The sequence below is a fragment of the Bosea sp. (in: a-proteobacteria) genome (assembly GCA_023910605.1).
In the GTDB taxonomy this organism is placed as follows: domain Bacteria; phylum Pseudomonadota; class Alphaproteobacteria; order Rhizobiales; family Beijerinckiaceae; genus Allobosea.
Genome location: JAAVVV010000001.1, coordinates 2,716,004 through 2,772,328, shown reverse-complemented (window position 1 = coordinate 2,772,328; position 56,325 = coordinate 2,716,004). Strand labels below are relative to the sequence as shown.

Genomic DNA, 56,325 nt, shown 5'->3' with positions numbered 1-56,325 from the left:
AGCGCAGCGCAGCGAGGTTGCCGGCCGTGTCGCGGGTGCGTCGCCGCATGGCCTGATCGAGGTAACGGCCGATCAGCAGGAAGAAAAGCAGCATCACGACGCCGTCGAAATAGGCGTGCTCGCCATGGTTCAGCGTCTCGAAGACCGACATGCCGAGCGCCAGCACCACGCCGAGCGTGATCGGCACATCCATGTTGACCGCGCCGGCCCGCAGGGCGCGCATGGCGCTCTCGAAGAAGGGGCGGCCAGCATAGGCGGCGGTCGGCAGGGCGATCAGGGCCGAGATCCAGTGAAACAGCGTCCGCATCTCGGCTGTCATGCCGGTTTCGTGGCCCGACCAGACCGGCACCGAGAACATCATCACGTTCATCGCGGCAAATCCGGCGATGCCGAGGCAGCGCAGCAGGCGGCGTTCTTCCTTCGCCTCTGCGGAGAGAACCTTCTCGACCGCGAAGGGATAGGCGCGGAACCCCATGTCATCGAGGCGCTCGATGACGCCGGCAGGATTCTCCGCGCCGTCGGCCCAGGCGATGGTGACGCGCTTGCTGGTGAGGTTGACGCGGGCCGAGACAAGGCCCGGTTCGTTCCTGAGCCCCTTCTCGATCGTCGTCATGCACCCCGCGCACTGGATGCCGTCGACTGCGAGATCCATGGCGGCAAGGCCATCCTTGCGGCGGACGAAGGTGGAGAAATCGGTCGCTGTCATGATCGCGGCACTATCCGGGGAGGGAGTTCACAGCCGCTTGCGGTTGCGGCTCTGGTAAAGGCGCTCGCCACCGCGCGTGGCGGTGAGGGACGCGTCCCAGATGCCGACTGTGACGCCATCGATCCGGGCGGCGTAGACGCCGCTCGCGCCCGGCGTCAGCATCACCACGTGGTCCAACTGGCGGCTTGTCGGATGAAGCAGCTTCAATTCCACCTGAAGCCCGTCGATGGGCGCGCCAGTGCTGTCGGTGAAGCGGATGAGTGCGTTGGCGCCAGCCTCGCTGCGCACCAGTTCGAGCTCGCCTGTCCATCCGCGCGCCTGCTGGGCGGCGGCGGCCTCGATCTCGCCGTTGTAGCGCTGGCTGACCTCGTAGCCGTTCCGCCCTGCGTCGAGGCCAGGCATGGTGCTGATGGCCGAATACATCATGAAGCCGTTCACGGACACGACCGTGACAAAGAACGCGATGAACCCGCTCAGCACATGCCAGCCTGTGAGCGTGAAGGACTTTTCCGGCGCCGCCTGAGCGATCGGGGAGGGGATCAGGTCAACGAGCATGACAAAGGCTCCACAGCAGCTCATCGGATGACTCCGGGTTTGCAGGATGCGGAGCCGCGCCTCACGGCGCGAAGAAATTCTCCTCCACAGTCACAGTCTCGCCTGCAAACAGGTCGGCTGCCTTGATCCGGATCAGATTTGTGCCGGAGGCGAGAGAGGCGCGCGACGCCGTCACCAGCACGCGGACCTCGCGGGTGGTGGACGGCTCCACCACGACAATGGGTCGCCAGTCCACGGTCCGCGTCGCGCCCTGCACCTCCATGGTGACGCCCGGCGGTCCATCGACGGTGAGCGCGACCTGCCGGCTCTCGGAGCGCTTGTTGATGAGGCGGACGGTGTAGGCGTTGCGGATCGAGCCATCGCGGAGCGTGACGAACAGCGGCGTGCGGTCGTGGATCAGGTTCAAGCCGAGGAAGGAGCGCGTGGCGAGTTGGTAGATCATCGCGCCGCCGACCAAGGCGATCACGGCAGCGTAGAGGATCGTGCGGGCACGAATGAGCCTGTAAACCGGCTCCTTGCCCGCCTCGCGGGCCTTGATGGCATCGTCGGTGTCATAGGCGATGAGGCCGGTTGGATAGCCGACCTTGGCCATGACGCTGTCGCAGGCATCGATGCACAGGCCGCACTGGATGCAGCCCAGCTGGGCGCCGTGGCGGATGTCCACGCCCGTGGGGCAGACCGCGACGCATTGATGGCAATCGATGCAGTCGCCGGCGGGAAGTTCCTGCGCCTTGGCGCGACTGGCTTCCTTGACCGACATGCGCGGCTCGCCGCGATCATAGCGATAGGAGACGTTGAGCGCGTGCTCATCGGTCAGCGCCGCCTGAATGCGCGGCCACGGGCACATATGCAGGCAGACCTGCTCGCGCAGATGACCGGCCAGCACATAGGTCGTGGCGGTGAGAATGCCGATCCAGAGATAGGCCGTGAAGGGCGCCTGCAGTGTCGCAAGGTCCCGCACCAGCGTCGGCGCGTCAGAGAAATAAAGGACCCATGCGCCGCCCGTCCACCAGGCGATCATCAGCCACACGAAATGCTTGCCCGCCTTGCGGACAATCTTGTCGGGCGTCCACGGCGCGGCGTCGAGCTTGATGCGGTCGCGGCGATTGCCCTCGAAGACGCGCTCGACCTTGAGGAAGAGGTCGGTCCAGACCGTCTGCGGGCACAGATATCCGCACCAGATGCGCCCGGCCAACGCATTCATCAAAAACAGGATGATCGCGGCGAGGATGAGCAACCCCGTGAAGTAATAGACCTCCTGGGGCCACAGCTCGATGAAGAAGAAGTAGAACCGGCGACGCTCGAAATCGATCAGCACCGCCTGGTCGGGCAGGTTGGGGCCACGTTCCCAGCGGACAAAGGGCAGCAGGTAGTAGATCGCCATGCCGACGATCAGCAGCCCCCACTTCAGGCGGCGGTAAAAGCCGCTGACCTTCTGCGGATAGACCTTCGGCGTGGGCGCGAACAGCGGGATGTCGTCATCGTCGGTGTAAGCGCCCTGCGCCGGGGTCGTGCTCACTGTCCGCCTCCGAGGCTGGTGACATAGACGGTCAGGGCCTTGATCGTGACGGCATCGAGGCGGCCATTCCAGGCGGGCATCTGCCCGCCGCGTCCGTTCTGCAGGCCCTCGGTCATCGCCGCTCGGGAATTGCCATAAAGCCAGATGGCGTCGGTCAGGCTCGGTGCGCCGAGATCCTGGTTGCCCTTGCCTTCGTCGCCATGGCAGCTCGCGCAATTGGCCGCATAGACCTCCTTGCCCTTGGCGAGGCCAGCGCCGGCGGCCACGTCCAGCCCCGCGATGGAGCGGACATATTCGACAGCCTCGGCAATCTCGTCCTTCTTCAGCATGCCGGTACGGCCAAAGGCGGGCATGTTTCCGGCGCGGGTTTCGGGCGCGGGTTCCCAGCGGATGCCGTGCAGGATGGTCTGCTGGATCTGCTCAGGGGCGCCGCCCCAGATCCAGTCATCATCGGCCAGGTTGGGATAGCCGGTGAAGCCCATGCCGCCCGTGCCGTGGCACGCCATGCAGTTGTCGCCGAAGGCCGCCTTTCCTCGCGCCAGGGCGATTCGGGTGAGGTCAGCGGATGCCCTGATCTGCTCGAAACTGGCGTCGGCCAGGCCCGCAGCCTGCGCGTTTCGCTGGGCCTGCAGCTTCTCGATCTCCACGGCCACGGCTGCGCGGTTGGTGTAGCCGAGCAGGCCGACTGTGTGGGAGCTGATCAGCGGCACTGCCGGATAGACGATCATGTAGCCGATCGCCCAGATGATGGTGGCGTAGAAGGTCCAGAGCCACCAGCGCGGGAGCGGCGTGTTGAGTTCCTTGATGCCGTCCCATTCGTGGCCGGTGGTGTGGATGCCGGTGACGCGATCCAGTTCGGGCTCCGGGTTTATCTTGTCAGCCATGGCTCAGTCCTCATTCAACGGCATGGATGCGGCGCGCTTGAAGCGCTCGCCATTGCTGGGCCAGAGTGCGTAGGCGCAGACGATCGCGAAGATTCCGACGAAGTAGACCAGCCCCACCGATTGGGCGATGCCGGCCAGGGATGCGTACATGTTGGCCATGGCGTCACCTCAGATTGGCTTTGTTGTCGTAGAGCTTTAAGTCCACCAGCGTGCCGAGAACCTGCAGGTAGGCAATCAGCGCATCGGCTTCGGTGACCTTCCTGGGGTCGCCCACGAAGGGCCTGATCTGCGCCTTCGGGTAACGCTTCTCGAGAGCGGCGGCGCCTGGATGTTCCGGATCGATCTGCGCACGCAGGTCGACGGCGGCGTTGGCGATCATCTCGTCGGTGTAGGGCACGCCGGAGAGGCGGTTCACCTTCAACTCGGTGGCGATGTCGGCGAAGTTCAGCTCGGTCTTGGCAAGCCATGGATAGGCCGGCATGATCGACTGGGGCGACACTGAACGGGGGTCGTTGAGGTGCCTAAGCTGCCATTCATCCGAGAACTTGCCGCCGACGCGGGCGAGGTCAGGGCCCGTGCGCTTGGAGCCCCACTGGAAGGGCTTGTCGTACATGCTTTCCGCAGCGAGGCTGTAATGGCCGTAGCGTTCGACCTCGTCGCGAAGCGGGCGGATCATCTGGCTGTGGCAGTTGTAGCAGCCCTCGCGGACATAGATGGCCCGGCCCGCCAGTTCGAGCGGCGAGTAGGGGCGCATGCCCTTCACCTTCTCGATCGTGCTCTGCAGGTAGAAGAGCGGCGCGATCTCGACCAGGCCCCCCACCGAGATCACGAGCAGGACGCCCAGGATCAGGATGATGGAGTTGGTTTCGAATATCTTGTGGCGTGACCACAGGGATGGCTTGCGCGGCGGCGTGATGGTTGCGTTTGTCATGATGGGTCCTCAGCCGGTTAGCGGGCTGCCGCAGGGAGGGCGTCGCCGATGCCCGCTTCGCGAGCCTCGGGTGCGCCACGCACCGTCATCCAGAGATTGTAGGCCATGATCAGGGCCCCGGCGAGGAACAGTCCCCCGCCCAGCGCGCGGATCACGTAGAAGGGCTTCATGGCGGCGACCGTCTCGATGAAGGAGTATTCGAGGAAGCCGAGCGGGGTGTAGGCGCGCCACATCAGGCCCTGGAGGATGCCGGAGACCCACATCGCGGTGATGTAGAGAACGATGCCGAGGGTCGAGATCCAGAAGTGCCAGTTCACGAGCTTGAGGGAGTAGAGTTCCTTCTTGTTCCACAGCCATGGCACGAGGCAGTAGATGGCGCCGAAGGAGATGTAGCCGACCCAGCCGAGCGCGCCTGAATGCACGTGCCCGATCGTCCAGTCGGTGTAGTGGCTCAGCGAGTTGACCGCCTTGATGGACATCAGCGGGCCTTCGAATGTGGACATGCCGTAAAACGCGAGGCTTACGACCATCATGCGCAGCACGGGGTCGGTGCGCAGCTTGTCCCAGGCGCCCGACAGCGTCAGCAGCCCGTTGATCATGCCGCCCCACGAGGGCATCCAGAGCATGACCGAGAACGCCATGCCGAGGGTCTGCGCCCAATCGGGCAGGGCCGTGTAGTGCAGGTGGTGGGGACCGGCCCAGATGTAGAGGAAGATCAGCGACCAGAAATGGATGATCGAGAGACGGTAGGAATAGACCGGCCGCTCGGCCCGCTTGGGGATGAAGTAGTACATGATGGCCAGGAAGCCGGCGGTGAGGAAGAAGCCGACCGCGTTGTGGCCGTACCACCACTGGAACATCGCATCCTGCACGCCAGACCAGACGATGTAGCTCTTGGGCGAGAAGATCGAGACCGGGATGGTGGCGTTGTTGCCCAGGTGCAGCACGGCGATCGTCACGATGAAGCCGAGATAGAACCAGTTCGCCACGTAGATGTGCGGTTCCCTGCGCTTCCACAACGTCGCCAGGAACACCAGCAGATAGGCCACCCACACCACGGTGAGCCACAGATCGGCATACCACTCGGGCTCGGCGTATTCCTTGCCCTGGGTGATCCCAAGCAGGTAACCGGTGCCGGCGATCACGATGAAAAGATTGTAGCCGAGCACCACGAACCAGGGCGCGATATCGCCGGCGAGGCGCGCGCGGCTCGTCTTCTGCACGACGTAGAACGAGGTGCCGATCAGCACATTGCCGCCGAAGGCGAAGATCACCGCAGAGGTATGGAGCGGGCGCAGGCGGCCGAAACTGATCCAGGGCAGGTCGAAGTTAAGCACCGGGAAGGCCAGTTGCAGGGCGATGACAAGGCCGACCGTGAACCCCGCTATGCCCCAGAACATCGCTGCGATGGTGGCGAACTTCACGGGGTCCATGTTGTAATTGGGTTTGCCGCCGATCTCCTGAGGCGGATGGTCGGCGCGATCGGTCGCGTGGTCGAACACCTTGAAGCAGGCCCAGGCTCCCGCGATCGCGAAGAGCAGCGCGTGAAAAGCATAGGCCGGGTAGTCGGTCTTGCCAGAAACGATCAGCGCCACCAGCGCCAACGCGCCGAAGGCGACGCCGGCCGCCATGTCCGTGCCCCTGACCTGTCCTGTGGGTAATGTGGTCGCCATCTGCCCCTCATCCGATGCACGGGAGCCAGCCGACAGGCCGGGATTCCCCTCTGGCGGCACAGTGCTGCGGTGCGGCACGGACGTGTTGATCCATGTCAAGGGCGGGGCAGCGCCGACATTGCTGGCCAATGCCGATGCAGCGAGCCGGGCCGTGAGCGAGGCTCGGCCTCCGCAGTTCTACGTATGGCTAAGTGTTTTTACGCGTGTTTACTCGTTTCATTGCAGGGGCGGGCGCTCGCGAGCGGCGCCGCGCGCGTTGTTGCGCCCAAGCCTCGTGGCGCTTCGCAGCGCACGCGGCCAGGCTGGATCTTCACTGACTGGGGATGGGATGGACCGGACGCTCGACGAGATCAGGCAGAATGAGGGGCGCCTTGCACGCATCGTCGCCATCTCGGCAGACGCAATCATCTGCATCGACAAGGCGCGTCAGATCACGCTCTTCAACGAGGGCGCCGAGCGTGTGTTCGGCTACGCGGCCAGCGAGGTCATGGGCCAGCGGATCGAGTTGCTGTTGCCGGAGCGATTCCGCAACGCCCATGCCGGCCATGTCGCGAGCTTCGCCGGCGGCAGGCCGACTTCACGGCACATGGCTGACCGGCAGGCGGTGTTCGCGCTGCGCAAGGATGGCCGCGAGTTCCCGGCCGATGCCAGCATCAGCAAGATCATCGTGGAGGGCGAGGCTGTCTACACGGTCGTGCTGCGCGACGTCTCGGACCGCTTCCAGCGCGAGCAGGAGCGACGAATCGAGAGCGACCGGCTGCGCTCGGCGATGGATGCGGGCCGCATCGGCGGCTTCGAACTCGATCAGGTCAGCGAACAGGTCAGGCTGCTCGGCCATGCCGGATTGATCCTCGGGGTCTCGGAGCCTGTGCTTGCGTTGGAGCGCTGGTACGCGCTGATTGATCCGCAGGATGCGCCGCGTGTGGCGTACAGCATCCGAATGGTGACGCAAACCGGCCACAAGGCGGAGATCGAATACCGCGTGCGCCGCACCGACGGGGTCCTGCGCTGGGTGCGTGCCGTGGCGTCGCGCTCGCCCGAGGACGGGCCGTGGCCGCGCCTGTTCGGCGCGGTTCAGGACATCACCGAGCAGAAGGCCCTCCAGCAACTGCTCGAAGAGCGCGTTGCAGAGCGCACGGCGGCCCTGAAGGCGGAAATCGAGCGCCGCGAGCAGGCGCAGGGAACGCTGGTGCGTGTGCAGCGCATGGAAGCCTACGGGCAGCTCACCGGCGGTATCGCCCATGACTTCAATAACCTGCTCACAGTGATCGGCGGCAACCTCGAGCTGCTCGATGACCATGTCGCCGACGCGCGCCACAAGCGTGTGCTCAAGCGGGCCATCGATGCGGTCGACATGGGCGCGCGGCTCACGCGCCGGCTGCTCAGCTTCGCGCGCCGCAGCAAGCTCGAGCCGCAGTTGCTCAACCTCAATGATCAGGTCGTCGGCGTGATCGACCTGCTGCGCCGGTCCATCGGCGAGAGCATCGCCATCTCATCGGACCTTGCGCCCGACCTCGGCGAGGTCAAGGCTGATGCCAGCGAGATCGAGAACGCCATCCTCAACCTCGCGATCAATGCGCGCGACGCGATGAGCGCGGGCGGCAAGCTCGTCATAGAGACTTCGAACGTCACCATCGACGATGATTTCAGCCAGTCAGGGCAGATCGACCGCATCAACCCTGGGCGCTATGTGCGACTGTCCGTCTCCGACACGGGCGCGGGCATGTCGCCGGAGGTGCTGTCGCGGGCTTTCGAGCCGTTCTTCACCACCAAGGAGCCCGGCCGCGGCACAGGGCTGGGACTTGCCAGCATCTATGGGTTCACGCGCCAGTCCAATGGCGGCGCAACCATCTACAGCGAACCGGGCAAGGGCACGACGGTCAATCTTTATCTGCCGCGCGTGGGGGGCGCGCCGGCAGCGGCCCATGCCGCGGAAGCCGCGAAGCCGCAACAGTCCGCTTGCGGCTCGACGATCCTCGTCGTCGAGGACAATGCCGAGGTGAGGGAAGTGACCACGGCGCGGCTTGAAAAGCTTGGCTACCGGGTATTGTCCAGCGAAGGCGGCCCTTCCGCGATCGCTGTGATCGACAGCGGCGTCACGGTCGATCTCGTGTTCAGCGACATCATGATGGCAGGCGGCATGTCGGGCTATGATCTCGCGCGGTGGGTGGCCGCGCGCAAGCCTGAGATGAAGATCCTGCTGACCTCCGGCTTCGCCGACCGCGTGGCCGCCCATGGCGAGAGCGATGCGGATTCGCTGAAGATCCTGCGCAAGCCCTACGCCACGGCGGAACTCGCCCAGGCCATCCGCGAGGCCCTTGGCTGAAGCCCGGGCCTGTGCGGCTGATCAGCTCCGTTCCACGGTGCAGGCGAGCATGTAGCCCACGCCCCGCACGGTCTTGACCAGACGGGGATCCCTCGCATCAACCTCTATCTTGCGTCGCAGGCGGGAAACGAGGGCGTCGATCGACCGGTCGAACGGGGTCCAGTCATGGCCCTTGAGCAGGTCCATGATCGTGTCGCGCGACAGCACGCGCTGCGGGCGGCGCACCAGGGCCTCAAGCAGGTTGAACTCTGCGGTGGTGAGCATGTGTCGCGCCTTGTCGGGGCCGAACAGCTCGCGGCTGCCGATGTCCAGGCTCCAGCCGGCGAAGCTGAGCCGTTCCGAGGCCGGCGTGCTTTCCGGGGTGGCGACAGCGGCTGGCGGCTTGCGGCGTAGCACGGCGCGGATGCGGGCGATCACCTCGCGGGGGTGAAAAGGCTTTGAGATGTAGTCATCGGCGCCGATCTCGAGCCCGACCACGCGATCGATCGTGTCGCCCTTGCCGCTGATCATGACGATGGGGATGTCGTGGGAGGCCCGGATCTGGCGGGCCAGCGCCAGGCCGTTCTCCCCGCCGAGCATCAGATCCAGCGTCACGAGGTCGATGCCGCCCGCTCCGAGCACGCCATGCATGCCAAGGCTGTCGGCCGCCTCCGACACCTGAAAGCCGTCGAGTTCGAGGCAATCGCGCAGCAGGGCGCGGATGGCCTCGTCATCGTCCACGACCAAAATGTGCTGGGCGCGCAGATTCATGACCCCAGTATAGGCTGCGTATCGGGTGGCAGCTTGTTACAATTCGTCACACGACGACACTCAAAGTCGAAGAGCCGTCGCATCACCGCAGGTTTGAACTGTCTAAAACCGTCTCGTCAACCTGACGCCGACCAGACGAGGAGACACGCTGTGATGAACGTCGCCGCCCATAACTTCAAGGCTGCCCAGCCCGTGGACCTCGCCCCTGGCGACATGCCCATCAGCGCGCTGCTCATGGCGAAAGGCCTGCACTCGGCGGCCAGCCGCAAGATCGCGGCCAGCGAGACGCTGTGGTGCGAAGGCGAGGAGCGCTCGCATATCTTCATCATCCGCACCGGCGCAGTCTGCCTTTCGCGCACCTTGCCCAATGGCCGGCGGATTGTGCTCGACTTCGCCTATCCCGGCGACATCATCGGCCTCGGTGCCGACTTGCATCCGTGCGATGCGCATACGGTTCAGCTCACCCGCCTGGAGGCCATCCCCGCCGCCGCCTTCAATCGCGCCGTGGCCGAAGATATCGAATTCGGCCGACAGGCGTCGCTCCAGATCGCGAACGCTCTCACGGCAGCCTACCAGCACGTGGTGGTGATCTCGAAGCTCTCCGCCAATGAGCGGCTGGCGAGCTTCCTGATGGCGCTGTCGCGCCGCAACGAGGCGAGGGGCCTGAGCGCGATGAGCGTGCTGCTGCCGATGAAGCGCATCGACATCGCCGATTTCCTGGGCCTCACCATCGAGACCGTGTCCCGCACCTTCACCCGTTTCAAGGAAGCCGGCCTGATTGCGATGGATCAGCACAACGTCGTGGTTTTCCGCGATCGTGCGAAGTTGAGGGCGTTGGCTGCCGGTGAAGGCGACCGCGACTGATGTCACTGCATCGGACCAATCTGATGATGAGCGCCACGATGGTGGACGAGTCGAAGCAACTGTTCCGCATCGTGATCGGAGCCTACGCGGCGCCCGACGAGGCGGCCTCGGCGCGGCTCGACCTGTCCAATGGCGGGCTTTCCGACAGCCAGCTATGCATGATCGGCAAATGGCCAGGGGGCGCTGCGACGACCCAGCGCCGGCGCATCGCGGGCGAGGAGGTCGAAGTCACCCGGCCCGACCTGTTCGATCAGGTCTGGCATGACGCTGCCTCGGCCGAGCAACCATTCGCTCCCTGGATGACCAGGGTGCAATCACGCGCGATCCTGGACTGCCTCAGGGGCGGCGAGCTTGTGCTGATGGTCAGCGCAGCCTCGGCCGCCGAGCAGGTCCGCGCCTCGCAGATCCAGCTCAAACACCGCCCATCCATTGTGCAGACCTACAGCTTCGTGGCCTGACAGGCTCAGCCGCCCGGCATCGCCCATGGCTCGTCGGCCAGCCGGCGGGCGCGATAGCGCGCGATGTCCTCGACATGGCGGAGCGTCAGGTCGAGATCATCCCAGCCATTGAGCAGTTGCAGCCGGCGGACGGGGTCGATGGCGAAGCCGAGGTTCAGGTCGCCGCACCGCACCGTCTGCGCTTCGAGATCGACCTCCGCCAGCGAGGGCTCCACAGTCAAACGGGCCAGAAGTGTCTCCACGTCAGCTTCGGCCATGATGGCGGGCAGCAGTCCGTTCTTGACCGCATTTGACGCGAAGATGTCGCCGAAGGACGGCGCGATCACGCAGCGCACGCCATAATCCCAGAGCGCATAGACCGCAGCCTCGCGTGAGGAGCCGGTGCCAAAATTGCGCTGGGCGACGATGATGCGTGCGTCCGCATAACGCGGATCGGAGAGCGGCAAACCCTGAACCGGCGCGCCATCGGGTGCAAAGCGCAGGTCATGCAGCAGGAACTGACCATAACCATCGGCGCGCGAGCGTTTCATGAAGCGGGCAGGAATGAGCTGGTCAGTGTCGACATTGGCCAGTCCGAGCGGGCAGGCCTTGGCGCTGAGGCGGGTGAAGCGCTCCATCGCTCAACCCTCCACGGGGGGCAAGGTGCGCACATCCGTCAGCCGACCGGTCACGGCGGCGGCCGCGACCATGGCGGGCGACATGAGATGCGTTCGTGCGCCAAGGCCCTGTCGGCCGCGGAAGTTGCGGTTCGTGGTCGAGGCGCAGCGCTCGCCGGAGGCCACCAGGTCGCCATTCATGCCAACGCACATCGAACATCCCGATTCCGCCCAGGTGAGCCCCGCATCCATGAAGATGCGATCAAGGCCTTCAGCCTCGGCGGCCCGCTTGACCGGGCTTGAGCCGGGCGAGATGAGCCCTGGCACCCGTGCCTTTCGGCCCCGCAGCACGGCCGCCGCTGCTCGCAGATCCTCCAGCCGCGCATTTGTGCATGAGCCGATGAACACCCGGTCGACGGCGATGTCCGTCAGCTTCTGGCCCGGGTTCAGGCCCATATAGGCCAGCGCTTCGGTGACATGGGCCGCGCGCAAGGGGTCGGCACCCGCTTGCGGGGCGGCGCCGGTGATGGGCAGCGCATCCTCGGGGCTCACGCCCCAGGTCACGATTGGCGCGACCTCGGCCCCGTCGATGACGATGTCGCGGTCGAACGGCGCGCCGTCATCCGTCGCAAGCGTGCGCCAGTCCGCGATGGCGCGGCTGAGCGCCTCTCCCTCCGGAGCGAAGGGGCGGCCGCGCAGAAACGCGAAGGTCGTGTTGTCGGGCGCGACGAGGGCGCAGCGGGCGCCGGCCTCGATCGACATGTTGCACAATGTCAGCCGCGCCTCCATCGACAGCGCGGCTATGGCGGGCCCGGCATATTCCACGGCGTGCCCCTGAGCGCCGTTGGCGCCGATTTCCGCGATGATGAACAGGGCCAGGTCCTTGGCGCTGACATGTGGCCCCAGCGCGCCCGTGACGGTGATGCGCATGCGCTTGGGCTTCCGCTGCCAGAGCGTCTGCGTCATCAGCACATGCGCGACCTCGGAGGCGCCGATCCCGAAGGCGAAGGCTCCGAAGGCGCCATGGGTCGAGGTGTGACTGTCGCCGCAGACGATGAGCAGGCCCGGAAGCGTCAGTCCCTGTTCCGGCCCCACCACATGGACGATGCCTTGCGCGGGGTCATCGAGCCCGAACAGGCGAAAGCCATGGCGCGCGGCGTTGGCGCTGAGACGGTCCACCATGCCGGCCACTTCCGGGTCGGCTATGCGGGGTCGTCCGCGCGTCGGCACGTAGTGGTCCGCCACGCCGAAGGTCAGGGAGGGCTCGGCGACGGCGCGGCCACGCTCGTCCAGCTTGCGGAAGGCATGGTGGGAGCCCTCGTGCACGAAGTGACGATCGACCCAGAGCAGCGTCTCGCCATCCTCGCGGACGGCGACGACGTGCCGGTCCCAGAGCTTGTCGAAAAGCGTGCGAGGCTTTGGGCTGGCCGTCATGCCGCCTGGATCTCCGCAATCATCTCCGCGATGGTGGCGACGCGCCCCACCGGGCGCAAGGCGTCGATCGCGATATGGTGAGTGCGAGGCGAGAAGGCCGCGCAGCCATCCTCAAGCAAGATGGCGTCGATGTCGCGCACATGCGCATCACGCAGGGTCGAGGCCACGCCGCCGTTGGTCACGATGCCGGCTATGAGGAGCCGCGTAAGCCCGAGCTTGCGGATCACCCACTCGAGACGGCTCATGTAGAAGGCCGAATAGGCCACCTTCTCCACTGTCACATCCACTGGCTGAAGCTCATCCACGGTGGCGTTGCCCCACGAGCCCGGCGCGAAGTCGCCTCTGGAGAGGAATGGCCTGAGCTGCCTGAGATGAGGCGAGATCATCGGCTCGCCGCCCCGTCCCGGCACGAGCGTGAACTGGGTCGAGATGACGACGCCGCCGCGGGCGCGCATCAGTTCGGCCAGCGGCCTGATGCGCCCGGGCAGCGCCCCGATCTCCGGCGCGGACTGGCCGCCCCGGGCATAAGCGCCGTCGGGGTGGATGAAGTCGTTCTGCAGGTCGCACAGCAGAAGACCCGTGGCGCTGACATCGAAGGGTTGGCGCATCACCGGCGCTCCACGATCAGGTTGCCGAACGCGTCGACGCGGGCGCTCAGGCCGGGATCGATCACGGTCGTGGCGTCGGACTGTTCCAGGATGGCGGGGCCATCGATCCGGGCGTCCACGGGCAGGGCCAGCCTGTCCCAGATGCTCGTCTCATGCCAGCCGCCATCAAACCAGACCTGCCGCGAGCCGAGCCGCGCAGCTTCAAGACTTGAATCCGCTTGCGGCGCCAATGCCTTGAGATCAAAGGGCGGACGGCGGCCGATGGCGGCGGTGCGCAGGTTGACGATGCGCACCGGAATGCCCGGCAGCAGGCGTGAGAAGGCGCGCGCATAGGCGGCCTCGAAGGCAGCGCGCGCGATCGCCTCGCTGATGCCCGTGCTCGAAGCGTGCAGGGTGACCGGCAACGGCACGGCGACCGTGTGGGTCTGCCCCTGGTAATGCATGTCGAGCTCGAAGGTGACGTCGATGCGCTCCACGGTGAGGCCAGAAGCTTCGACCACGGCGCGGGCCTCGCCGCCCGCCTGCATCATGCGGCGATCGAGCGCCATGGCGTCCAGCCCGTCCAGCATGAGGTTGACGGTGGCGACCTGATCATGCCGGATGTCGGCGATGATGCAGCCAAGCGCCGAGGTGATGCCCGGATAGCGCGGCACCAGCGCCGATTTGAGCCCCACATCCTTGATGAGCGCGCCGACATGGAGCGCGCCTCCGCCGCCGAAGGGAACGGCGGTGAAACGCGAGGGATCGTGCCCCCGCTCGATGGAGACGAGCCGGATGGCGCCGGCCATGCGCGCATTGGCGATGCGCACCACCGCCTCCGCCGCCTCCTCGGCGCAGAGGCCGAGCGGCGCGCCGACGCGGTCGAGCAGCGCCTTGCGCGCCGCCTCGACATCGAGCCGGGCCAGCTTGCCGCCGATGGGCCGCTCGGCATTGATGCGGCCGAGCACGATGTTGGCATCGGTGAGGGTAGGCCGGTCGTTGCCCTGCCCGTAGGCCACCGGCCCTGGCCTCGAACCCGCGCTTTCAGGGCCGACCGCGAGCAGGCCGCCTGCGTCGACATGCGCAATAGAGCCCCCGCCCGCGCCAATGGTGGTGATCTCGATCATCGGCGTGCGGATCACCATGCCGAAGTCGATGGTGGTCTGCGCCGCGAGCGAGGTCTGGCCGCCGGCCACCAGCGACACGTCGAAGGAAGTGCCGCCCAGATCAGCCGTGATGATGTCGGGGAAGCCTGCCGCCCCGGCGATCTCGGCTGCCGCGATCACGCCAGCGGCCGGGCCGGAGAGGGCGGTGCGGACCGGGAACTTCCGTGCCGTGGCCGTTGACATGACCCCGCCATTGGACTGCACGATGTGGAAGGAGCCCGGAAAGCCCTGCGCCGAGAGGCCGGCCTCGAGCCGTGCAAGATAGCTTGCCACGACCGGCTGGAGATAGGCGTTGAGGGCCGTGGTCGAGGTGCGCTCGAACTCCCGGATCTCGGGCAGGATCTGGGCCGAGTGCGCGACATGCGGGTTTGGCCAGGCCGCCAGCGCCGCATCATAGGCCGCGCGCTCGTTGGCGGCATTGGCGTAGGCGTTGACGAAGATGATGGCGAGTGCCTCCGCGCCGGCTTTCAGGAGGGTGCGGCAGGCCTCACGCACGGCCTCGACATCGACCGGTGTGCGGATCGTGCCGTCGGCAAGGGTGCGCTCGGGTACCTCAACGCGCATTTCGCGCGTGGCGACGGGCTCGAAATCGCCCCAGAGGCCCCAGGTGTTCGGCCGGTCGCGGCGGCGCATTTCCAGCGCATCGCGGAAGCCGGGCGTGGTGATGATGCCGATGCGGGCGCCCTTGCGCTCCAGCAGCGCATTGGTGCCCACGGTCGTGCCGTGGATGATCGCGCCGAGGCCGGCGATGTCGCCGAGCCGCCCCAGCCCCTCGATGAAGCCGACGGCTTCGTCGCCCCGGTTCGAGGGCGCCTTGGCGATGCGGAAGGCCCTCGTCTCCTCGTCGAAGAAGGCGAGGTCGGTGAAGGTTCCGCCGACATCGACGCCGACGAGCGTGCGTGGCAGGCGGCTCATGGCGTGCCTCCGCGGCGGGCTGCAGTTGCGGCTGAGTCGACAGCGCCCGCGCCGTCGAGGATGACGCCATAAACTTCGGCGGCGCTTGCCGGAGTGATGAAGCCGCGCCGCACATCGCGGAGCACCGCCTCAGGGGCGCGCCGCGCCGGATCGCCATAGCCGCCGCCGCCAGGCGATTCGAGCCGCAGCCGCTGGCCTTGTCTGAGCTTCACGCCCGTGACCTTGGAGGTCATGGGGGCGGTGCGCGGCCCGTCATCGCTGTCCCACGTGAAGCGGTTCAGGGCGGCGCTGCCGCCGCCGGCGACGCCGAAGGGGGCGTGGCGGCCGCGCTCGCCCAGCAGCGACACGTCGGCGCCGCCCGGGGACAGGATCTCGATCTCGTAGATGGCGCCGAAGCCGCCGCGATGGGAGCCAGGTCCGGCGCTGTCGGGACGCAGGGCCCATTGGGTGAACATCACGGGGTATGAAGCCTCGAGGATCTCGGCCGGGGGGATGGTGGCGGTCGAGATCGGGTTGTTGGCGTGGTTGAGCCCATCGGATTGCGGATTGCCGCCAAGCCCGCCGCCAAAGAAGGAGAACATGACCCAGCGCTCGCCGTCCGGCCTGTGCCCGGCGATGGAGAGTGCGTTGATGGTCCCGAATGGAGCGGCCGTGGCGCAGGCCGGGTCGGCCTTGGCCAGCGCGCCGAAGACGACGCCGATCATGCGCAGGATGGTTTCTGTGTAACCGGCGACCGGCCGCGGCGCGCTCACGCCGAGGAAGGTCGTGTCGGGGATGTCGAAGTCGATCGGACGCAGGCAGCCGGCATTGGCGGGAACGGCCGTGAACACATGCTTGAGCGCGACATAGCAGCAGGCCACCGCGGTCGAGCGAGCGATGTTGACCGGCCCCCGGCAGGGCGCCGACGAGCGCGAGAAATCGAGCTTCATGCGATCCCCCGCAATGGTGAGGTCGAGCGCGATGGTCAGCTTCTCGTCAACGATGCCGTCATTGTCGAGATAATCCTCGAAGGAATAGACGCCGTCGGGCAAGGCCGCGATGTTCTCGCGCATCAGCGCTTCCGCCCTGGCGGACGCCGCCTCGAGCGCAGCGCTGACAACCTCGTCGCCGTATTCGTCGATCAGCGCATGGAAGCGACGCTCCCCGAGGTCGAGCGCGTTGAGCTGGCCGTTGAGGTCGCCCCAGTTGGAGCGCGGCAGGCGCGTGTTGGCCTGGAGTATGTCCACAATGTCCTGTTGGAGCACCCCTTTCCTGAACAGCTTCACCGGGGGGATCAGCACACCTTCCTGGAAGCTCTCGGTGGCCTGCGGGTTGTAGCCGCCCGGCACGTTGCCGCCGATGTCGAGCCAATGGCCCACCGAGGCGAGCCAGGCGAAGATGCACCCGCCGCGCATCAACGGGCGCACCAGCCGCATGTCGTTGAGATGCGTGCCGCCGGCATACGGATCGTTGAAGATGAAGGTGTCGCCGGCTTCGACGGCGCCGGGGCCCGCAGCCTCGACCTTGTCGATGACGGCCTTCACGGCGAAAGCCATGGCGCCCACGAAGATCGGCAGGCCCTTGGCGCCCTGAACCAGAGTCGCGCCCGTGGTGGCATGGTAGAGCCCGTGGCAGGCGTCGCGCGCCTCCGCGATGATCGGGTTGAAGGCCGATCGGTAGAGCGTCGCATCCATCTCGTCGGCGATCTGCTCCAGCCGCCCGGTAAGGATGGCGAAGGTGACGGGGTCAAGCGCGCTCATCAGACATCCCCGCCATAGGACTTGCCAAGGTCGAGCATGCGATTCGTTCCAATCACTTCGTTGAGCTGGTTGAAGTCGAACATCCGGCTGCGAAAGGCGGCCGTGGTGCCGTCGCGCGTGAGGCCTTCGTAGAAATCGCGGGCCGCATGGGCGATGGCGCGCACGATGCCGCCGGGGAAGATCACAAGCGCATAGCCCAGCCCTTCGAGCTCTGCGGCGCTCAGGATCGGCGTCTTGCCACCTTCGACCATGTTCGCCATCAGCGGCGCGCGCCCGCCCAGCGCGTCTCGCACCGCGACAAGCTCCTCGCGCGAGCCGGGCGCCTCGACGAAGAGCACGTCCGCGCCGGCGTCGGCATACAGGCCGGCGCGCTCGATTGCGGCCGAAAAGCCTTCGACCGCGACGGCATCGGTCCTGGCGATGACCAGGGTCTCTGCCGAACTGCGCGCATCCACCGCGGCCTTGATCTTGCCGGCCATCTCGGCCGCGGGGATCAGGCGCTTTTCGGCAAGGTGCCCGCAGCGCTTGGGATAGCTCTGGTCCTCGATCTGGAGTGCGTTTGCGCCGGCCCGTTCGAACAGGCGCATGGTGCGCTGCATGTTCAGCGCGTTGCCATAGCCATTGTCAGCGTCGACGACCAGCGGCGTCGGCACCCGGTCGCGGATCAGCACGATCGTGTCCACCACCTCGCTCATCGAGACGAGGCCGATGTCGGGGCGGCCGAGGCGGGTGTAGGCGATCGCGGCGCCGGAGAGGTAAAGCGCCTCTGCCCCCGCATCGGTTGCGAGCAAGGCCGTCAGCGGATCATAGACCCCCGGCGCCAGCACGATGGGCCTTGAAGCGAGGCGGGCCTTGAGCGTTGCGGTCATGCTGGGGAGCCGAGTTCGAGGAGGTGTGAAAGCGTTGCTGCCTGGTCGAGCGTCAGCACGGCCTGCGCCAGGGCCGAAGCGCGGTCCGGGCCAAGATGCGGCGTCGTGATGTCGATGAACTTCTCCGCGACCTCCGCTGCGGTGTACGGGTCCTCGGTGTCGCCCTTGTTGGTCAGCGCCTCGGCCAGCAGCACGCGGCCATCCGTGAGCGTCACGCGCACCCGGGCGGGACGCTCCGCGGGCAGGCGGGCGGTCAGGCCGGGGTCCTCGTCGATGGTGATCCGCTGGGCCAGCGCGCGGGTCGCGGCGTCGTTGCGGGCAGCATCGCGGAAGGCGTCGAGGCTCGCCGCTCCGTTCACGATGAAGGTGGCCAGCGAAAAGGGCATCGAGAACTTGGCAGCCAGCATGTTCTGCGGGGCCGGGTGATCGAGCTGCGCGGCCCAGACATAGGTGTCGACCACGATCGACGCGACGTCGTCCGGCGCGATGCGGCCGCCCGCTTCGGCGACGATGCGGGAAAGTGCGTCCAGCGCGCCGTGATTATAGCGGCAGGCGGCATGGCGCTTGAAGTAATTGCGCGCGATCTCCCAGCGCTCGCCAAGATCTTGGACCATCTCGTCCGGCTGCCAGTCATCGGCGGCGATGCCACCATAGATCGAGCCAAGCCCGTCCGCCTCTCCGGTGAAGCCTGCCTTGACCAGATCCCAGGCGATAAGCCCGAGCATGTTCGAGGCGCCGGCATAGGTGTTCCGCACGGTCGCGCCCTCCAGCATGGTGCGCCGGCTCGTGGTCAGGCCGAAGGAGGAGGACAGGTTGATCACGCTTGCGAAGTCGGCCGCGCTGGCGCGGTTCAGCTTGGCCACGGACACCGCCGCGCCAACGACGCCCCAGACCCCATGCGGGTGCATCATGACCCTGAGCTTCGAGGATAGGCCGATGCGCGCGCCGATCTCATAGCCGAGCGCCAGGGCGGTGATGGCGTCGCGTCCGCTGACGCGCCTGAGGCGCGCCGCTGCGAGCAGGGCGGGCACGACATGGATGCCTGGATGGCCGCGGGCGTACTGGTTGCCCTCGTCGATCTCCAGCATGGTGCCGGCCGTGCCGTCCAGGAATGCTGTCACCAGCGGCGAGCCGGTGCGTTGGCCGCGCGCTGTCCGCGCAAGCGCCTTGGCGGCCTTGCTGACCTCCGGCTCCGCCCGGCCCGCTATGATCGCTCCAAGGCAATCGAGCATGACCAGCCGCGCGCGTTCCACGGCGTCCGGGGGCAGGTCCTCGAAGCGCAGCCCCCGCGCGAATCGCGACCAGCGCTTCAACCAGGCCGGGGTGCGACCGTTGACGAGCACGGAGGCGGGCAGAACGCCAGCGGTCATGATGGCCATACGTCACATCCCCAGATAGGTGGTCATCAGGCGCGGATCGCGCTTGAGGGTTTCGGCAGGGCCTTTCATCACGACCGTGCCGTTCTCCAGCACATAGGCGCGGCTGGCGAGTTCCAGCGACTGCACCACGTTCTGCTCCACGAGCATGACGGCGAGCCCCTCGGCTGCGATGCGGGCGATCAGCGCGAACATCTCCTCCACGAGCAGCGGAGACAGGCCGAGGGACGGCTCGTCCATGATGATGAGGCGTGGCTCGGCCATCAGCCCGCGGCCGATGGCGAGCATCTGCTGCTCGCCGCCCGAAAGGGTCCCGGCAAGCTGCGCGGCACGCTCGCGCAGGCGCGGGAAGATGGTGAAGGCGCGCTCCAGATTGACCGCACGGTTGGCGCGGGCGCGGCGGTAGCTGCCAAGTTCGAGGTTCTCCCGCACGCTCATGTTGGGGAAGATCTTGCGTCCTTCCGGAACATGGATGAGGCCCCGGCCCATGATGTCGGGGGCGGGCAGGCCCGTGATCGAGGCGCCATCGAAGCGCACCGTGCCGGCGCTGGCGCGAATCAGGCCGGAGACTGCGCGGTTCAGCGTGGTCTTGCCCACGCCATTGGCGCCGAGGACGGCCACGATCTCGCCGGGCTGCACATCCAGCGACACGCCGCGGAGCACGGCCACGCCGCCATAACCTGCCTGAAGCTCCCTGATCTCAAGCATGGGGCGCTCCACCCGGTGAGGGGCGAGGCGTCGCGGACGCGTCTGACGCCGGCATCTGGCGGGCCTTGCTCTCCTGCTCCTGCATGCGCGCGGCGGCGCCATGGCCGAGATAGGCCTCGACGACGCTGGCATCGCGCGAGACGGCGCCGGGCGGGCCCGAGGCGATGATGCGGCCCTGGGCCAGCACATGGACCATGTCGCACAGGCTCATCACGGCCTGCATCACATGCTCGACGATGAGGATGGTGACGCCGCGGGCGCGGATGGCCTGCACCACTGGCATCATGTCGCGGATTTCCGACGGGTTGAGTCCCGCCAGCACCTCGTCGAGCAGCAGCAGCCTCGGCTCCGTGGCCAGCGCGCGGGCAAGTTCGAGCCGCTTGCGGCCCGCCACGGTGAGTTCGCCGGCCGGCTGGTCGAGAAGCGCGCCGAGGCCGACCTCGCGCCCTACAGCGTCGGCCCTCGCCAGCGCATCGGAGCGTGCGGCATGGCGCAGGAAGGCCCCGACCGCGATGTTCTCGCGCACGCTGAGCCCCGCGAAGGGCTGCACGATCTGGAAGGTGCGGGCGATGCCCAGCGCGGCGCGCTTGTGGGCGGGCAGGGCGGTGATCTCACGCCCCTCGAACGCCACCTGGCCGGCCGTCGCCGGCTCGAAACCGGCGATGATGGTGAAGAGCGTGGTCTTGCCCGCGCCGTTCGGGCCGATCAGGCCGGTGATGGAGCCCTGCCGGACCTCGAGCGAGGCATGATCGACCGCGACCAGGCCGCCGAAACGCTTGCTGACCTCCTTGACCGAGAGAAGGGGGGTCATGGCCTCGCCCTCCCTTTGCCGAGAAGGCGGCCGGCAAGGCCCAGCACGCCGCGCGGCGCATGGGCCACGCAGAGGATCAGAAGCACGCCGAACACCACGAGATCGACGCCGGGGATGGAGCCGCCCATCAGATTGGCGAACACGGTCTTGGTTACCTCTCCGAGGCCCAGCAGCACGACCGCGCCCACCAACGGCCCGAACACGGTGCCAAGCCCGCCTATGATCGGCGCCAGCAGCGCCTCGACGGAGACCCATGGCCCGTAGGCGAGGTTGGCGTCCAGATAGAGGAATTTCTGGGTGTAGAGGCAGCCGGCGCTGGCGGTGATCGCGCCCGACAGCGTGATGGCCTTGAGCTTGACGCCAAGCGCATCGACGCCGAGAGCGCGGGCCGCCTCCTCGTTCTCGCGCACGGCGACGAGTTGTGCGCCGAAGCGGGAGCGTGCCAGAGCCAGCGTCAGCGCAAGTCCCGCAGCCACGAAGCACAGCGCCAGCCAGTAGGCCACGCGCTTGTCGGCGAACTGCATCTGCGCCGGATCAAGCCTGAGCGGCACGAGCACGCCCGCCGCCCCGCCGGTGAAGCCAGAGGCATTGGCGCTGATGCGGAACAGCTCGGCGAAGGCGAGCGTCACCAGGGCGAAGTAGGAGCCGCGCAGACGAGCACGGAAGCTGAGAAAGCCGATGGCGAAGCCGACCAGCGCGCCCAGCGCCATGGAAAGGGGCAGGGCGAGCCAGGGATTGATGCCGAACCGCACCTGAAGCAGCGCCATGGCATAGGCCCCCGTGCCGAAGAACACGGCATGGCCGAAGGAGAACTGGCCGCCATAGCCGCCGAGGATGTTCCAGCCCTGGGCCGCGATGGTGATGATCATCGCGAAGCTGAGGAAGTTGAGGACGGTGTTCGAGCCTAGCCCAAGCGGCAGCAGGGCAAGCGCGGCGACGACGGCGATGATCGGCAGCCAGGGCGCCATGGAATTGCTTTCGCCGCTCATGCCCGCGCTCCGAACAGGCCGGTGGGTTTGAACAGCAGCACCAGGATGAAGATCAGGAAGATGCCGATCTGGCCGAGGCTCTCGCCGAAATACAGCCCGGACAGGCTTTCCACCACGCCGATGATGAGGCCGCCGATGAGCGCGCCGGTGATCGAGCCCATGCCGCCGAGCACCACGATGGTGAAGGCGACGAGCACGAAGGCGTTGCCGATGCGCGGATTGACGAGGAAGGTCGGCATCAGCAGGCAGGCGGCGATGGCGAGGCAGGCCGCGCCGATGCCGAAAGTCACGGCATAGATGTGGTCAACATTGATGCCTGACAGCGAAGCGCCGGTCTTCTCGCGCGCCACGGCGCGGATGGCCTTGCCCGTGTCGGTGCGCGCGAGCAGAAGCCAGAGGGCGCCCGCCACGACGAACGAGGCGCCGAAGGCGACGAGCTTGGGCGTGGACAAGAACAGGTTGCCCACCTCGACGACGGAGAAGCCGTAAGGCACGTCGATCGAGCGGGTGTCGGAGCGAAATCCGGCCAGCAGGGCGTTCTCGATGATGATGGAGAGGCCCAGCGTGACGAGCAGGATGTTGCTGTCATCGCCGTGGCTGGCCGGGTTGATGACGAAGCGCTGCACGCCGTAGCCCAGCGCGAAGAAGAGCGGCGTGAGGATGAATATCGCAAAGTACGGATCGATGCCGAAGGCGTTGTGCATCACGAAGACGGCAAACATCGCTGCCGTCAGCGTGGCGCCATGGGCGAAGTTGATGATGTGAAGCACGCCATAGACGAGCGTCAGCCCCAGCGCGATCAGCGCATAGACGGCTCCGGTCATGAGACCGTTCGCGAGCGCGGACAGGAAGATGTCGAGCTTGAGCATGATCGAGGCGTCATCCCCGGCGGCCCGACGGGCCGGGAAGGGGATCCATTCGCATATCGGCATGGTGGATCCCCTTCCCGGCGCCTTGCAAGCGCCGCCGGGGATGACACCGTGAAATGATCGCAGCCTTTGCAGTCAGGCCGCCCTCACCCTGCGCCTCGTGGAGGTGCAGGGTGAGGCCTTGTGCCTCAGACCGCCGGGAAGACCGGCTTTGCGTCGGCGAACTCGGTCGGGAAGATGACCTTGATATCGCCATTCTGCACCTGGGTGTTCACCGGCGCCGCGCCCTGGTTCTGGCCGTTGACGAACCTGGTCGGGCCATAGGGCATGATGTGGTCGGAGAAGGCGGAGTTGGCGAGTGCTTCGGTGACCCTGGCGCGATCGGCCGAGCCGGCGCGCTCGATGGCGTCCGCCAGCAGCCTCACGCAGGAGTAGTTGAGCGGGGTGTTGTAGAGCCAGAACCGGCCGCCCTGCTCGGCCTGCGCCTTGACCTGCGCCGTCTTGGGCTTGCGCGGATCGGCCCAGTGGTTGCAGTCCATGACGAGGTTGGCCGCGTCGGAAAACTCCTTCACGAAGCGGAAGTTGGAGGCTGCGCCGTTCAGGATGGCGTAGACGCCCTTGGGACGGATGCGCTGCTGCTGCATGGTGCGGGCCAGCAGCACGAACTCGGCATAGTAGCTCGACGGGATGACGAGATCGGGGTTCAGCGCGCGGATGCGCAGGGCCACGTTCGACATGTCGCGCGAAGGCGTCGGGTGAGCAATGGTCTCGAGGATCTCGAAGCCGCGCGGAGGCAGCTGGGTCTGGAGCAGCTTGGCCATGCCGGCGCCGAACAGGCCGTCTTCATGGACAATGACGACGGTTCGGGCCGGCTTGCCGGCGGCGTCGTTCAGCTTGACGAGGTTCTCCAGCGCGGTGGAGGTGACGTTGCCGAAGCCGGGCCCGAAACGGAAGGTGTTCTTCAGCCCGCGCCCGACGATCTGGTCGGAGACGCCCACATCGCAGATGTAGGGGATGTCATAGCGCGAAGCGGCCTGGCTGGCGGCCAGCACGATGGGGGAGGCGAAGCCGCCCACGATGGCCGCCACGCCCTCGGCCTGCATGCGCTCGACCTCGGCCGTGCCGCCCTCGGGATTGGAGCGCGCGTCGCCGAAGACCATTTGCAGCCGCGCGCCGCCCATCGACTTGATGCCGCCGGCATTGTTGATCTCGTTCAGCGCGATCTCCGCGCCGAGGCGGCCATATTCGCCGTCCTGCGCCAGCGCGCCGGTCACGGGCTGGAGGATGCCGATCTTGATCGCGGGCGACTGGGCCCTCACGAGGCCCGGCATGGCAAGCAGCGCGCCTGTTGCGGCGGCGCCGCGCAGGATGGTGCGACGATGGGTGGTCATGGTCTTCTCCTCGCTGTGGTCGGCCCTCTGCGGTCGCTCTTTGCCGCAGTTGTCTGGATGCCGGTTGGGTTCAATGGGGGCGTCAGTCTCGGCAAACCCGAAGCTGTGGGCCGCCAATGCCGGTTCGCGCCGTCGCCGGTGCGCAGCATGTCCATGTGGAAGGCATGCATGTCGGGCCGGTAGAGAGCCGAAAGATGCTCGATGCCGCAGCCTTCCGCATCCACCACAACGCGGGTGAGCGAGATCAGCGCCGAGCCGATCTCCACATCCAGTGCTGCGGCAGTCTCCGGCCCCGCCAGTGTGGCCGATATGGTCTGGCCGGCCCGGTCCGCCACGACGCCGGAGCGCTCCAGCAGCGCAAGCAGCGGCGTGCGCGCCAGATCGGCCTCGCAATAGGTGGCGCCGATGCGCTCGGGAACGTGGGTGGTGAGATGCGAGAACGGCTTGTCGTCGAGATAGCGCACGCGCACGCAAAGCTGCGTGCGCTCGCCCGGCTCGAGCCGAAGCGCGGCGGCGACGGCGGGGGCGGGATCGACGTAATCGAACGAGAGCAGCTTCACGCGGGTGGCGCGGCCCATGGCCACGAGGTGGCCCATGAGATCCGACAGGTTAGCAACGAGCGGCGCGTGCGTCTTTGCGCCATTGACGAAGGTTCCAGCGCCCGGCTGGCGGGTGATGAGGCCGTCACGGGCCAGGCCATCGAGCGCCCGCCGGATCGTCACGCGCGAGAGGCCGTGGGTCGCGGCGAGGTTGGGCTCGCTCGGCAAGCGTTGGCCTGGACCCAGAGCGCCGCTCGTGATCCGATCCTTGAGAAGCAGATACAGCCGATGGGTCTTGGATGTCTCGATGGCGTCCAATGCGGGGGCTCCGGCTTGCCTATATGTATTACATCTAGCACAGATGCGTCACGTCAAGGTCCCGGAGGCAAGAAGATGACGAGACAAGGCGCAAGGCTGCGTGGACTGAAGGGGCATGTCCTGTGAGCGCGGCGATCCTGCCGTCTGCGGGCCTTCCGTTCGAGGCCCGATGCGACGTGCTGATCATCGGGGCGGGCGCTGCCGGGCTGGTTGCAGCGCTGCGGGCGCGCGAGGCGGGCTGCGAGGTGCTGGTCATCGAGCGCGACGCCGTGCCCCGCGGCTCCACCGCGCTCTCCGCCGGGCTGATCCCCGCCGCCGGCACGCGATTCCAGGGCGAAGCTGGCGTCGCGGACAGCACGGCGAGCTTCGTCGCCGACATCATGGCCAAGGCTCATGACGAACCTGAACGCGCGCAGGTGGAGCGTGTCGCCGCCGTGGCGGGCGAGGTGCTGGAATGGCTTGCCGATCGGCATGGCCTGCCGTTTTCCATCATCACCAACTTCACCTATCCTGGCCATTCGGCCTGCCGCATGCATGGCCTGCCGAGCCGTTCCGGCGCGGAACTGATGGACCGGTTGCGCAGCGCGGCGGAAGCTGCGGGCGTCGACATCGTGACCGAGGCCCTGGCTGCGGCGCTGCTGTGCGATGGCCAGCGGGTCGCCGGGGTGGAGATCGCGAGACCCGATGGCTCGCGCGACCGCATCGGCTGCGAGGCTCTGGTGCTGGCCTCGAACGGCTATGGCGGCGCGAAGGACCTGGTCGCCGCCGAGATTCCGCCGATGGCGGAGGCGCTGTATTTCGGGCATCCCGGCAACCAGGGCGATGCCCTGGTGTGGGGCCGCAGGCTTGGAGCCGCCACGCGGCATCTCTCCGGCCATCAGGGTCACGGCTCGGTGGCCCATCCCCACGGCATCCTCATCACCTGGGCCACCAATGTCGAGGGCGGCTATCAGGTGAACCTCGCTGGCGCACGCTTCGCCAACGAGGCGCTGGGATATTCGGAGGCGGCGGCCAGCATCCTCGCTCAACCGGAGGGGCTGGGCTGGAGCCTGTTCGATGGTCGCATCGCTGGTATTGCGCGGCAATTCGAGGATTTCCGTCAGGCGGAAGCGGCAGGGGCGGTGCTGTGCGCGGAAAGCCTCGAAGTCCTCGCCGCGATGATGCGGCTGCCGGCAGACAGTCTCGCCGCCACCCATGCCGAGGTCGAGGCCCTCAAGCGCGCCGGCGGAACCGATCGCTTCGGGCGCAGATGGGCGGGCATCGCGCCGCTGTCGCCGCCCTTCCATGCCGTCCGTGTCACGGGCGCGCTGTTCCACACCCAGGGCGGGCTGGTGGTTGATCACGAGGCGCGGGTGGTGAGCACGAGCGGCGACGGGTTCCCCAATCTGTTCGCTGCCGGCGGCGCGGCCTGCGGCGTGTCGGGTGCGCAGGCTTCGGGCTATCTCTCCGGCAACGGCCTCCTGACGGCGGTCGGCTACGGCTACATCGCCGGCGAAGCTGCCGCGCGTCAGGCGAAGGCGGCGACGGTGGCGCGGGCGCCATCTGCATAAAGCCGCGCCAAAGGCGCCTTGACCGCAGCCAGCAAGGCGGGGTCGCGCCCGATCTCGCCGAAGACGTCGGCGATCCCAAGCATTGCCGGGGCCAGTCTTTCAGCGAGGGCAGCGGCATCGGCGGGGTTGCCGGTGCGCGCCACGCCGGTCGCGCCCGCAGCGGCGCTGGCCTCGGCGAAGCGGGCCGCCAGCGGATCGTTGATCGGCAGGGTCGCCCCGTCCTCGCCCGTGCCGGTCATGAAGCGGCAGAAGGCGGCGATGGCGAGGCCGATCCGGGCGATGGGCTGGCCGGTTGCCAGGCGTTCGCGGGCGGTGTTGACGAGGCGCTGCGGAATCTTCTGCGTGCCGTCCATGGCGATCTGCGCCGTGCGGTGGCGAAGCGCGGTGTTGCGGTAGCGGCCGAAGAGCGCATCCTTGTAGGCATCGAGCTGCGCGCGGGTGAAGCCGGGGATGGTGGGCCCAAGCTCCTCATCCATCATGGCGCGCACGACGCGGGCGAAATCGGGTTGGCCGACCACGTCGGAGATTGTCTCCAGCCCCGACAACTGCCCGAGATAGGCCATGGTCGAGTGCGTGCCATTGAGCAGTCTGAGCTTCATCAGTTCATGGGGCGCGACCTCGCCGACGATCTCGACTCCGGCCTCCTCGAAGCGCGGGCGCCCCGCCCCGAAGCGGTCCTCCACCACCCATTGGATGAAGGGTTCGGTCATGACCGGCCAGGCATCCGTGACGCCGAGCGCGGCAGCGACGGCTGCCCGATCCGCATCCGTGGTGGCCGGAACAATGCGGTCGACCATGGTCGAGGGGCAGACGAGTTCGGCCTCGACATGGCGGCCGAGATCCATGTCGCGCAGCGCTGCGAAGTCGGACAGAACGCGATGCACGGTGCGGCCATTGGCGGGCAGGTTGTCGCAGCACAGCACGGTGAAGGGCGCCACGCTCTCGCTGCGGCGGCGGCGCAGCGCCTCGACGATCAGGCCGGGCGCGCTGACGGGCGCAAGCGGGGAGGCGAGATCGTGGCGGATGTCGGGGTGGTCATCGTTGAGCAGGCCAGAGCCCGCAGCGCGGCAATAGCCCTTTTCGGTGATGGTGAGCGAGACGATGCGGATGCGCGGATCGGCCATGGCCGCGATCAGGCGCTCACGCGCCTCTGGCGCGACGATGACCTCCTGAATGGCGCCGATGACGCGCAGCGACGTCGCAGCGCCGTCGCGCACCGCCATGGTGTAGAGCCCGTCCTGCGGCGCGAGCGCATCGCGCGTGTCGGCGGAGCGCAGAGATGCAGCGATGATGCCCCAGCTTGTCTCGCCGGCCGCCAGCCTGTCATCCACCACCACGGCCTGATGCGCGCGATGGAACGCGCCGACGCCCAGATGCACGATGCCCGGCGTGATGCCGGCGCGATCATAAGCTGGCCTTGCAATCGAGCGGGGGAGTGCGGCAAGGCTGGCGTTGGAGAGGCGTTGAAGGCTCATTTGAACACGCCCGGCAGCCAGAGGGAGAATGCAGGCACGTAGGTGACCAGCATGAGGACAGCCACGCTCGCGCCGTAGAAGGGCCAGATCGTCTTCATGGATTCGCCGATCGATATCTTGCCGACGGCGCATGCGACGAACTGCACCGAACCCACCGGCGGCGTGTTCAGCCCGATCCCTGCATTGAGGATCAGGATCACGCCGAAGTGGATGGGGTCCACGCCGAAGGCCGTGACGACAGGCAGGAAGATCGGCGTGCAGATGATGATCATGGGCGCCATGTCCATGAAGGTGCCGAGCACCAGCAAGATAAGGTTGATCATCAGGAGGATGGTGGTCGGATCGTCGGAGACGGCCTTCATCGCCGCGACGGCGGTCTGCGGAACCTGCAGGAAGGCCATCAGCCAGCCGAATGAGCCGGCCGCCCCGATCACCAGAAGCACCATCGCCGTGGTGCGGACGGCGCCGTGGGTGGCTTCGACGAAATCGGACCAGCCGAGCCTGCGATACACCAGCGCCGCGATCAGGAAGGCGTAGAGAACCGCGATGCAGGAACTCTCCGTGGCGGTGAACCAGCCGGAGCGCACGCCACCGAAGATGATGAAGATCAGCAGGAGGCCGGGCGTGGCGACGGCCAAAGACCGGCCGACCGCTGCGAAGCCGGGAAACACGCCTGCGGGATATCCGCGCCGCACCGCAACGACATAGGCCGCGATCATCAGCGCGCCGGCGAGCATCAGCCCGGGAACCACGCCGGCGGTGAACAGGTCCGCGATCGAGAGGTTGCCGCCCGCCGAGAGCGAATAGATGATCATGTTGTGCGAAGGCGGAATGAGCAGGGCGATGATGGCTGCGTTCGCCGTGACGTTCACGGCGTAATCCGCATCATAGCCACGCGCTTTCATCTGCGGGATCATCAGGCCTCCGACCGCCGATGCGTCCGCGACGGCGGAGCCCGAAATGCCGCCGAACAGCGTGCAGGTCACGACATTGACCTGGCCAAGCCCACCCCGGAGATGGCCGAACATCGTGGCCGCGAAACCGACAAGGCGCTCCGCGATGCCGCCGCGGATCATCAGGTCGCCCGCGAAAATGAAGAAGGGGATCGCCATCATGGCGAAGGCGTTCATGCCGCTGTTGAGCTGCTGGAACACGACCACCGGCGGCAGGCCCATGTAGAGCACGGTCGCGAGCGACGCGAGGCCGAGGCAGAACGCGACCGGCGTGCCGATCAGCAGCAGGACGGTGAAGACGCCGAAAAGGACCCATAGCTCCATCGCGTCATTCCACCGAAGAGGTCACGTGGGCGGGGGCAGGCGCCGGGTCGTGCACGGGGGGCCCATCGCCCAGCGCCAGGAGCTTCACCAGATTCTCGATCGAAAACAGCGCGATGAGAGCGCCGCCGCCGACAAGGGGCAGATAATCCATGCCTTGCGGGATATTGACGCCCGCCATCTTCGCGCTCCACGTGCTCGCTGTCAGCTGCCAGCCATAGATGACCATGCAGATGCCGAAAACGGCGACCAGCGAGTGGGTGGTGATCCGCATCAGCAGGCGCAGGGGCCTCGTGGCATGGTGAAGGCCGATCTCGAAGCCGAGATGATCGCCCTCGCGGACGCCGACGGCGCCGCCGAGCAGGATGAACCAGCTCATCAGCAGCAGCGCGCTGGGCTCGGTCCAGCTTGGCGAGTCATTAAGGACCTTCCGCCCGAAGACCTGCCACGCGACGATGACCGTCATCGCCACGAGGCCGATGGCGGCGAGCCAGAGGCAGGCGCGGCTGATCGGCGCAAGGATGCGCGCGAGCGATCTCGCAAGTGGAACCATGGGCTTCTCGCCTTGCTTGCGGAAAGGAAGGCCATGGCCGGCGACGGCCATGGCATGATCAGGCCGGCAGGCGGCCCTGCAGGGGCCGCTCCTATAGCCTCACTGCACCGCCTGAATGCGGGCCAGCAGGTCCTTGAGCCTGGCGTCGGTGACGAAGCGGTCATAAACGGGCTTCATCGCGGCGATGAAGGGCGCCTTGTCGACTGTGGTGATCATCGCGCCCCTGGCCTTGACGGCGGCTTCGGCGGTCTTCTCGCGCGCTTCCCAGAGCTCACGCATCCTGGCGACGGATTCCTTGGCAGCCGCGCGGAAGATGGCCTGGTCGGCTGGCGCCAGCCGGTCCCACGAGCGCTTGGACATCACGAGGACTTCCGGCGTCATGGAGTGCTCGGTCTGCGAATAGTGCTTGGCGACCTCGAAGTGGCGGGTCGATTCATAGGATGGCCAGTTGTTCTCCGCGCCGTCGATCACGCCCGTCTGGAGCGCGGAGAAGACTTCGCCGAAAGGCATCGGGGTCGCGTTGGCGCCAAGCGCGTTCACCAGCGCTATGAACATGTCCGACTGCTGCACGCGGATCTTGAGGCCCTTGAGATCCTCGAGCTTCGTGACCGGGCGCTTTGAATTGTAGAAGGACCGCGCGCCGGAATCGTAGAAGGCGAGCCCGACCATGCCATGCGGCTCGAAGGCCTTGAGTATCTCATCGCCGATCGCACCGTCCATGACCTTGCGCATGTGCTCGACCGAGCGGAACACGAAGGGCAGGCCGGGGATGTTGGTCTCGGGAATGAGGTTGTTGAGCGGCGCCATGTTGACGCGGTTCATGTCGATGACGCCGAAGCGGGTCTGCTCGACCGTGTCCTTCTCCTGGCCCAGCGTCGAGTTGGCGAAGATCTGGATCTTGAAGCGGCCATTGGTGCGCTGCTCTATCAGCTGGCTCATGAACTTCACGGCCTCGACGGTTGGGTAGCCATCGGGGTGGGTGTCGGCCGAGCGCAGCGTCACGGACTGGGCGCTCGCCGTGGCCATCGACAGGGCAAGAGCGCCTGCTGCCAGGGCGTATCTCAGGGTGTTGCGTCGTGTCGTCATGGTCGTCCTCCATGTTGCGGGCGCTGTTTCGCGCCTTCGGGAAAAATCGTGCGCCTCAGGCCCCGAAGGATCAGAGACGGTAGGCCTCCTTGGCGAGGCGGTAGGCGAGATCGTGGGCGATGATCCGGGCTTCGTCTTCATCGAGGCGATGTTCGGCCACGAGGCGGGCCAGGAAGGCGCAGTCGCAGCGACGCGCCATGTCATGGCGCGCGGGAATCGAGAGATAGGCGCGCGTGTCGTCGTTGAAGCCGACCGTGTTGTGAAAGCCGGCCGTCTCGGTCGTGAGTTCGCGGAAGCGGCGCATGCCTTCGGGCGCGTCGAAGAACCACCATGCCGGGCCGAGGCGAAGCGCAGGATAGTGCCCGGCCAGCGGCGCAAGCTCGCGGCTGTAGGCGGTTTCATCGAGGGTGAACAGGATGATGGTGAGGCCGGGCTCGTTGCCCACCGCATCCAGCAGCGGCTTGAGCGCCCGGACATACTCGGTCTGGAGGGGAATGTCCGCGCCCTTGTCGCGGCCGAAGCGGGCATGGACCAGTGCGTTGTGATTGCGGAAGGAACCGGGATGGATCTGCATCACGAGTCCGTCATCGAGGCTCATGCGCGCCATCTCGGTGAGCATCTGCCCGCGGAACAGGTCGGCTTCGTCAGCCATGAAGCGGCCCGAGGCGACCTTCGCGAAGAGCGCGGCGGCATCGCCTTGCGGAAGATCGGCGGTCCTTGCGGTGGCGTGGCCATGATCGGACGCGGTGGCGCCGCGAGCGATGAAATGCTGACGCCGCTGGCGATGAGCGGCGAGGTAGCCGCTCCAGCTCATGGTGTCCTCGCCTGTCAACGCGCCAAGCGCCGCCAGATTGGCCGCAAAGCCATCGAATTCGGGGTCAACCACGGCGTCAGGACGATAGGTGGGCACGACGCGGCCTGACCAGCCGGAGGCGCGCACCGTGTCATGGTGCGCCAGGTCGTCCAGAGCCGAATCTGTGGTGGCGATCACCTCGATGTTGAAGCGCGCGTAAAGGGCGCGTGGACGGCAGGCGGGAGTCGCAAGGGCTTCGCTGATGCGGTCATAGAGCCGGTCGGCATTGGCCTCGCACAGCCTTTCCTCGATGCCGAAGACCTGCTCCATGGCGTGCTCGAACCACAGCCGCGAAGGCGTGCCGCGGAAGAGCGGCATGTGGCGCGCAAAAAGCTGCCAGATCGCGCGATTATCGATCTCGACTGCCCTGTCGCCGCGCGCAGGCACGCCGAGCGACTCGAGCGGCACGCCCTGGGAGTAGAGCATCCTGAAGATGTAATGGTCGGGCTTGACGAACAGGGTCGCCGGATCGGTGAAGGCTTCATCCCCGGCGAACCAGCGCGGCTCGGTGTGGCCGTGAGGGCTGATGATCGGTAGTTCGGCGATCGACGCATGAAGCCGCCGCGCAATGTTGCGGGCGCTCTCATCAGCCGGAAACAGCCTGTCGGGATGGAGCCCCATGCCAGTTCGCCCTTGCCGGGCCCGCTCCTTCGCGAGCCACTTTCGTTGCTGATCGCGCTTGTCGATATACTAATATATTAGTATGTCAACGAGGCCATGTCGTGGGTTCATCCCGCGAATGGCGAGGTCGGCAGGGGACGACGCAAGGCACATGAACCATTCATTGGCGACGCCGGGCGCGAGCGAGGATGGGGAAGCCCCCAGGGTTCCGCTGGCCCGTGTCACGGCTGCGAGCAGCATTCTCGGCGTGCTCAGGCAGGACATCCTGTCGATGGCCCTGCGTCCTGCCGAGCCGCTGGCGGAGAAGGTGCTGACGGCGCGCTTCGGCGTCAGCCGCACGCCGGTCCGCGAGGCCCTGATGCGGCTTGCGGAGGAGGGGCTCGTCGATATCTTTCCGCAGTCGGGCACGTATGTGGCGCGCATCCCCTTCCAAGGCCTTCCCGAGGCGGTGGTGATCCGGCAGGCGCTCGAAGGCGCGGCGGTCGGGCTTGCCATCGAACGCGCGGACGCGGCCGACATCGCCGCGCTGGAGGCCGTGATCGCCCGGCAGGAGGCGATGGCCTCGCTCGATGACCGCGACGGCTTTCATGCCGGCGACGAGGTGTTCCATGAGCGCATCGCCCAGGCGGCGCGCCATCCCGGCCTGTGGCGTCTGGCGCAGCAGACCAAGATCCAGATCGATCGCTGCCGCAGGCTGACCTTGCCTGTTCCAGGCCGCATGCGGCATGTCATAGCCGATCACCGCACCATTCTGGATGCGTTGCGCCGCCGCCGCAGGGCGGCCGCGCAAGCTGCTATGACGCGGCATCTCAATGCGGTTCTGCCCGACGCCGAGACGGTTCGGGCGCAGTTTCCCGACTATTTCTGCTGAAAGAGGCCAAGATGATGCGGCAAGGCTGGCGATGGTTTGGCCCGAAGGACCCGGTGTCCCTCGACGATGTGCGCCAGGCGGGCGCGCGGGAGGTGGTGAGTTCGCTCCATCACCTGCCGATCGGCGCGGCCTGGAGCGCGGCCGACGTGGCCGCCCACAAGGCGCTGATCGAGAACGCGCCGCAGGGCCGGACCAGCCTGCGCTGGAGCGTGATCGAATCCATCCCGATCCCCGATGACGTGAAGCGCACGGGCGCCGCCGCCAAGGCCTCGATCGAGGCCTGGATCGCCAGCCTCGAAGCCGCCGCGGCGAACGACATCCGGGTCATCTGCTATAACTTCATGCCCGTGGTCGACTGGGCGCGCACCGATCTCGACTGGCCCTTGCCGAATGGCGCGAAAGCCCTGCGCTTCGACAATGACCGGTTCGCGGCGTTCGAGCTCTTCATCCTCGAGCGTGAGGGCGCGGAGCGCGACTTTGACGAAGCGACGAGGGTCCGGGCGCGGCTGGCCTTCGAGGCCATGGATCAGGGCGCGATCGACTACCTCATCCATGTCATCGCCAGCGCGCTGCCCGGTTCGACGACCGAGCCGATGACGATCCCGGCCTTCCGCGAGCGGCTGAAGCAGTATCGGGGCATCGACCATGCACGGCTTCGCCAGCATCTCGTCCAGTTCCTCGAGGCCGTGACGCCCCATGCGGAACGGCTGGGGGTGAAGCTGACGCTGCATCCCGACGATCCGCCGCGGCCACTGTTCGGCCTGCCGCGCGTGGCCTCGACGGCCGCGGATTACGCGGCGCTGTTTGACGCCGTGCCGTCGCCGGCCAACGGCATGTGCTTCTGCACGGGCAGCCTTGGGGTGCGAGCGGACAACGACCTGCCCGCCATGGTTCGCCAGTTCGCTCCACGCATCCATTTCGCCCATCTGCGCGCGACGCGCCGCGAGGTTGATGGCAGCTTCCATGAAAGCGACCATCTCGACGGCGACATCGACATGGTGCGCATCGTGATGGCGCTGATGGAGCAGAACCGCACGCGCTCGGCCGAGAATGCCATCATCATGCGGCCCGATCACGGGCACCGCATGCTCGATGATCTCGGCAGGTCCGTGACGCCGGGCTACAGCGCGATCGGCCGCCTGAAGGGCCTCGCCGAACTGCGCGGCATCATGCGCACGGTGGAGACGCTTGGCCTTTGATGGTGCGCACCGGCCTTAGAGCCCGATTTAAAAATAGTTGAGCGATAGTAGCAGGTTATGATTCCCTTTTGGTGTTGGATCAAGTGGGGTTTCCGATTGCCTGGGCTGCTATCGCTCGTGCCGGGCATGACCGTGATCGCTTGCGTTTTCCAGGCGATCTGACCGGCACACCCGGCTTGCCGATCTTCGTGCTGGTCCGCGGGGCCGGCATTCAGGATCGTGATGGCGCTCCTGACCTGCTGAAGGCGATCCGATGCCGCTGCCCGTGGCTGCGTCACATCTTCGCCGATGGCGGTTATGCGGGGGACAAATTGAAGGACGCGATGGGCATTGACCTGCCACTGAAGATTTCCTCCACATGGAGTTAGCGTCCGGCCCTGACGGGGACGGACTGATGAAGCGAGCAAGGTTCACGGAAGAGCAGATCATTTCGGTGCTGCCCTTGCTAAATGGCGAACGCGGGGGGCGGAGCGTCAAGGGCGAAACCAGACACGCGCAGACCGAGAGCTTGCTCGTGGTCGAGCATGGGGAGGATTTCCGGCAAAGCCTTTACCCTTTACGCGGCGTTGGGGGGATTGCCGATGATGCCTTCACGGTGCGTTTGCGCCCGGCAGGATGATCGATTATCCCGCGCCAAGCGGAGTTATCCTGATGATTCCTCATGACCTGATGCGGAGCGGCCAGCCTCTGCGCGCCATAGGCGCCATCAGCGGCACCTCCATGGATGGCATCGACGTGGCGCTGGTTGAAACCGATGGGCGCGATCACGTCGTGGCGTTGGGCGGGGCCACCTATTCCTATCCTGCAGCGTTGCGCGCGCAGCTCCATGAGTTCCTGACAGCGCCGGAACGGGCAGAGACCGAGCCGCTGACCGAACTGGAGGAGGCCGTCACAGACGCGTTCACCGCTGCTATCGCGGCGTTCCTGTGCGAGGCTCCTCCTGCCCAGGGCGGCGTGGATCTTGTCGGCTTGCATGGCCAGACGGTCTATCACCGGCCGGAACGACGCTTCACCCGGCAGCTTGGTCTTGGCGCGCGCATGGCGCGTGCCCTCCGTTTGCCGGTGGTGGATGGCTTTCGCCTTGCCGACGTTTCGGGCGGCGGGCAGGGCGCGCCGCTCGTGCCGCTCTATCATGCGGCGCTGGCGCGCGATCTTGCCAAGCCGCTGATGGTGCTCAATCTCGGCGGTGTGGGCAATGTGACGTGGCTCGACGGCGAGCGCATCATCGCCTTCGACACCGGCCCGGCTTCGGCGCTGATCGATGATTTCGTGGCCCGCCACTTTGGCGTGCCCTTCGACAAGGACGGGGCCATAGCGCGGCAAGGGACTGTGGACAAGGCGATGCTGGCGCAGTTGCTGGCGAACCCGTTCTTTGCAGCAAATCCGCCCAAGTCTCTGGACCGGAATGATTTTCATGCCCGGGCCAAGATCGTGTCGACCCTGCGCCCTGTCGATGCGGTGGCCACGCTGGCGGCTTTCACCATAGAGGCCACGGCTGCGGCGCTGGCCCATGTGCCTGCTCGTCCTGTGCGCTGGCTGGTCGCCGGGGGCGGGCGTCTCAATGGCTTCTTCATGGATGGGCTGCGCCGCCGCCTTGGCGTGCCGGTCGAGCCGGTCGAGGTGCTGGGGCTGGAGGGTGATCTGATCGAGGCGCAGTGCTTCGGCTACCTCGCCGTGCGCTCGATCCAGGGCCTGCCGCTGAGCCTGCCGACGACGACAGGCGTGCCCGGGCCGATGCCGGGCGGCCGCTTCTGGCCAGCGCCATGACGGCGGACCTCACCAGCCGCGCCGCGCTCTGGCTCAGGCGTCACGCTCCCGAGCGGCTCAAGATCGTCCATCCCGCCATGCTTGATGACGGCTTTCTGCATGGGCTGCACCGTGTCGATGGCAGGTTCGACGGGCTCTGAGCAGATGTGCTGGCTGATTGAACGGGCTCAGCGCACCAGATGCCCATGACGCGGTTGCTGGGCGATGAAACGCACGGACCTTCAACTGTATCCGTGTCCTCCCCGGCGGCCTGTTGATCTTCAACGACTTTGCGCGGATGGTCCGGCCGGGTCAGGGGCATTCGGTATGCATCAGGCGGTGATGGAGCTCGCCGCGCGCGACGGTTGGCGGGTCGCGTATCTCTGCGTGCAGGGGGAAGCGCTCCATGACATCGCGCTGCGCCGTCCGGAACCTCCCGACGCCGCAGGTTCATCCCCCGCCTGACCGGCCAGCCCGGCAACAGGTTTTTCACCGGTCAGGCGCTAGACATGTCCCGGCGCCGGGCCCGGCGGCTTCCACCATAAGGAATGATCATGACTGTCCTCGTTTCAGGCGGCGCCGGCTATATCGGCGGGCATATGGTGCTCAATCTGGCCGATCGCGGTGTCCCCTCCGTCGTGCTGGACAATCTTTCCACCGGATTCCGATGGGCGACGCCGCCGCAGGTGCCGCTCGTTGTGGGCGATTCCGGGGATTTCGAAACCGCGCTCAGTGTTATCCGCCAGCACAAGGTGCGTTCGATCATCCATTTCGCCGCCCGGATCGTGGTGCCTGAATCGGTCGCCGATCCGCTCGGCTACTATCTCGCCAACACCGTGAAGACACGCGCCCTTCTGGCTGCCGCCGTGGCGGGCGGCGTCGAGGAGTTCATCTTCTCATCCACGGCGGCGGTCTATGGCGAAACCTCGCTCAAGCCCGTGACGGAGGCGCAGACGCCGGCGCCCCTCTCGCCGTACGGCGCCTCCAAGTGGATGAGCGAGATGATGCTGCGGGACGCAGCTGCCGCGCACGGCTTCCGCTACGCCGTGCTGCGCTACTTCAACGTGGCCGGGGCCGACCCCATGGGCCGATGCGGCCAGTCCACGCCCATGGCCACGCATCTCATCAAGGTCGCGGCGCAGGCCGCGCTCGGCAAGCGGCCCTATCTTGAACTGTTCGGTCAGGATTATCCCACGCCCGACGGCACCTGTGTGCGCGACTACATCCACGTCTCGGACCTCGCCGCCGCGCACGCGGTCGCCCTCGACCATCTGCAGGCAGGCGGGGAGAGCCTCGTCGTGAACGCCGGCTATGGCCGCGGCTACTCGGTGCGGGAGGTGATCGACACGGTGCGATCGGTCTCGGGCGTCGATTTCGAGGTTCGGCAGGGGCCCAGGCGGGCCGGCGACCCTCCGGCGATCGTGGCGGATGCAGAGCGCCTCAGACGCCAGCTCGGCTGGAAGCCGGCGCTGGACCACCTTCCGACCATCGTGACGCATGCGCTGGACTGGGAGCGCGAACTGATGCGGCGCGGCGTCGCCTGACACAGGCGGCGTTCAGCTCGCCAGGCACTCGAGCGCGATTTCGAGGCTGCGTGTGGCGTCGTGCCCGGTCACTTCGACCTGGCCCTTGCCCTCCATGGCGTCGATGAAGCTGTCCAGCTCCGCACGCAGCGGCTCGACGAAGGGCACGCTCAGAGAGCGGCTGACGAAGCTGCCATGGCTGAGCTTGCCGGGGTTGGCGTCGGGCGCGAAGCCCGAATACTCGTTCACCGTGCGCAGCAGCATGTCGCAAACGATGAAGCGCGTGGCGGTGGAGACGCTGATGCGGCGCTCCTTGAACGGGGTCAGCCAGTTGGTGTTGATGTGCGCCAGCGCGCCGCTGGCAAGGCGGAACTGCAGGAAGGCGATGTCCTCATGGCGGCCGCGGGCGCGGGTGAGCAGCGACTGGTTCTGCACGATCTCGGAACGGCCCAGCCAGCGGATCAGGTCGATGTCATGCACGCCAAGGTCGGTGACGATGCCGACATCGCTGATGCGCGGCGGGAATGGGCCAACGCGGGAGATGGCGATGGAGATGATCGGCTCGTCGCCGATGGTTTCGTGGAGGGTGCGGATCGCCGGGTTGAAGCGCTCGACATGCCCGACTGTGAGGACGACGCCGCGGGCTTCCGCCTGCCGGATCATGTCATGGGCTTCGGCGAGCGTCGCCGCGATGGGCTTCTCGACAAGCAGATGGATGCCGGCTGCAATGAGGCGGCTCGCCGTCTCGTGGTGATTGACGGTCGGGACCGCGACCACCGCCGCATCCATGCCGTGGTCGATGGCCTCGTCCACCGTTGCGAAGGCCGGGCAGCCGAAATGCCCCACGGCCTGGGCGCGCACCGCTTCTGAGGGGTCGACCACGGCCGCAAGCTCCGCGCGGTCGGCGTGGCTGAGGATGCGTGCATGGTTGCGTCCCATGGCGCCGCCGCCGATCACGGCCACGCGCACGGGCGACTTCGCCTTGATCATGGAACGTTGTCCTGGCTCAAACTCGGGTCCTGATGAGGCGCGCCCCGATGCGGACGGGCCTGGCGAGAGGCCGGGCAGCGCCGCAAGCCTCCTGAGGAGCTAGACGGGGCCGTCCAGAGCGTCAAGTCCCGCGCTCAAGCCAGCGCTGAGCGCGCCGTCTCGATGATGTAGCCTTGCGTGGCCTCGTCGAGATAGGGGTGCATCGGCAGGGCCACGACCTCGTGGCACAGGCGCTCGGAAACCGGCAGGCCATTTCCCGCCACCGGGAAGCGGCGATAGGCGGTCTGTTGATGCAGCGGCTTGGGATAGTAGATGGCGGTCGGCACGCCCCTGGCTTTCAACGCCTCGATGAAAGCGGCACGGCGGGCGGCCGGCACGCGGATCGTGTATTGCGCCCAGGTCGAGACGCAGCCGTCAGCCACCGTCGGCACGATGGCGACATCGCCAAGGCCGGTGGCGTAGCGGCCCGCCACGATCTGCCGGCGCGCGATCTCGTCCTCGAAAACCTTCAGCTTCTCGAGGAGAACGGCGGCCTGAATCGTGTCCAGACGCGAGTTCACGCCGATGCGTGCATTGTCGTACTTGTCCGTGCCCTGGCCGTGGACGTGGAGCGAGCGCATCACCGACAGCATCTCCTCATCCGCGGTGAGCACAGCGCCGCCATCGCCATAGCAGCCCAGCGGCTTGGCCGGAAAGAAGCTCGTGGTGGCGAAATGGCCAATCGCGCCTGCGACGCGGCCCTTGTAGCGGGCGCCAAACCCCTGTGCGGAATCTGCGATCAGCACCAGGTCGTTCTCGGCGCAGAACATCTCGATTGCGTCGTAATCCGCAGGGTGGCCGAACAGGTCCACCGCGATGAGGGCGCGCGGCTTGAGTCCCAGCTGCCGTGCCGTCGACAGGGCGGAGGCCAGCCCGCGCGGGTCAAGATTGTAGGTGGTTTCCTCGATGTCGGCAAAAACGGGGGTCGCGCCAAGCCATGCCACGACCTCGGCTGTGGCCGCAAACGTGAAGCTCGGGCAGATCACCGCATCGCCGGGGCGGAACGCCATGGCCATGAGGCACAGTGCAATCGCATCCGTGCCGTTCGCGCACGCCAGCGCGTGCCTCGCGCCGCAGAAACCGGCAAGCTCGCGCTCGAACTGCGCTACCTCGGGGCCAAGGATGTAGCGGCCGCCGTGCACGACCCGCAGGACAGCCTCATCCATGGCGGGGCCGATATGCTGGCGCTGTGCGTTGAGATCGATGAAGTTGATGGAAGGGATGGACGTCACGGGCGGTCCTGTCAGAACGGCGCCAGAATGGCGCATGGCGAATCACGCGCCGCGAACCCGCGCGAGGCCATCGCTGGTTAAGCCGTTGAAACGCCACGGCCCAATCAAAATTGGTTGCTGAATATGTCACAGGGCGCACCAAACAGGGGCGCGCTGACGGCATGACCATAATGTTGTCGCAAGAATGTTGTCGCAAGCGCCAAAGCACAAAGGCCCGATTAAGCTTGCCGACCGAGAATCGGCCCTGGGCCGACGGGTGAGCATATGAGCAAGCGAGGACCACCATGGCGGCGAAATTCGGAACGAGCGGGCTCAGGGGCCTGATCGAGGAGCTGGTCGAGGGCGCCGCCGCCCGTCATGCCCGGGGCTTCGCCCGGCACCTGATCGCGAGGGGCGCCAGCCGGGCCGGGGACACGGTCTACATCGGCCGCGATTTTCGTGATTCGAGCCCGGTCATCGCATCCCAGTGCATGGCGGCGCTTGCAGCCGAGGGGCTCGTTCCGGTCGATTGCGGCGCGCTGCCCACGCCGGCGCTGGCCTTCCACGCCATGAGCCGGAAGGCCGCGAGCCTGATGGTGACGGGCTCGCACATCCCGGCAGATCGCAACGGGGTGAAGTTCTACCGGCCCGATGGCGAAATCGACAAGACCGATGAGATCGCGATCGGCGAGGGTGCGGCAGGGAGTTGGGCAGGCTGGGGCAGTTCCGCGAACCTGCCCCAGCCTGACGGCGCCCTGGAGCAAGCGGCGACCGATGCCTTTGTCACGCGCTATCGCGGAGTGATCGCCGATGGGGCGCTGGCAGGCTGCCGGATCGGCATCTATGAGCACAGCACCGTGGCGCGCGATGTCCTTGCCCGCGTGCTTGAGTCCACCGGCGCGACGCTGGTCCGGCTCGGACGCTCCGAAAGCTTCATTCCTGTCGATACAGAAGCCGTGACGGACGAGGTGCGCGCGCTCATCGCCGGCTGGACGCAGGAGCATCGGCTCGATGCGCTGGTCACGGCGGATGGCGACGGCGACAGACCGCTTCTCGCCGACGAGGCTGGCCAGTGCGTGCGGGGCGATGTCGTGGGGCTGATTGCTGCGCGCGAGCTTGACGCCAGCGTCATCGTGACGCCGATCACATCGAGCTCGGGCATCGAGGGCCTCGCGCCAGGGTCGGTGATGCGAACGCGCGTCGGCTCGCCTTACGTGATCGCGGCGATGGATGAGGCGGCTCGTGCGGGCAAGACCCGCATCCTTGGCTTCGAGGCGAATGGCGGGCTCCTGACGCAGACGGCTTTCATTGTGGGCCGGGCAGAGCTGTCGCCGCTGCCGACCCGCGACTGCATGCTGCCATTGCTCGCCGCCCTTGCGGCGACTCTCGCGCAAGGTGTGCCGATCAGCCAAGGCGTGGCGCAGCTTGGACTGCCCGCAGCCCAGAGCGGACTGATCAGGCCGTTTCCCACCGAGACCGCGCAGGCGCTCATCGGGCGGCTTGTGGCTGATGACAACGAACGCAGGGAGTTCTTCCGGCCGTTCGGCGAAGCCGCCCGCGTCGATCTGACGGACGGGCTAAGGGTCATCATGGCCGGCGGAGCCATCATCCACCTCAGACCTTCGGGCAACGCGCCGGAAATGCGCTGCTACGTCGAGGCGGCGAATGCCCCTGACGCGGCGCTGCTGGCCGACCGCGGGATGGCGCGGGTGCGAGAATGGGCTTCCCGCAGTGGCTGACGTCCCGCCCCGCTGGACTGAAGCGGTGACCATTCCTGTTTCGAGGCGCAACCGGCCCCGTTCCTCACAACACGCTCGACATTGTGCTCTTCCTGAAGATGAGGGAATCCGGGCAGGAGCGCAGGTGGTCGTGCGTCAGACGAGCCCTGAAGAGGCTGTGCCCTTCATCCTGATGGCCGCAGGGCCGAAGGCAGGCCGGCCATCGTTTCAGACAATGAGGGCGCTGCAAGGCTTTCGCCGGGACTGGAGGTGCGGGGTCGCGATCTGGACGCTGGCGCTTTATCGTCCTTGATCAGGGCTTGACGGCGAACACGCCGCGATCGGCGAGCATGACACCAACAGGCGTGCCGACGGACCTGAGGGACGCCGCTTCCGGCGCAATGGCGAAGAGCGACCCCACGGCCGTGTCGAGATTGTACTCCGCATGAGCGCCCATGTAGGTCGCGGTGCGGATCGTGGCCTTGAGGCAGCCCTGCACATCAGGCTCCACGAAGCGGATGGCCTCGGGCCTGATCACCACATCGACATCGCCGGAGGGGAGATTGCGGTGGGGCAGGGCGATGCGAAGCCCATCGAGCGTGACCAAGCCCTTCGCGGCGTCGGTTGCGTCGAGGATGCCCCTCACATGGTTCGCCTCGCCCATGAATGTCGCGACGAAGACATTGTCCGGCTCCTCGTAGAGCTGGCGCGGCGTGCCCATCTGGGCGATCTCGGCGGCGCGCATGACGACGATCAGATCGGACACGGCGAGCGCCTCTGACTGGTCGTGCGTGACATAGACCACCGTGACGCCAAGCGCCTTCTGCAGCGCGCGGATCTCCTCGCGCATGGAGCGGCGCAGGCGGGCGTCGAGGTTCGACAAGGGCTCGTCGAACAGCAGCACGTCCGGCTTGAGGACGAGCGCCCGCGCCACCGCGACGCGCTGCTGCTGGCCGCCGCTCATCTCGGAAGGCAGGCGCTGCCCGAAACCCTTGAGGCCGACGGTGGCGAGGGCCTCCTGCGCCTTGGCGTGGGCTTCGCCGCGCTTCATGCCGCCCGAAACCAGGCCATAGGCCACGTTGTCGAGCACGTTCATGTGCGGGAACAGGGCATAGGACTGGAACACCATCGAGACATTGCGTTCGCCGGCGGAGAGATGGGTCACATCCTTGCCGCCAATCGAGAGCTTGCCCTCGGTGGAACGCTCCAGCCCCGCGATCATGCGCAGCAGCGTGGTCTTGCCGCAGCCAGAGGGCCCAAGCAGCGTCACGAGGCTGCCGGCGGGAATGACGAGATCAAGCGGCTTGACGGCGGTGACCTTGCCGTAGCGCTTGGTGATCTTCTCAAGCCGCACCTCCGCGGCCTGCGCCTGGGTGGAAAGGGGTGTCACCGCGTTCATGCGCGTGCTCCGGCAGGTATGGCGCCTGGTTTGGCGGTGGATGCCTCGGCGTCCGGCGCATCGGCATCGGGGGCGGGCGTGCTTGTGCGGCGGCCAAGCCGCCGCTCGCCCACGACGAGCTGGATGAGGCCGATCGCTACCATCATCAACACGATCAGGGCCGTGGAATAGGCGATGGCGATGCCGTAATCGCCATTGATCGCCCGGTTGATGATGAAGACGGTCGCCATCTCGTACTGCGCCGAGACCAGGAAGATCACGGCCGACACCGTCGTCATCGCTCGCACGAAGGAATAGATCAGCGCCGTCACGATCGCGGGCTTGAGCAGGGGCATCACCACCCGCGTCAGCGTGCGGAAGGTCGAGGCCCGCAAGGTTGTGGAGGCCTCGTCGAGGCTCTTGTCGAGCTGGCTCATGGCCGCCATGCCAGAGCGCACGCCCACGGGCAGGTTGCGGAAGACAAAGCAGATGATGAGGATGATGGCCGTGCCGGTGATCTCCACGGGGGGCACGTTGTAGGTGAGGATGTAGGCGACGCCGATCACAGTTCCCGGCACGCAGAAGGTCAGCATCAGCGCAAATTCCAGCACGATCTTGCCGGTGAACTGCTGGCGCGACAGCACCCAGGCCGCCAGCAGGCCGATGACGGCCGTGATCGGCGCCGCGATCGCGGCCAACTGGATGGTGGTGAAGAAGGAGCTCCAGGCCCCACCTGTCCACAGGATGCCATTTGGCGTCCACTCGAGCGCGAAGGCCCTGCCGAAATGCGACAGGGTTGGCGTCCAGTCGCGGCCCCAGACCTTCACGAAGCCGCCGGCGAGGGCGAGGACATAGACGAAGATCGTCATGGCCGCCCAGGGCAGCGCGATGCAGTAGGCGGCCGCCTTGACCGAGGCGGGAAGGGGTGTGGGCAGGCCGCTGTCGCCCTTGCCGCTCATTGACACATAGGACGCCCGGCCAAGCACCGCGCGCTGCACCATGAAGGCGATGAGCGCGAAGATGAGCAGGATCAGCGCGAGCGTGCCGGCGCGGCCGAAATCGGCCTGGGCGCCGACCACGGCGAAGAAGATCTCGGTGGACAGCACGCCGAAGGAGCCGCCCAGCAGGATGGGATTGCCGAAATCGGCGAGGCTTTCCACAAACACCACCAGCCAGGCGTTCGTGAGGCCCGGGCGCATCAGAGGCAGCGTCACCGAGGTGAAGGTGCGCATCCGGTCTGCGCGCAGCGTCTGGGACGCTTCCTCCATGGTTGGCGAGATGCCTTGCACCACGCCAATCAGCACGAGGAAGGCGGTGGGGGTGAAGGAAAAGACCTGAGCCAGCCAGACGCCATCGAAGCCATAGATCCAGCGGCCCAACTCGACGCCGGTCAGCGCGGCGACCCACTGGTTGATCAGGCCCGAACGGCCGAAGATGAGGATGAGGCCGAGGCCAATCACGAAGGGCGGGGTGATGATGGGCAGCACGGTGAGCAGTCTCAGCGGTTTTTTCAGCCTGAAACCGGTGCGCGTGACCACGAGGGCAAAGGCAAGGCCAAGCACGGTGCAGGCGGTGGCCGTGGCCATGCCAAGCATCAGCGTGTTCCACGCCACGCCGCACGATGAGCCCGAATAGACGCAGGCAAGGCCCCAGACCTTGGGGTGGAACATGCGGTCCATGAAGGCCGCCGCGAAGGTCATGTCGGAGGGCGGGCGCAGCGCCTGGCCGAGGATGGTCAGGACCGGCCACACCGTGAACAGCACGATAGAGGCGATGAGCAGCCCCACGGAGCCGGCCACGAAGCGATCGCCCCCGAACAGGCCGCGCAAGGCGAGGCCTGTGGTGGCCAGCGCCGCGAAGCTGGCGAAGGCGAGGGCGCCACCCAGGCCGATGCCGAACTGTCGATCATCAAGTTCACCGAAGGCCTGTTCCAGGAACGGATAGCTCCAGCCCCGCACGCCGATGAACCAGCCCTGCGCGATGATGGCGACAAGCCCGGCAAGGCCGGCTGCGAGCAGGAGATTGCCGCGGCCGCGCCGCTCAAGCCCGGGCCGGAACGCCGCGAGCGCAGCCGCCAGCGCCGCAATGACCGGCCAGAACCAGAAGCGCTTGTGGAACAGCGATTGTCCAAGCGCGCTCGACGCCTCGGCATCGCTCTTGAACAGGGCGACGAAGCCGCCCAGGCCCAATCCATCCTGCTGCATGTGCCAGGGCAGCACGCACACGCCGATGGCGGCGGCAAGCCACCACCAGATGGCGGGATCGACCGCGGCGGCAGGCGCCGCCTGATGGCGCTGGGCGATTGCGGTCATGCACGCGATCTCGGCAAGAGGTATGCGGTCTCAGCGCGGCAGAGAGCCGATTTCGGCATCCCAGCGCGCCAGGATGCGCCGCCGCGTGGCGGCAGCCCCATAGGTGGCAAAATCATAGTCGATCAGCTTGATTTTTGCTGGATCAGGCAAGCGCGGATCAGGCGTCGCATTGCGGTGCGCAGGAGAATGGAACTGGTTGACCTTCGGGCCGATATCCATCGCTGCGGGTGTCAGGTACCAGTCATAGAACCGCTTCGCTTCGCGTTCATTGCGGGCGCCGCGGATGATCGACATGCAGGCCACCTCATAGCTGGTGCCCTCTGCGGGGTAGGTCAGCTCCACCGGGAATCCGCCCTGCTGGGCCGAAATGGTTTCCATATTGAAGCTGATCGCAAAGGTGCTCTCGCCACGCGCCACCGATTGCAGCGGAGCCGCACCGGAACGGGTATAGGCGTTGACGTTGGGATGCAGCTTCTTGAGATATTCGAAGGCCTTGTCCTCGTTCCAGATCTGGATGAGGCCGGCGATGATCGTATACGCCGTGCCGGATGAGTTGGGGTTCGGCATCTGCACTTCGCCCTTGTAGGCCGGGTTGAGCAGGTCTTCCCATGTGCGCGGGATCGGCAGGTTCTTGCGAGCCACGAGTTCGCGATTGTAGACAATGCCGATCGCGCCGGATGAGACGCCGGTGCAGTACCCCTTGGACGCTTCATGCGCCTTGATTGCCCATGGCTGCAGGTTCGCCATGTTCGCCGACGTGTAGGTCTGCAGCAGCTTTTCTTCTGCTGCCGTAATGTGCGTTTCTGCAGAGCCACCAAACCAGATATCGAGACGCGGATTTTGTGCCTCGGCTTTCACCTGAGCCAGGATTTCACCGGACGACTTGCGCACCATGTTGACCTTGACGCCCGTATCGCGCTGGAAACCAGTGGCAATCGCTTCGCACCAGTCAGCGGCTGGAGCACAGATCATGTTGAGCTGGCCTTGTGCCATGGTAGGTGATGCGGCCCATGATGTTATGATGGCAGCAATCGCGGTGAACAGGTGTCGGCGGTTCATGGTCATCTCCGGTCGTGTTTCGGGGGCATTGTCGTCATGGCGAGCGCAGCGAAGCCATCCAGCTTTGTGTCCGGTCTGGATCGCTTCGCCTTGCTCGCGATGACGCGTCAGCGCGGCAGAGAGCCGATTTCGGCGTCCCACTTGCCGAGCAGGCGGCGCCGTTCGGCGGCAGCCCCATACTTCACGAAGTCATACTCGACGAGCTTCATCTGGCTGAGGTCTGGAGCGCCAGGCGGCAGCGGCGCGTTCTTGTTCGACGGCATCTGGAGCTGCTTGCCGACCTCGAACCCGATGCGTTGGGCGGCGGGAGTCAGCGCCCAGTCATAGAAACGCCGGGCATTGGCGATGTTGCGCGCGCCCTTGATGATCGACATCGAGCCGATCTCGTAGCCGGTGCCCTCGCAGGGCGTGTTGTAGCCCACGGGGAAGCCGGCATTCTTCTCGGTCACCGCGTCGTGCACGAAGGACAGCGAAACGGCTGTCTCCCCGCGCGCCACGGCCTTGATGGGGCCGGTGCCGGAGCGGGCATAGGCGTTGATGTTGGGGTGGAGCTGCTTCATGTAATCGAAGGCCTTCTCCTCGCCCCAGAGCTGAACCAGCGTGGCTATGATGACATAGGCCGTCCCTGAAGAGTTGGGGTTCGCGACCTGGATTTCGCCCTTGAACTCCGGCTTTACGAGATCGGCCCAGCAGGCAGGGGCGGGAATCGATTTGCGCGCCAGCAGTTCGGTGTTGAAGCCAAAGCCGACCGCGCCGGAATAGACCCCGATCGAGCGGCCCTTGGCAGCGTCATACTGGCGGATGGCCCAGGGCTGAAGCTCGCCCATGGCGGCTGACTTGTACTCCGCCGACAGGCCTTCTTCCGCCACGATCAGATGAGGGTCGCCAGTGCCGCCGAACCAGACGTCACCGCGGGGGTTCTGCGCCTCGGCGCGGATCTGGGCCAGCGTTTCGCCTGAGCCCTTCTGCGTCATGTTCACAGTGATGCCGGTGTCGCGCTGGAAATTGTTCGCGATCGCGGTGCACCATTCAACCTGAACCGAGCAATAAAGATTGAGCTGGCCCTGCGCCTGGACAGGCGCCGTGCCGGCTATTGCGATGAAGGCCGCGCCGGCCAGCCAACGGGTCATGGACATTCGGGTGGTTCCTCTGTGGGGGTTCTTGTGTTTGTCAGTTTGAATTAAGGCGTTGAGCCGCCATGGATGCAAGGCAATGAACTGTCTTGCGGGCGCTGGAGGACAGGATCTGGCCGGGACTTCTGGCCATGCAGGCCAAAGCAAACGGGTCGGATGCGGCTTTCGCCTATGGCCGACATTGTCAGGCTTCACGATCAGCAAAGACGGAGCTGGCGATCCGATTCAGCTTGCTTCACCTCCCGGCAAGGCACCCTTTGCCGGGCGCTTCCATGACAAATTTGTGACAACGCTAGCGTCATCATGCGCGGGTGGCAAGGGTCGCCTGGACCCATGGCACCGGGACGCGGCTCAGGCGCTTGAAGCGGTCCACCGTAGACAGTGCCCTGCGCCGTCTCAGACATCGGCGTGCGCGGGAAGACGCGGCGGCTCGCGTTTGGTCATCAGCGGCGTGAGGTTGGGGAGGGCGGGAAACGGGGCGGCCATGCGCGGAGTGGCTGGGGCGCCAGGATTCCTAGCCACTCTTCCGATATCTCATGTTTTCAGCGACTTGCGCGTGTCGTTTGAGGTTCGACCTGATCAATGTGTACCGGTTCTGTGTCCCAATCAAGCCCGATTGGGACACGTCTCAGCCGCGCCGCTCAAGCAGACGCAGATCCGATACGATGGCGGAGTGGAGCATCGCAGAAGACTTTGTCGGCAGGCCTTCATCACAGAAGGTCTGCTGATAGCATTCGGCCTTCAGGCGGATGTCCCGAATGCCCTCTGGCGGAAGCGCAGCGATAGCGGCGATCAACCGTTCTTCCTCGGCGATCATGCCCGTGGTGGCGGCGTCGCTTACCTTGAAACCCGCATCAGCGATGTCAGCACGGACACGCTGATGGGCAACCAGCAGCCCTTCCAGCGAAAGGCCGTGGAGTGCCTCGGCAATGGCGGCGTAGTGCGCACCAGAGGCTGTGGAAGGCCGGCTCGAATTGATGATAGAGATAGTGGCAGCCATGATTGACCTCCTAACGGTCGGTTCTGGTCAGGCTGCTGGCGGTGCTCGCAACACCGCTGGCAGCCGAATTTCCGCGTCATTGCGGAGTTCCACCATGGCACAATAGAGGGTTGAACCCAAGAAAAGCCCGCGGATGTAGCGATCGATGCACGATCGGATTCGATCGAATGCAGTACATCTTCGGGTTTTGGTTCCGGCCGTTGTTCAACTTTGTTCGCTGGCGAGGGGGGGTGGGCTATGGACGACCTTCCAGCGATACAACCTCGGCAAAACATCACTGTCTCAGCGGTGTGAGCGCCTTCCAGAGCCGACCATTTTCAGAATAGATCAAGCCGCCTCCCGGGAACCATCGGCCGATCGCTGGCTGCTCTGGTCCTTTCGTCAGCAGACAGCCCCAGGGTGCCTCGCGGATCAATTCGGTCGGATTCAACAACGGCGGCATTTCCAGCCCAGCGTCGATCTGCTCGGTGATTGCGTGGTTCATCAACGACAGGCCGTCCAGAATGGCCTTGAGTGACTGACCCTGCCAAGCCTTGCGGGCTCCGATGGAGTGGATCGCAACGATCAATTCAGTCTGCAAGGCGTTGAGAAGCCCCCCTGGCGGTGTCAATCTGGAATCAAACTCCGACACGAATACCGCATCGCGCCACGTCAGACCGCGACGATACAGATCTTCGTGTTGCTTGACGGCTTTCCCCGAAAAATCGTCATCAGGCGCTGGGAGTTGACGAATTTCGAGCCGCTCGCGGCCCTCATTTTCGGAAACAACATTCGCATGGATTGAATCAAGGTTGCGCTGGCAAGGCTTGATCGGCACGCATGCTGGCGCTGGCCGGGGAGGGAATAAAGCAGGGCGGACGACTTTCAGGCCCTGGGTCTCTGCGTAGCTTCTGGAAGGCTTCATGCTGTCATCCTCGGTCCGCCGACATGATCGTCATCATCATTTGCAGCGGTTTCGATTTCCACCGGTTCGAAGACATTGAGCTTCGGTTTCGGGCGCTGGTGTTGGCCCTCGCCATCTATTTTGTTTGCTGGCCGCGGCATTTCTTCCCACACGATAGCGTCGTCAGGGGTGAGCTGCGGAATGATCATCGAGGTAAGATTTGTTCTGGACGTATCCTGCGACGCCACACGCTGATAGCTGATCGGCATGTTTGGCCGAGTGAGCGCTTCGTCCATCATGGATGATGGCTTTGCCATTGTTTCGCGTTGACCGATGCTCTGGATTATCTTGTTGGCCAACACAGCGAGCCGCTGGCGCTCTGCTTTGAGTGCGTTCAGCTGCGCCAAGACTTCGGCCGCTTGCCGGGCGATCCGTGCTTCAGCTTCAGCGACGGCAGCTTCCCTGCTGTTCATCTGAAAACGGTCGACAACAAGATCACGCTCCGACAAGTTGAGATCGTGATTGCGCTGGCGCTGGGCTTGGGCGACCAATGCCTGCTCTCGTGTCACTCGAGAGCGCGGGGAGTTCGACAACCTTGCCTGACCGCTGGCATGTCCGACATGGCGGTGAAAATCATTCTGAAACTCACGCATCGCATGGCAGTAGGCGCGCCGCTGGCGAGCCTTGATCTCACGCGGTGTGGCTTCACTTAACTTAAATTCTCGAGCCTGCCGATCGAGAACCTTGGAGACAGCGCCAAAGCCGGGATGAGCCGTCCCGGTATCGAGCCGGCCATTCGCCAGAACTGGAGGCACGATGACGATGTGAAGATGGATCTTGTCTTCGTCGACATGTTCGACGATCGCGATCCGAAGCCCCCTCCAGTGACGCTGGGCCCACGCGACCACTCGGTCAGAGAAAGCCGTATATCTTTCGACCCAGCCATCGTCAGCCTGTCGCTCGATGCGCGTAAACGGAAATGATGCGACTGCAACGAAAAGAATGTTACTGGTTTTCTTGATTTTAAAGCCCCGACGGTCGACGGCGTCAGCCGCCTGCTTTTCAGCCAACTCGAGAAGCTCGTAAGGGTCGTCGCCATAGATCAGCCGTGCACCGCTGGCGTGGTAGGATTCGATATGCTGCGAGGCGTGGGCCTCGCGCGAAAGCTCGGCGATCATGCCGCGGCTGCTCCGATGAGGTGCATCCCGTGACACTTGGGGAAATCCGTCGATGTGGATGAACTGTGTCGTCATCTTCTGCATCCTTCAGCAGCCTTGCTGTCGCTCGACCAAGTTTGCGCCGTTGGCATGAAAGTCACAAAATGCCTTGGGAAGCATTTTCCTGGACTGGGTGGAGCAGTTGATACCGTTGGCGTGGCGGGAAGTGATTTCACCTTGGTCGCAGGAGGTGGGTAAAAAATTTTCACCCCACTCCCATGATCCTAGACCGACTAGGATCATTCCCGTCTGTGCACCGCTGGCAGGGGTCGGATTCTGGAGTGGGCGCTCGTTATGCTGAGAGCGCTGAATGTCATCAGTCGTGATGTGGGGCGCTGGAAGAAGCTCATGTTCGTTCCAAAATGCGGCGTTTTCAGAAGCAGCGGACAGCAACTTGATGGTAAGCGTCCTCTGACGGCTACGGCATAAGGTTCCACGGCAACAGGTCGGCGATTTTGTTGATGGGGTGATCGGCGATCCTGGTGATGACTGCTCGCAGATATCCCGCTGGGTCTCGCCCGTTGAGCTTTGCGGTTTCGGTGAGCGTGTAGATGGCGGCGGCGCGCTCGCCGCCTGCGTCGGACCCTGCGAACAACCAGTTCTTGGCGCCGAGCTTGAGAGGCCTGATGGCGCGTTCTGCGGCGTTGTTGGAGATATCGAGGGTGCCGTCGTCGAGATAGCGGGTGAGTGCTGCCCAGCGCGATCGGGCATAGCGAATGGCCTTGGCCAGGTCGCTCTTGCCGGAGATCTGGGCGAGGGAATGGTCGAGGAAGCTGGCGAGTTCGGTCATGACGGGCAGCGCCAGATCCTGACGAGCCTTGCGCCGATCCTCGGGCTGCTGGCCGTGAATGAGGCGCTCAACCTCGAACAGCTTGCCAATGCGGGTCATCGCCTCCAGTGCCAGGGGCGAGCCTGTCCCGGCGTGAACGTCGTGGAAGTTGCGCCTGACGTGCGCCCAGCAGGCAACCTCGGTTGCGGCGGCTGAACGCGTGGCACTCGTCGCATAGAGTTCGTTGAATCCGGCATAGGCATCCGCCTGCAGGAATCCTGCAAAGGCCTTGAGGTGCTCGCGCGGTCGCTCTCCCTTGCGGTCGGGCGTGTAGCGATACAGCGCGGCGGGCGGGTCTTGACCGCCACGGGGTCGCTCATCGCGCAGATACACCCAGAGCCGCCCTGTCTTCGTGCGCCCGAGGCCCGGCGCCAGCACTGGCACGGGCGTGTCGTCGGCATGCAGCCGCTCAGCCCGCATCACATGGGCACCGACCGCCTCGACCAGTGGCGCGACAAGCTCTGCGGCCTTGGCAACCCAGCCGGCCATCACCGAGCGCTCGATCTCGACGCCCTCGCGGGCAAAGATCTCTGCCTGGCGATAAAGCGGGAGATGATCACAGTATTTGCCAACCAGAACCTGGGCGATCAGGCCCGGTCCGGCCATGCCGCGCTCGATCGGCATGCTCGGCATCGGAGCTTGCGCCATGCTCTCGCAGGTGCGGCACGAGAAGGCGGGACGCACATGGCGGATAACCTCGAAGCGGCCCGGCACATACTCCAGGACTTCACGGACATCCTCATCCACCTTGCGCCACTTGCCTGCCGTTCCGCAGGATGGACAAGCACAGGCAGGGTCGTTCACGATGGCAGGCGTGTGTACGATCTCGATGCGCGGCAGATGCTCAGGCAAAGGGCGGCGCGTGGCCTTCGGCTTGGCTGTTGCTGCATCAGCGGCAGGAGCTATCTCGTCGATGGCTGCATTGTTCGCCGCCTCGACCATCTCCAGTTCCTCGAGCCGCAGTTCCAGTTGCTCGATCTCATGGGAGAGCTTCTCCGAGGAGCGGCCAAATTGCATGCGCCTGAGCCGCGCGATCTGGATCTTGAGCTTCTCGATCTCCAGGCTCTTGACAAGAAGACCGGCCTTGGCGGCGGCAGCTTCGGCCTGCGCCGTCTTCAGCGCTGCAGCCTGCGCAGCGACGAGCGCGCGAAGCCGCGCCACCTCGTCACTATCTTGTCCCGCTGCTTCGATCATGAGGTGAAGATACCAGGGCAGATGGGGTCAAGCTATTGAATCAATGTCGATCTTGACCTTTTGCGCGAAGCACTTCACCCCGCACGTCGTGGCTGATCCGTGCGTAACGGCGAGCGCCAGTCGATGCCTTCGAGCAGCATCGACAGCTGTGCGGGCGTCAGTACAACCTCGCCATCCTGCGTCACTGCCCAGACGAAGCGGCCACGCTCCAGCCGCTTGGCGAACAGGCAAAGCCCCGTGCCGTCCCACATCAGAATCTTCACCAGATCAGCGCGCTTGCCCCGGAAAATGAACAGGTGGCCGCGGAACGGATCCTTCTTCAAAAGATCCTGCACCACCATCGACAGCCCGTCGAAGCCCTTCCTCATATCCACAGGTGCCAGCGCCATGTAGATGCGCGCGCCCGCCAAAGGCGAGGTCAGGGTTTGTGGCGTCATCGGTCGAGCGCTGCGACAAGAGCCGAAAGCCGCTCAGGCGCGATACCCTCATCCGCCTTCAGCACCCGGCCGTTGCTCAAGCTGACCTCCACCGTGCAGTCGGCACGCGGAGCCATCTTGCGCGGGGGCTTTGGTGAAGGCTTCTGTCCCGGCTGCGCTTCGGCTGCGATGACAACAGGCGCGAAGACCGGAGCCTCCAGCGAGGCCAGCGGCGTCACGCCCGGCATCAGCCCCGCCTTCGCCTGCTTGCGCCAGTAAAACAGCAGGCTCCGGCTCACCCCATGCCGATCCGCAACCGCCGCCACAGAAGCGCCCGGCTGCATCGTCGCCTCCAGAAGCCGCACCTTCTCCTCGACGCTCCAGCGACGACGGCGCTCAACCTGGCTGATAATCTCCGTCCGGGTGTCCATAGCCGTCCTTGCGCATAGGCTTAAGGACGACAACAACCGTCCAGACCATGCTCATACGATGCCGGACCCGCCCCCGCGCAAGGCAGCCATGGCAGAACGCTTACACTTGATGCAACGCAAACGCTGGCAGTGTTCGTTTGCCATCACTTCGAGGAGCGACATCTGGGATTTGATTGGACGGCGCATGGTCCTGTCATTCATCAAATTGATGCCTGATGATCCAGCTGTAAAAGCGATTTGCCAAGAGCGGTCTCATGCGATGTCGTTATCTCGGTATCCGGTAGCAAACACATATTACGCCTAAAATCCTAAAGTCACGCGTATGCTACGCCTTGATCCGTCACGAACGGGAGCCTCGGCAGGCTGTGTAGGGGTAAACGTTGTTCCGCTCGACTACGGCGTGTAGCTCGAGCCGGAAGCGCAGCGCAGCGTCGCGGCTTCGATCTCGACCTCGGGAATTCGGGCCGGGAGCTTCCTGACTGCTTCCAGGATGATCTGCCTGCTGGGGTCCGGTAGACGCCATGGTTCGTTGATGTCCTTGAACCAGGTGAGTGCCTTGACCGTCGTCATCGTCGGCACGCTTGGCCCGAACAACGCCAGCCGTCCTCCGAGGCCGTGGGCGAGGTCCATGCCTTGCTCGAGCATCTCGGCGATGTCCTGATAATCCTTGCCCTCGGCGCGGTCGTGGATGACCTTGAGCTTGTGCGCCAGCAAGTCCTCAAGGGACGCCACGCACGCCACCTCATCGTCGGTCTTGTCCGGCTTCGCAACCCGTCCGACCTTCAGGCCGCCGAAGAATGAGATTTTTACTGTTGACTGATCGATAGGAGCCAGAAGCGTGAAGGTGTCCGCATCGGATTGGATGACGTCAGCGTGTCGTAGGAACGGCATTTCAGCCTTCAAGCGGTCTTTTCGGGCATCCGGAAGCGGTTCGTCTGTGAAGAAATCGAAATCGATCGACTCGCGATGCCCAAGTCGAAGGGCGATCGCCGTCCCGCCATACAGCACGAAGTCATCGGGAAGCTCGCGCAGATGCGGCCATAGTGACCGCTGCGCTGACGGCAAGATATCAAGCTTGGGTCTCATGAATTGCTGCTTCCAAACCGACTTCTCGGAGCCGGTGGCTCACCTTGGCGACCGAGGCGGGTGTGCCAATAGGCGAGCGACTTAGCAGAGACGACACCAGGCGGCGGGTTGTCCAGAACGTCGGAGATGACGTCGGCACCGACGAGCCGCTCAAGGTCGACAGCGTCTTCCCAAGTCGCCATCTCTACGACCGCGGCGATGAGCCTGGGCATGTTCTCATCAACCGTACGCTCCGGTGGTGTCCACCAGACATAGCGCGCAGCCAAACGCTCAAGGCGAGCGCGGCGGCTTTGGTCTAGCCCCCCTTCCACAATGCTTGATCCTGCGATCTGGTCCATGCTGTCGATGTTACCGGAAAAAGCGGCTGAACGGAAGCGTAACGCTGACGGATAGATTCGACTTGTACAGCCTACGAGGATGAGATACGGAAAAGAAGGAAATTACGGGAGGCGTCATTGGGAGTTGAGGCGAAGGAGATCGCCGCAGGCATCGCACAAGCCGAGGCCGCCTTTGCGGCGGAGGTCCGTGAAATCCAGGCCGAAGTCGCCGAGCGGATACTAACGGCCGCCCGGAACCACCAGGCGAAGATAGCAGCTTTCCGGCAGCGCTTGGCTTTATTGGCGCTAGCGCCGGATAGCGGGACGGATGTCGAGTTCGGTAAGCCGGAGGTTGTGGTGGCAAATCCGAGCGGCGCGCGACCCCGTCGACCTGCGCTGACTTTGATGTGGAACGCCCTCAAAGAGGGCAACAAGAGCGCGAAGGAGATTGACGACATGGTGATGGCGGAAGGTTGGTCGCGCTCAATGAGCGAAAAGGCGAAGGCACACTTGAAAACTGCGGGGCTTGCCTTGAACCAGAGCCGAGTTTGGTTCCTAACGGACGAGGGCCGCCGCAAGGCGGAGGCCGGAGAGGAACTCTGAAATGACCAGGGCCCCGGTTGCAGCCGGAGCCCTGTTCGATGCGGATGGAGCCGGTTAGGACTGGCAGCACGCCCCACGTGACGACAGCGGGTTCGAATCCCGTCATCCGCTCGGAATTCGACCCTTGGCGCGCATAGACTCACATCTGAGTTGGCGCGTCAAGGATCCTTTTGCGCTCGACGCCTAGAGGCAGACCTCGTTCGTCCCAAGTGAGGACAATGCCTGCCCGGCTTAAGGCTATCACGATTGCCCGGGCGTTCGCCGCTGTCGGTATACGCCGCTCTTTTTCGAAGTCGCGGACGGTCGATGCCGACACAGATGCGGCCTCCGCAAGTTCGGATTGCTTCCAATCCAACCAAGCCCGCGCCGCGCGGCACTGTTCAGGAGTAATGATCATGCCCATCGAGAACAACTTTCTTAACCAACGTCAACGCTTATCGTTGACCTTTGGACGCCATATAATGCCAACATCGCCTGATGATGGGCATCGAGCAATCGGGAAAGGAGGGCAAGAGCGGCGTCGCTAAACGACGTCGTGGTCAGCCGTATCTGCAGAGCGCTGCGGCACGCACCAACAGCGCCTACGAGGTCGCACAGCTGACGGATGAAGAAGCTCATAAGCTGTTTTGCGATGTCCGATGGGCAGACGCCGGTGGGGAACCCTATTGCCCCGGCTGCGGATGCCTAGCCGTCTACCGCCACAAGAAGCCCGACGGGACGCGTCCCATCTTCACCTGCCAAGCCTGCCTCAAGCAGTTTTCGGCGACATCGGGCACGATCTTCCA

At 65.7% G+C, this 56,325-nt stretch carries 53 protein-coding genes, 1 tRNA gene and 1 pseudogene (2 of these 55 only partly in view); 15 read left to right on the top strand and 40 right to left on the bottom strand.

Annotated features, from left to right (window positions below; genetic code table 11):
- From cadA to ccoN, 7 genes are all read right to left on the bottom strand, one after another.
- Positions 1-709: the 5' portion of a cadmium-translocating P-type ATPase gene (cadA, locus tag HEQ16_13340; GenBank protein ID MCO4055003.1), read on the bottom strand. Its footprint begins 1,463 nt before the window's first position; only the first 709 of its 2,172 coding nucleotides appear in the window; its start codon is at positions 707-709; the stop codon falls past the left edge of the window.
- Between the two features lie 24 nt (positions 710-733).
- The gene (locus HEQ16_13335; GenBank protein ID MCO4055002.1) at positions 734-1,261 is read right to left on the bottom strand and encodes a FixH family protein; all 528 of its coding nucleotides are present in this window, start codon (positions 1,259-1,261) and stop codon (positions 734-736) included.
- A 61-nt stretch (positions 1,262-1,322) separates the two neighbouring features.
- Entirely contained in the window at positions 1,323-2,780 is a 1,458-nt protein-coding gene (gene ccoG / locus HEQ16_13330; GenBank protein MCO4055001.1) for a cytochrome c oxidase accessory protein CcoG, read from the bottom strand.
- On the bottom strand, positions 2,777-3,664 hold the full coding sequence (gene ccoP, locus HEQ16_13325) for a cytochrome-c oxidase, cbb3-type subunit III (GenBank protein ID MCO4055000.1): 888 nt from the start codon (positions 3,662-3,664) through the stop codon (positions 2,777-2,779). Before ccoP ends, ccoG begins: the two co-directional genes overlap by 4 nt.
- Before the next feature lie 3 nt (positions 3,665-3,667).
- Positions 3,668-3,823, bottom strand: coding sequence for a cbb3-type cytochrome c oxidase subunit 3 (locus HEQ16_13320; GenBank protein ID MCO4054999.1), 156 nt, complete (start codon positions 3,821-3,823; stop codon positions 3,668-3,670).
- 4 nt (positions 3,824-3,827) lie between these two features.
- On the bottom strand, positions 3,828-4,595 hold the full coding sequence (gene ccoO, locus HEQ16_13315; protein MCO4054998.1) for a cytochrome-c oxidase, cbb3-type subunit II: 768 nt from the start codon (positions 4,593-4,595) through the stop codon (positions 3,828-3,830).
- 17 nt (positions 4,596-4,612) lie between these two features.
- On the bottom strand, positions 4,613-6,268 hold the full coding sequence (ccoN, locus tag HEQ16_13310) for a cytochrome-c oxidase, cbb3-type subunit I (protein ID MCO4054997.1): 1,656 nt from the start codon (positions 6,266-6,268) through the stop codon (positions 4,613-4,615).
- A 328-nt stretch (positions 6,269-6,596) separates the two neighbouring features.
- Here ccoN and HEQ16_13305 point away from each other — a divergent pair, with 328 nt between their 5' ends.
- Entirely contained in the window at positions 6,597-8,594 is a 1,998-nt protein-coding gene (locus HEQ16_13305; protein ID MCO4054996.1) for a PAS domain S-box protein, read from the top strand.
- Between the two features lie 21 nt (positions 8,595-8,615).
- Here HEQ16_13305 and HEQ16_13300 read toward each other — a convergent pair whose 3' ends face one another.
- The gene (locus HEQ16_13300) at positions 8,616-9,344 is read right to left on the bottom strand and encodes a response regulator (GenBank protein MCO4054995.1); all 729 of its coding nucleotides are present in this window, start codon (positions 9,342-9,344) and stop codon (positions 8,616-8,618) included.
- Between the two features lie 153 nt (positions 9,345-9,497).
- Here HEQ16_13300 and HEQ16_13295 point away from each other — a divergent pair, with 153 nt between their 5' ends.
- Together HEQ16_13295 and HEQ16_13290 are read left to right on the top strand one after the other, a co-directional pair.
- The gene (locus tag HEQ16_13295; protein ID MCO4054994.1) at positions 9,498-10,208 is read left to right on the top strand and encodes a Crp/Fnr family transcriptional regulator; all 711 of its coding nucleotides are present in this window, start codon (positions 9,498-9,500) and stop codon (positions 10,206-10,208) included.
- Complete coding sequence (locus HEQ16_13290; protein ID MCO4054993.1) at positions 10,208-10,666, top strand: hypothetical protein; 459 nt, start codon at positions 10,208-10,210, stop codon at positions 10,664-10,666. The genes HEQ16_13295 and HEQ16_13290 overlap by 1 nt, the downstream gene beginning before the upstream one ends.
- Positions 10,667-10,671: 5 nt before the next feature.
- Here HEQ16_13290 and leuD read toward each other — a convergent pair whose 3' ends face one another.
- The 13 genes from leuD to HEQ16_13225 all read right to left on the bottom strand — a co-directional run bounded on the left by leuD (position 10,672) and on the right by HEQ16_13225 (position 24,973).
- Positions 10,672-11,283, bottom strand: a complete 612-nt coding sequence (leuD, locus tag HEQ16_13285; GenBank protein MCO4054992.1) for a 3-isopropylmalate dehydratase small subunit — start codon at positions 11,281-11,283, stop codon at positions 10,672-10,674.
- Between the two features lie 3 nt (positions 11,284-11,286).
- On the bottom strand, positions 11,287-12,696 hold the full coding sequence (gene leuC / locus HEQ16_13280) for a 3-isopropylmalate dehydratase large subunit (GenBank protein ID MCO4054991.1): 1,410 nt from the start codon (positions 12,694-12,696) through the stop codon (positions 11,287-11,289).
- On the bottom strand, positions 12,693-13,304 hold the full coding sequence (locus tag HEQ16_13275) for a cysteine hydrolase (GenBank protein MCO4054990.1): 612 nt from the start codon (positions 13,302-13,304) through the stop codon (positions 12,693-12,695). Before HEQ16_13275 ends, leuC begins: the two co-directional genes overlap by 4 nt.
- Positions 13,304-15,364, bottom strand: coding sequence for a hydantoinase/oxoprolinase family protein (locus HEQ16_13270; GenBank protein ID MCO4054989.1), 2,061 nt, complete (start codon positions 15,362-15,364; stop codon positions 13,304-13,306). The genes HEQ16_13275 and HEQ16_13270 overlap by 1 nt, the downstream gene beginning before the upstream one ends.
- Positions 15,361-17,103, bottom strand: coding sequence for a hydantoinase B/oxoprolinase family protein (locus HEQ16_13265; protein MCO4054988.1), 1,743 nt, complete (start codon positions 17,101-17,103; stop codon positions 15,361-15,363). The genes HEQ16_13270 and HEQ16_13265 overlap by 4 nt, the downstream gene beginning before the upstream one ends.
- Positions 17,103-17,972: an oxaloacetate decarboxylase gene (locus tag HEQ16_13260; protein MCO4054987.1), complete on the bottom strand. Its 870-nt coding sequence runs from the start codon at positions 17,970-17,972 to the stop codon at positions 17,103-17,105. The genes HEQ16_13265 and HEQ16_13260 overlap by 1 nt, the downstream gene beginning before the upstream one ends.
- The gene (locus HEQ16_13255; GenBank protein ID MCO4054986.1) at positions 17,969-19,351 is read right to left on the bottom strand and encodes an MmgE/PrpD family protein; all 1,383 of its coding nucleotides are present in this window, start codon (positions 19,349-19,351) and stop codon (positions 17,969-17,971) included. Before HEQ16_13255 ends, HEQ16_13260 begins: the two co-directional genes overlap by 4 nt.
- A gap of 3 nt (positions 19,352-19,354) precedes the next feature.
- Positions 19,355-20,056 carry an ABC transporter ATP-binding protein gene (locus tag HEQ16_13250; protein ID MCO4054985.1) on the bottom strand — a complete coding sequence of 234 codons (702 nt, stop codon included), beginning with the start codon at positions 20,054-20,056 and terminating at the stop codon, positions 19,355-19,357.
- A complete protein-coding gene (locus HEQ16_13245) occupies positions 20,049-20,867 on the bottom strand; it encodes an ABC transporter ATP-binding protein (protein MCO4054984.1) in 819 nt (272 codons plus the stop codon). The genes HEQ16_13250 and HEQ16_13245 overlap by 8 nt, the downstream gene beginning before the upstream one ends.
- The gene (locus HEQ16_13240; GenBank protein MCO4054983.1) at positions 20,864-21,835 is read right to left on the bottom strand and encodes a branched-chain amino acid ABC transporter permease; all 972 of its coding nucleotides are present in this window, start codon (positions 21,833-21,835) and stop codon (positions 20,864-20,866) included. The genes HEQ16_13245 and HEQ16_13240 overlap by 4 nt, the downstream gene beginning before the upstream one ends.
- A 17-nt stretch (positions 21,836-21,852) precedes the next feature.
- Complete coding sequence (locus tag HEQ16_13235; protein MCO4054982.1) at positions 21,853-22,725, bottom strand: branched-chain amino acid ABC transporter permease; 873 nt, start codon at positions 22,723-22,725, stop codon at positions 21,853-21,855.
- A gap of 188 nt (positions 22,726-22,913) precedes the next feature.
- Positions 22,914-24,116 (bottom strand): ABC transporter substrate-binding protein, encoded by a 1,203-nt coding sequence (locus HEQ16_13230; protein ID MCO4054981.1) that lies wholly within the window; start codon positions 24,114-24,116, stop codon positions 22,914-22,916.
- Positions 24,113-24,973 carry a GntR family transcriptional regulator gene (locus HEQ16_13225; GenBank protein MCO4054980.1) on the bottom strand — a complete coding sequence of 287 codons (861 nt, stop codon included), beginning with the start codon at positions 24,971-24,973 and terminating at the stop codon, positions 24,113-24,115. Before HEQ16_13225 ends, HEQ16_13230 begins: the two co-directional genes overlap by 4 nt.
- A 134-nt stretch (positions 24,974-25,107) precedes the next feature.
- On the opposite strand from HEQ16_13225, the gene HEQ16_13220 reads away from it, so the two are divergent.
- Positions 25,108-26,523: an FAD-dependent oxidoreductase gene (locus tag HEQ16_13220; protein MCO4054979.1), complete on the top strand. Its 1,416-nt coding sequence runs from the start codon at positions 25,108-25,110 to the stop codon at positions 26,521-26,523.
- On the opposite strand, the gene HEQ16_13215 is transcribed toward HEQ16_13220, so the two are convergent.
- The 5 genes from HEQ16_13215 to uxaC all read right to left on the bottom strand — a co-directional run bounded on the left by HEQ16_13215 (position 26,481) and on the right by uxaC (position 32,385).
- Positions 26,481-27,998, bottom strand: coding sequence for a mannitol dehydrogenase family protein (locus HEQ16_13215; GenBank protein ID MCO4054978.1), 1,518 nt, complete (start codon positions 27,996-27,998; stop codon positions 26,481-26,483). The two genes, HEQ16_13220 and HEQ16_13215, sit on opposite strands and share 43 nt — an antisense overlap.
- A complete protein-coding gene (locus HEQ16_13210) occupies positions 27,995-29,275 on the bottom strand; it encodes a TRAP transporter large permease (GenBank protein ID MCO4054977.1) in 1,281 nt (426 codons plus the stop codon). The genes HEQ16_13215 and HEQ16_13210 overlap by 4 nt, the downstream gene beginning before the upstream one ends.
- Positions 29,276-29,279: 4 nt before the next feature.
- Positions 29,280-29,825: a TRAP transporter small permease gene (locus HEQ16_13205; GenBank protein ID MCO4054976.1), complete on the bottom strand. Its 546-nt coding sequence runs from the start codon at positions 29,823-29,825 to the stop codon at positions 29,280-29,282.
- A 99-nt stretch (positions 29,826-29,924) separates the two neighbouring features.
- Positions 29,925-30,911, bottom strand: a complete 987-nt coding sequence (locus HEQ16_13200) for a TRAP transporter substrate-binding protein (protein ID MCO4054975.1) — start codon at positions 30,909-30,911, stop codon at positions 29,925-29,927.
- A 70-nt stretch (positions 30,912-30,981) separates the two neighbouring features.
- A complete protein-coding gene (gene uxaC, locus HEQ16_13195) occupies positions 30,982-32,385 on the bottom strand; it encodes a glucuronate isomerase (GenBank protein ID MCO4054974.1) in 1,404 nt (467 codons plus the stop codon).
- A gap of 151 nt (positions 32,386-32,536) precedes the next feature.
- Here uxaC and HEQ16_13190 point away from each other — a divergent pair, with 151 nt between their 5' ends.
- The 7 genes and pseudogenes from HEQ16_13190 (at position 32,537) to galE (ending at position 37,745) form a co-directional block, all read left to right on the top strand.
- On the top strand, positions 32,537-33,256 hold the full coding sequence (locus HEQ16_13190) for a GntR family transcriptional regulator (GenBank protein ID MCO4054973.1): 720 nt from the start codon (positions 32,537-32,539) through the stop codon (positions 33,254-33,256).
- Between the two features lie 14 nt (positions 33,257-33,270).
- The gene (uxuA, locus tag HEQ16_13185; protein ID MCO4054972.1) at positions 33,271-34,455 is read left to right on the top strand and encodes a mannonate dehydratase; all 1,185 of its coding nucleotides are present in this window, start codon (positions 33,271-33,273) and stop codon (positions 34,453-34,455) included.
- A gap of 167 nt (positions 34,456-34,622) precedes the next feature.
- Positions 34,623-34,772: pseudogene (locus tag HEQ16_13180) on the top strand (transposase).
- A gap of 77 nt (positions 34,773-34,849) precedes the next feature.
- Entirely contained in the window at positions 34,850-35,074 is a 225-nt protein-coding gene (locus HEQ16_13175; GenBank protein ID MCO4054971.1) for a hypothetical protein, read from the top strand.
- Positions 35,075-35,124: 50 nt separating this feature from the next.
- A complete protein-coding gene (locus tag HEQ16_13170) occupies positions 35,125-36,222 on the top strand; it encodes an anhydro-N-acetylmuramic acid kinase (GenBank protein ID MCO4054970.1) in 1,098 nt (365 codons plus the stop codon).
- Positions 36,219-36,362 carry a hypothetical protein gene (locus HEQ16_13165; protein MCO4054969.1) on the top strand — a complete coding sequence of 48 codons (144 nt, stop codon included), beginning with the start codon at positions 36,219-36,221 and terminating at the stop codon, positions 36,360-36,362. Before HEQ16_13170 ends, HEQ16_13165 begins: the two co-directional genes overlap by 4 nt.
- Positions 36,363-36,755: 393 nt before the next feature.
- Positions 36,756-37,745, top strand: a complete 990-nt coding sequence (galE, locus tag HEQ16_13160) for a UDP-glucose 4-epimerase GalE (GenBank protein ID MCO4054968.1) — start codon at positions 36,756-36,758, stop codon at positions 37,743-37,745.
- 12 nt (positions 37,746-37,757) lie between these two features.
- Here the strand turns inward: galE and HEQ16_13155 are convergent, their stop codons facing one another.
- Both HEQ16_13155 and HEQ16_13150 read right to left on the bottom strand, forming a co-directional pair.
- On the bottom strand, positions 37,758-38,714 hold the full coding sequence (locus tag HEQ16_13155) for a Gfo/Idh/MocA family oxidoreductase (GenBank protein MCO4054967.1): 957 nt from the start codon (positions 38,712-38,714) through the stop codon (positions 37,758-37,760).
- Between the two features lie 134 nt (positions 38,715-38,848).
- Complete coding sequence (locus tag HEQ16_13150) at positions 38,849-40,021, bottom strand: DegT/DnrJ/EryC1/StrS family aminotransferase (protein MCO4054966.1); 1,173 nt, start codon at positions 40,019-40,021, stop codon at positions 38,849-38,851.
- Between the two features lie 248 nt (positions 40,022-40,269).
- On the opposite strand from HEQ16_13150, the gene HEQ16_13145 reads away from it, so the two are divergent.
- A complete protein-coding gene (locus tag HEQ16_13145) occupies positions 40,270-41,703 on the top strand; it encodes a phosphomannomutase (protein MCO4054965.1) in 1,434 nt (477 codons plus the stop codon).
- 292 nt (positions 41,704-41,995) lie between these two features.
- Here the strand turns inward: HEQ16_13145 and HEQ16_13140 are convergent, their stop codons facing one another.
- From HEQ16_13140 to HEQ16_13090, 11 genes are all read right to left on the bottom strand, one after another.
- Positions 41,996-43,081, bottom strand: coding sequence for an ABC transporter ATP-binding protein (locus HEQ16_13140; protein ID MCO4054964.1), 1,086 nt, complete (start codon positions 43,079-43,081; stop codon positions 41,996-41,998).
- Positions 43,078-45,372, bottom strand: coding sequence for an iron ABC transporter permease (locus HEQ16_13135; GenBank protein ID MCO4054963.1), 2,295 nt, complete (start codon positions 45,370-45,372; stop codon positions 43,078-43,080). The genes HEQ16_13140 and HEQ16_13135 overlap by 4 nt, the downstream gene beginning before the upstream one ends.
- A gap of 30 nt (positions 45,373-45,402) precedes the next feature.
- Positions 45,403-46,431 (bottom strand): ABC transporter substrate-binding protein, encoded by a 1,029-nt coding sequence (locus HEQ16_13130; protein ID MCO4054962.1) that lies wholly within the window; start codon positions 46,429-46,431, stop codon positions 45,403-45,405.
- Between the two features lie 107 nt (positions 46,432-46,538).
- Positions 46,539-47,567, bottom strand: coding sequence for an ABC transporter substrate-binding protein (locus HEQ16_13125; GenBank protein MCO4054961.1), 1,029 nt, complete (start codon positions 47,565-47,567; stop codon positions 46,539-46,541).
- Positions 47,568-48,192: 625 nt separating this feature from the next.
- Complete coding sequence (locus HEQ16_13120) at positions 48,193-48,564, bottom strand: hypothetical protein (protein MCO4054960.1); 372 nt, start codon at positions 48,562-48,564, stop codon at positions 48,193-48,195.
- Positions 48,565-48,838: 274 nt separating this feature from the next.
- Positions 48,839-49,468, bottom strand: coding sequence for a hypothetical protein (locus tag HEQ16_13115; GenBank protein MCO4054959.1), 630 nt, complete (start codon positions 49,466-49,468; stop codon positions 48,839-48,841).
- On the bottom strand, positions 49,465-50,700 hold the full coding sequence (locus tag HEQ16_13110) for a hypothetical protein (GenBank protein MCO4054958.1): 1,236 nt from the start codon (positions 50,698-50,700) through the stop codon (positions 49,465-49,467). The genes HEQ16_13115 and HEQ16_13110 overlap by 4 nt, the downstream gene beginning before the upstream one ends.
- Positions 50,701-51,082: 382 nt before the next feature.
- Positions 51,083-52,687, bottom strand: coding sequence for an IS66 family transposase (locus tag HEQ16_13105; protein MCO4054957.1), 1,605 nt, complete (start codon positions 52,685-52,687; stop codon positions 51,083-51,085).
- Positions 52,688-52,761: 74 nt separating this feature from the next.
- Positions 52,762-53,124, bottom strand: a complete 363-nt coding sequence (gene tnpB, locus HEQ16_13100; GenBank protein MCO4054956.1) for an IS66 family insertion sequence element accessory protein TnpB — start codon at positions 53,122-53,124, stop codon at positions 52,762-52,764.
- A complete protein-coding gene (locus tag HEQ16_13095) occupies positions 53,121-53,534 on the bottom strand; it encodes a transposase (GenBank protein ID MCO4054955.1) in 414 nt (137 codons plus the stop codon). The genes tnpB and HEQ16_13095 overlap by 4 nt, the downstream gene beginning before the upstream one ends.
- 393 nt (positions 53,535-53,927) lie before the next feature.
- Positions 53,928-54,620, bottom strand: a complete 693-nt coding sequence (locus tag HEQ16_13090) for a nucleotidyl transferase AbiEii/AbiGii toxin family protein (GenBank protein MCO4054954.1) — start codon at positions 54,618-54,620, stop codon at positions 53,928-53,930.
- A gap of 455 nt (positions 54,621-55,075) precedes the next feature.
- On the opposite strand from HEQ16_13090, the gene HEQ16_13085 reads away from it, so the two are divergent.
- Both HEQ16_13085 and HEQ16_13080 read left to right on the top strand, forming a co-directional pair.
- Positions 55,076-55,540: a hypothetical protein gene (locus HEQ16_13085; GenBank protein ID MCO4054953.1), complete on the top strand. Its 465-nt coding sequence runs from the start codon at positions 55,076-55,078 to the stop codon at positions 55,538-55,540.
- A 40-nt stretch (positions 55,541-55,580) separates the two neighbouring features.
- Positions 55,581-55,651 (top strand) — tRNA-Gly (locus HEQ16_13080).
- A gap of 28 nt (positions 55,652-55,679) precedes the next feature.
- On the opposite strand, the gene HEQ16_13075 is transcribed toward HEQ16_13080, so the two are convergent.
- The gene (locus tag HEQ16_13075) at positions 55,680-55,937 is read right to left on the bottom strand and encodes a helix-turn-helix transcriptional regulator (protein MCO4054952.1); all 258 of its coding nucleotides are present in this window, start codon (positions 55,935-55,937) and stop codon (positions 55,680-55,682) included.
- A gap of 83 nt (positions 55,938-56,020) precedes the next feature.
- On the opposite strand from HEQ16_13075, the gene HEQ16_13070 reads away from it, so the two are divergent.
- On the top strand, positions 56,021-56,325 hold the beginning of the coding sequence (locus tag HEQ16_13070; protein MCO4054951.1) for an IS1595 family transposase. Its footprint extends 763 nt past the window's final position; only the first 305 of its 1,068 coding nucleotides appear in the window; it begins with the start codon at positions 56,021-56,023; its stop codon lies beyond the right edge, outside the window.

Bases quoted from the DNA above. Each gene is read 5' to 3' on its own strand.
- HEQ16_13335 (MCO4055002.1), bottom strand. From the start codon at position 1,261: ATGCTCGTTGACCTGATCCCCTCCCCGATCGCTCAGGCGGCGCCGGAA.
- ccoP (MCO4055000.1), bottom strand. From the start codon at position 3,664: ATGGCTGACAAGATAAACCCGGAGCCCGAACTGGATCGCGTCACCGGC.
- HEQ16_13320 (MCO4054999.1), bottom strand. From the start codon at position 3,823: ATGGCCAACATGTACGCATCCCTGGCCGGCATCGCCCAATCGGTGGGG.
- ccoO (MCO4054998.1), bottom strand. From the start codon at position 4,595: ATGACAAACGCAACCATCACGCCGCCGCGCAAGCCATCCCTGTGGTCA.
- ccoN (MCO4054997.1), bottom strand. From the start codon at position 6,268: ATGGCGACCACATTACCCACAGGACAGGTCAGGGGCACGGACATGGCG.
- HEQ16_13305 (MCO4054996.1), top strand. From the start codon at position 6,597: ATGGACCGGACGCTCGACGAGATCAGGCAGAATGAGGGGCGCCTTGCA.
- HEQ16_13300 (MCO4054995.1), bottom strand. From the start codon at position 9,344: ATGAATCTGCGCGCCCAGCACATTTTGGTCGTGGACGATGACGAGGCC.
- HEQ16_13295 (MCO4054994.1), top strand. From the start codon at position 9,498: ATGAACGTCGCCGCCCATAACTTCAAGGCTGCCCAGCCCGTGGACCTC.
- HEQ16_13290 (MCO4054993.1), top strand. From the start codon at position 10,208: ATGTCACTGCATCGGACCAATCTGATGATGAGCGCCACGATGGTGGAC.
- leuD (MCO4054992.1), bottom strand. From the start codon at position 11,283: ATGGAGCGCTTCACCCGCCTCAGCGCCAAGGCCTGCCCGCTCGGACTG.
- leuC (MCO4054991.1), bottom strand. From the start codon at position 12,696: ATGACGGCCAGCCCAAAGCCTCGCACGCTTTTCGACAAGCTCTGGGAC.
- HEQ16_13275 (MCO4054990.1), bottom strand. From the start codon at position 13,304: ATGCGCCAACCCTTCGATGTCAGCGCCACGGGTCTTCTGCTGTGCGAC.
- HEQ16_13270 (MCO4054989.1), bottom strand. From the start codon at position 15,364: ATGAGCCGCCTGCCACGCACGCTCGTCGGCGTCGATGTCGGCGGAACC.
- HEQ16_13265 (MCO4054988.1), bottom strand. From the start codon at position 17,103: ATGAGCGCGCTTGACCCCGTCACCTTCGCCATCCTTACCGGGCGGCTG.
- HEQ16_13260 (MCO4054987.1), bottom strand. From the start codon at position 17,972: ATGACCGCAACGCTCAAGGCCCGCCTCGCTTCAAGGCCCATCGTGCTG.
- HEQ16_13255 (MCO4054986.1), bottom strand. From the start codon at position 19,351: ATGGCCATCATGACCGCTGGCGTTCTGCCCGCCTCCGTGCTCGTCAAC.
- HEQ16_13250 (MCO4054985.1), bottom strand. From the start codon at position 20,056: ATGCTTGAGATCAGGGAGCTTCAGGCAGGTTATGGCGGCGTGGCCGTG.
- HEQ16_13245 (MCO4054984.1), bottom strand. From the start codon at position 20,867: ATGACCCCCCTTCTCTCGGTCAAGGAGGTCAGCAAGCGTTTCGGCGGC.
- HEQ16_13240 (MCO4054983.1), bottom strand. From the start codon at position 21,835: ATGGCGCCCTGGCTGCCGATCATCGCCGTCGTCGCCGCGCTTGCCCTG.
- HEQ16_13235 (MCO4054982.1), bottom strand. From the start codon at position 22,725: ATGCTCAAGCTCGACATCTTCCTGTCCGCGCTCGCGAACGGTCTCATG.
- HEQ16_13230 (MCO4054981.1), bottom strand. From the start codon at position 24,116: ATGACCACCCATCGTCGCACCATCCTGCGCGGCGCCGCCGCAACAGGC.
- HEQ16_13215 (MCO4054978.1), bottom strand. From the start codon at position 27,998: ATGAGCCTTCAACGCCTCTCCAACGCCAGCCTTGCCGCACTCCCCCGC.
- HEQ16_13210 (MCO4054977.1), bottom strand. From the start codon at position 29,275: ATGGAGCTATGGGTCCTTTTCGGCGTCTTCACCGTCCTGCTGCTGATC.
- HEQ16_13205 (MCO4054976.1), bottom strand. From the start codon at position 29,825: ATGGTTCCACTTGCGAGATCGCTCGCGCGCATCCTTGCGCCGATCAGC.
- HEQ16_13200 (MCO4054975.1), bottom strand. From the start codon at position 30,911: ATGACGACACGACGCAACACCCTGAGATACGCCCTGGCAGCAGGCGCT.
- uxaC (MCO4054974.1), bottom strand. From the start codon at position 32,385: ATGGGGCTCCATCCCGACAGGCTGTTTCCGGCTGATGAGAGCGCCCGC.
- HEQ16_13190 (MCO4054973.1), top strand. From the start codon at position 32,537: ATGAACCATTCATTGGCGACGCCGGGCGCGAGCGAGGATGGGGAAGCC.
- uxuA (MCO4054972.1), top strand. From the start codon at position 33,271: ATGCGGCAAGGCTGGCGATGGTTTGGCCCGAAGGACCCGGTGTCCCTC.
- HEQ16_13175 (MCO4054971.1), top strand. From the start codon at position 34,850: ATGAAGCGAGCAAGGTTCACGGAAGAGCAGATCATTTCGGTGCTGCCC.
- HEQ16_13170 (MCO4054970.1), top strand. From the start codon at position 35,125: ATGCGGAGCGGCCAGCCTCTGCGCGCCATAGGCGCCATCAGCGGCACC.
- HEQ16_13165 (MCO4054969.1), top strand. From the start codon at position 36,219: ATGACGGCGGACCTCACCAGCCGCGCCGCGCTCTGGCTCAGGCGTCAC.
- galE (MCO4054968.1), top strand. From the start codon at position 36,756: ATGACTGTCCTCGTTTCAGGCGGCGCCGGCTATATCGGCGGGCATATG.
- HEQ16_13155 (MCO4054967.1), bottom strand. From the start codon at position 38,714: ATGATCAAGGCGAAGTCGCCCGTGCGCGTGGCCGTGATCGGCGGCGGC.
- HEQ16_13150 (MCO4054966.1), bottom strand. From the start codon at position 40,021: ATGCGCCATTCTGGCGCCGTTCTGACAGGACCGCCCGTGACGTCCATC.
- HEQ16_13145 (MCO4054965.1), top strand. From the start codon at position 40,270: ATGGCGGCGAAATTCGGAACGAGCGGGCTCAGGGGCCTGATCGAGGAG.
- HEQ16_13140 (MCO4054964.1), bottom strand. From the start codon at position 43,081: ATGAACGCGGTGACACCCCTTTCCACCCAGGCGCAGGCCGCGGAGGTG.
- HEQ16_13135 (MCO4054963.1), bottom strand. From the start codon at position 45,372: ATGACCGCAATCGCCCAGCGCCATCAGGCGGCGCCTGCCGCCGCGGTC.
- HEQ16_13130 (MCO4054962.1), bottom strand. From the start codon at position 46,431: ATGAACCGCCGACACCTGTTCACCGCGATTGCTGCCATCATAACATCA.
- HEQ16_13125 (MCO4054961.1), bottom strand. From the start codon at position 47,567: ATGTCCATGACCCGTTGGCTGGCCGGCGCGGCCTTCATCGCAATAGCC.
- HEQ16_13120 (MCO4054960.1), bottom strand. From the start codon at position 48,564: ATGGCTGCCACTATCTCTATCATCAATTCGAGCCGGCCTTCCACAGCC.
- HEQ16_13115 (MCO4054959.1), bottom strand. From the start codon at position 49,468: ATGAAGCCTTCCAGAAGCTACGCAGAGACCCAGGGCCTGAAAGTCGTC.
- HEQ16_13110 (MCO4054958.1), bottom strand. From the start codon at position 50,700: ATGACGACACAGTTCATCCACATCGACGGATTTCCCCAAGTGTCACGG.
- HEQ16_13105 (MCO4054957.1), bottom strand. From the start codon at position 52,687: ATGATCGAAGCAGCGGGACAAGATAGTGACGAGGTGGCGCGGCTTCGC.
- tnpB (MCO4054956.1), bottom strand. From the start codon at position 53,124: ATGACGCCACAAACCCTGACCTCGCCTTTGGCGGGCGCGCGCATCTAC.
- HEQ16_13095 (MCO4054955.1), bottom strand. From the start codon at position 53,534: ATGGACACCCGGACGGAGATTATCAGCCAGGTTGAGCGCCGTCGTCGC.
- HEQ16_13090 (MCO4054954.1), bottom strand. From the start codon at position 54,620: ATGAGACCCAAGCTTGATATCTTGCCGTCAGCGCAGCGGTCACTATGG.
- HEQ16_13075 (MCO4054952.1), bottom strand. From the start codon at position 55,937: ATGATCATTACTCCTGAACAGTGCCGCGCGGCGCGGGCTTGGTTGGAT.